We start from the raw sequence: 57337 nt of genomic DNA on the forward strand, positions 1-57337 counted from the left end.
CGCCGCGCTCGACCTCACGCTCACCGAGGACGAGATCGCCGCACTGGAAGCCCCCTACACCCCACGCCTGCCCACCTACTTCTGATCGGCCGACCGAGGCCGGGCCCGCAGCGCGGGGCCGACCACCGTCGAACGCCCAGAGTCGTCGCCAGCCCGCGGGCGGCCGCGCCGGTCGCCCCGGTAGCCCGTTGACCCGTCTCGGCCCGTCCGGCGCCATCCAGCCCGGCCACGTCTTCGACCGCAGCTTCATCCTCGGCCAGACCTCCGACGCCCACCAGGACATGAGCGACCGCCAGGTGCTCAAAGCTGGCGCTGGTCTCAGTTCTGGTCTCGTTCGCCCCCGTCCGGCGCCGTCCCATGGGCTTGATCCGCTTTGACGGACATCCGAGATCAGGGGTGCAGTCCCCGGGAGGATGTCCATCATGCAGAGCATGGGGAAGAAGAAGCCTCGGCCTCGCTGTTCGTTCACGCCGGAGTTCAAGGCCGAGATCGTCGAGCTGTGCCGACGTGGTGACCGCTCGGTCGGTCTGATCGCCAAGGACTTCGACCTGACCGAGACCGCGGTGCGGCTGTGGGGCAGCCAGGCCGAGGTCGAGGCGGGCGAGCGCGATGGTCTGACCAACAGTGAGGCGGAGAAGCGAGACGGTCACAACGTCAAGCGGACGTGTGAACTGCTTGCAGGTCGTGCGCATAGCGTGCCGCAAGAGCGGACAACTACGGTCAACAGCGGCGCCCGCGATCCCGGATCCGTGGCTGCTCAATTGGCGTTGGCGTACGGCCACGGAGAGTACGCATCGCAAGCACACCAGTGGGGCCGCCTCGGGGCTGACCGCTAGGGTCGCCACTCCTGACGGTAGCCAGGGTGCTCGGCGTACGACTGGGCGAGGACGCGAAGCGCGTACGCAAGACCAACAGTGCGCGGGTCCGTGGGAGCCATCCCCTTGAAGTCTCGCGCCAGCATGTCGATCAGGTCGAGCATGGGCAGATGGCTGCCGAGGAGGGCCTCGCCACCGAAGGTGTGCGCGATATGGGCATACGCGTGATTGTCTTCCTCGTTGCGCGCACGGAGGAACACCAGAAGGTCGTCCACAGGGTTCATCCTCGCGCGCCGTCCACTCGACCTGTTCGCTTGGAACCCGGTCCTGAGGGTGCCTCGTCCATCGCCTCCGGCATGGATCCGAGGCTTTACGGCGACCAAGCTGCCGGCCGGTCCACCGACGACCACAGGCCCCCTGTTCGCAGAACCCACCATCCGCGGCCTGTCGGGCGACAGAGGCACGTCAGGCAACGTCGTGGATGTCGTGCTCGGTGAGGTCAGATGCGTGCCGGGCGATGGTGCCGTAGTCCGCGTCGTCGTGGAGGACGGCCAGGCCATGGTGGGCAGCAGTGGCGGCGATGACGAGGTCCACCGCCGAGGCGCTGCGATGCTCCCCGGCCTGGGCCATGCGGTGTTGCACCGCGCTGATCCACCGTCCGGCGTTCTTCGGTACTGCCACGTCGTGACAGAGGTCGGAGAACATCTCCGCGATCTCGTCGTACTCGCGACGGTCTCGGGCGCTGTACAGAAATTCGGCGCGCTGCACATAGCAGGACGCGACGGCCCCGGCATCGATCGCGTCATACCAGGCCGACTGCAGTTTCGGCTCACGGAGCAGCCGGACCAGGCCGGATGTGTCGAGCAGGTAGATCACCGGCTGTGCTTCTCCGCCCGGTGCAAACGCTCGGCATCCTCGATGGCACCCCACTGGCGCGCCCGCTCGAAGTGACGGCCTATGCGCGCCGCACGCTCCTGCTGATCAGCGTAGAAGTTCAGAGCGAGATTGACCGCTTCCTTCTTGGTCCGGACGTGCGCCAGCGCCATGGCGCGTTCCAGGGCGTCGTCGTCGATGTCGATCTGAGTCACGGACATGCCATGCCTCCCACGAAATGTTGGTGATGTACATAGAAGAATACGTCACCAACATTTACGGGTCCACGATGCGGTCCGGTCGGTGCATGCCCTGCGTGCTGTACGGCCCGGCTGCCGGCCCCTCCCACTCCCGCGCCCACAGCGTGCCCGTAAGAGCGGACAAACACGGTCGACAGCGGTGTCACCAAGCACTCACGCCTGCAGCGGCAGAATGAATCCGCGCAGGTCAGAAGCCATGTACCAGCCCAAGCGCCGTCGCTTCCCAAGCTGAGGGTGCGAGTTCGATTCTCGTCACCCGCTCCAGAAATCGCCCCCAGGTAAGCGGCCTGGGGGTTGTTTGTTGTCTCGTCCGGTTCGGGGGTGGCGTGCCCTCTGTGTGGACGGCCCACCGCAGCTCTCCTGGACGGCGAGCCATGCGCTGCTGGACCTCGCGTCATCGCCGTACCGCGGTCGGGTCCTCCGCCACCGGAGCCGTCGCGCTGCCGAGGAGCCGCAGGGCCGCCTCCGACGGGGAGCCGGGCTCGGCCGTGTAAGCGATAAGGCGTTGGCCGGAAGCACCGGGGATGACGAGGTTCTCGAAGCTGAGGTCCATCGGGCCGACCATCGGATGACGCAGGTGCTTCACCCCGGACGTGCAGGTGCGTACCGGGTGCCGGGCCCAGCGGGATGCGAACTCGTCGCAGTTCATGGTGAGTTGGCCGATGAGTTCCGCGAGGGAACGGTCGTCGGGGTGGCGGCCCGCGACCAGGCGCAGGGAGGCCACGCCGAGTTGGGCCTCCTCGTTCCAGTTCGTGAACAACTCCCGGTACTGCTCGTCCAGAAAGAGCATCCGGGTCAGGTTGGGGCGGGTGGCCGGCGCGTCGGGGCTCTCGGGCGGCAGATGTCCGGCGAGCAGGGCGTGCCCCATCCGGTTCCAGGCCAGGACGTCGTTGCGCCGGTCCAGGACGAGGGCCGGTACGTCGCTCATGGCCGCCAGCAGTTGCCGGGCCGAGGCGCTGGCATGCGCCACCCGGGGCGGAGTCGGCCGGGGCGAGGCGACGGCTGGGCGGGCGAGGTCCTTCAGATGGGCCGTCTCGTCGTCGGACAGGCGCAGGGTGCGGGCGATCGACTCCAGCACACCGTCGGAGGCGTTGAGTGCACGGCCCTGTTCGAGGCGGGTGTAGTGGGTGATGCTGACGCCCGCGAGCATCGACAGCTCCTCACGGCGGAGACCGGTGACGCGGCGGCGGTTCGGGGGCGGGGTGATGCCGACGTCCTCGGGGCGGAGCGCGGCGCGGCGGGACTTGAGGAAGTCTCCCAACTCGGACCGGGCGTCCATCCATGCCTCCAGGTCGGCGGAGTGCGACAGGCCGTGGCCGCTGGGCCACTGACTTCCCATGATGCCCGTCTGTTCCGAAGGCGGGGGCCGTGAGGGTGGTCCTGTGATGACTACCCTCCCGCCGGCTGTGCGGGACAGGGTTCTGGCTGGCGGTCCGGGCAACGACGAGCCTCTTCTCCGTAGCCGTAGCAGGCGTAGCCGTAGCCGCGCGTGAGAAGAAAGGGACTCGACGTCATGTCTGTCACTGATGCGGAGGCGGCCGGTACCGCGTCCGGCACCGCCGTCGGCCCAGCACCAACCGTGCTCACACCCCGGCTCCGGCTCGTCCTGGTGCTGCTGCTCGCCTCCCAGTTCATGCTGGCCGTGGACTTCTCCATCCTGAATGTGGCGCTGCCGGTGATCGGTGAGGGCCTCGACTTCTCGCTCGGGCACCTGCAGTGGATCGCCACCTCCTTCGCGCTGTGCGCTGCCGGCTTCACCCTGCTCTTCGGCCGGGTCGCGGACCTGTTCGGCCGTCGCCGCCTGTTTCTCGGCGGCCTCGTCCTCCTTGGTGCGGCCTCGCTCGTGGGCGGCCTGGCTCAGAGCCCGGAGGTACTGATCGCGGCCCGCGTCTGTCAGGGTCTGGCCACCGCAGCCGTCACCCCGGCCGGGTTGTCGCTGCTGACGACGTCGTTCCCGGAGGGTCCGCTGCGCGAGAAGGCGCTCGGCCTCAACGGGGCGTTGATGTCCGCCGGGTTCACCACCGGAGCCGTCCTCGGCGGCCTGCTGACCGACCTGCTGTCGTGGCGCTGGGCGTTCTTCATCAACGTGCCCGTTGCCCTCGCCGTGCTGGTCATCGCCCCGACGGTCATCAAGGAGTCCCGGCCCGAGGAGCGCCCGAAGCTGGACCTGCCCGGTGCCGTCAGCGTCACGCTCGGCCTGCTGGCCATCGTCTTCGGCCTCACCCAGGCCGGTGAGAAGGGCTGGGGGTCGGTGGACGCGCTGCTGCCGCTGGCGGCGGGTGTGGCGCTGCTGTTCGTGTTCTACGTCGTCGAGCGCAGGGTGTCCGCGCCGCTGGTGCCGCTCAGTGTGCTCGGCAAACGCTCCGTGGCCTGGGGCAACGTCGCCGGTCTGATCGCGTTCCTCACCGAGACCTCGCTGGTCTTCCTGCTGACGCTCTACCTGCAGGAAGTGCTCGGCTTCTCCGCGCTCGCCGCTGGCCTGTCCTTCGGCGTACTGGGCATCGGAACGGTCGTGGGCGGATCCGCGGCACCGCGGGTCATCGGGAAGATCGGCACCAGGCAGACGCTGATCGTGAGCGGCATCCTGCAGACCGTATTCACCGTGTCCCTGCTGGGCCTCGGCGACGACCGCTCGTGGATGTGGCTGGTGCTGGTCGCCACCTTCGCCGGTGGGGTCGGAAACATGCTCGTGATCGTGGGCTTCATGGTCACCGCCACCTCGGGCCTCGCCGACCACGAACAGGGCCTGGCCACCGGCCTCGCCACCATGACCCAGCAGGTCGGCATCACCATGGGTACGCCGATCATGAGCGCCGTCACCACCGCCGCCATGACCGGCAGCGGAGCCTCGGCCATCCTCGGCGGTCTGAAGGTCGCGATCGCGGTGAACGCCGCCATCGTGCTCCTCGGCACCCTCACCAGCGCCTTGTTCCTGCGCGGCGCCCGATCCAGCGCGCACTGACGACGGGCGGTACGGGCAGGGGCGCCGGTCTGCGGCCGGGTCGTAGCGGGAGAACGCTCGGCCGCCCATTCGGAAGACTTCCCCGTCTACAACCTGTGGGGCGGCGCAGGCACCTCAGACGATGTCGTGGACCTTGTGCTCGCTCAGGTCTGATGCATGACGGGCGATAGCGCGATAGTCGGCATCGTCATGGAGGACAGTCAGACCGTGATGGGCCGCGGTGGCGGCGATGACGAGGTCCACCGCCGACGCACTGCGATGTTCCCCAGCCTGGGCCATGCGGTGTTGCACCGCGCCGATCCAGCGCCCCGCGTTCTTCGGCACCGGCACGTCCGGGTAGAGATCAGTGAACATCTCCGTGATCTCGTCGTACTCGCGTCCGTTCCGGGCGCTGTGGAGGAACTCGGCGCGTTGCAGGTAACAGGATGCGATGGCCCCGGCATCGATCGCGTCGTACCAGGCCGATTGCAGCTTTGGATCGCGGAGCAGCCGGACCAGGCCGGATGTGTCGAGCAGGTAGATCACCGGCTGTGCTTCTCCGCCCGGTGCAGGCGCTCGGCGTCCTCGACGGCACCCCACTCACGCGCACGTTCGAAGTGACGGCTGATGCGCGCCGCACGCTCCTGCTGCTCGGCGTAGAAGCGCAGGGCGAGATTGACCGCTTCCTTCTTGGTCCTGACCTTCGTGGGGCGGGGCGAGCGGCGTTGAGCCCCTCGCCCCGCCCCGGGGGCGGGTTCCGGGTCAGACCGCCGTCGGCTGAGGCTCGGGGACCTCGCGGGTCAGGTGGCCGGCCCTGTCCAGTCCGTAAAGGGACCCGGCGCAGGCCAGTCCCAGGACGAGCAGCGCCAGCCAGGGCAGTGCGGACATGCCGGCCGACCGCGCGGCGTCGAGGGCGGCCCCGGTGAGCAGGTTGCCCAAGGTGATGCCGACACCGCAGATGGTGTTGTAGAGGCCGTAGTGCGTGGCGACGAGACGGTCGCCGGAGAGCCGGACGATGGTGTCCATCTCGAAGGGGTACGCGATCATCGTGCCCAGCGCCAGCAGCAGCGCGGCCAGCGTCGGCGGGACGGCGGCGAGCAGCCGGCGCCCCAGCCCGTCGTCCGGTATGGGCAGGGCCGTCGCCGCGAGCAGCGGCACGAAGGCCACGCCCATGCTCAACAGCCCCCAGGCCAGGGCCTGTCCAGGCTCCAGCCGGGCCTTGCACCAGGCGGTCACCCGGGTTTGGCCGAAGATCGTGGCCAGACCCGAGGCCGCGAAGAGCACAGCGACAGCCGCGGTCCCGAACTCACCGTCGCCGCCCAGGCGTCGGACCTCCAGTGGCAACGCCAGGTAGACCTGGAAGGACAGGACGTACGAGCCGATCATGGCCGTCGAGAAGAGCAGGAACGCGCGGTTGCGCAGGATCCCGGCCCACTGGGCCAGTACGCGCTCGCGCCCGTCGGGTTTCGCGTTCGCCGCGTCGTCCGCCCGCCGGGTGGGCAGCGAGCGGATCTGCACGACACTCAGCAGCGCGAAGACCGCCGCCGAGACGAGGCAGGTGATCCGGAAGTCGAAGCCGGTCAACAGCATCCCCACCAGCGGGCCGAGCAGGATGCCGGCCTGGTAGAAGACGTTGAAGAGGGCGAACGCCTCGATCCTGCGCTCCCCCGCGTCGGCCGCCAGATAGGCGCGTACGGCCGGATTGAACAACGCCCCCGCGAAGCCGGTCGCCGCCGAGGCGGCGAGCAGCGCGGGAACCGAGTCGACCAGGCCGAGGGTGGCGAAGCCGACGGTGCGCAGGAGGCACCCCGCGACTATCAGCGGCTTGTAGCCGAGCCGGTCGGCCAGGGTGCCGCCGATGAGGAACATGCCCTGCTGGCTGAAGTTCCGTACGCCCAGGATGAGTCCGACGAGCCAGCCGGCCAGGCCGAGGGAGCCGGACAGGTGGGCGGCCAGGTACGGCATCAGCATGTAGAAGCCGAGGTTGATGGTGAACTGGTTCACCATGAGCAGTTGGACGCTGCGCTCGTAGGAGCGGACCTGCGTGAGCGTCGTCTTCACCGCGCCCCGCCTTCGGTTCCGGTTGCGTCCGCCATCAGGGAGACGGGGTCGCTGACCGTCGTGCAGCGGGTCCAGCGGATGACTTCCTTCTCGTCGGGCCTGCCCACCACCTCCGGTTCTGGTGCGGGCGTCACCCCCAACAGCCCTTGTTCGGCGCAGTATTCGTCGTCATAGACGGTCTCCAGGTATCGCTGGGGTCCGTCGGGGAAGACCGCCACGATGCGGTTGCTCGCAGGGGCCGTACGGGCGAGCCAGCCGGCCACCAGCGCGACCGCGCCGACACTCCACCCGCCCGTGGCGTAGTGCGAGGAGGCCAACTGCCTGCACGCCCAGACGGATTCGGCCGGAGCCACCCAGTGCACCTCGCTGAAGTTCTCGTAGGCGACGTTGCGCGGGTAGATGCTGGAGCCGAGGCCGCGCATCAGGCGGGGCCGGGCGGGCTGGCCGAAGATGGTCGAGCCGACGGTGTCCACGCCCACCAGCCGCATCTCGGGGTACAGCTGGCGCAGGACGCGCGAGATGCCCGCGGAGTGGCCTCCTGTCCCGACGCTGCAGACCAGCATGTCGATGTGGCCCACCTGCGAGGCGAGTTCGAGGGCGAGCGGGGTGTAGGCGGACACGTTGTCCGGGTTGCCGTACTGGTCGGGACACCAGGCTCCGGGGCTTCGTGCCAGCAGTTCGTCGACCCGGTCACGGCGGGCCTGTTGCCAGCCGCCGGTGGGGTGCGGCTCGGGGACCATGTCGACAGTGGCCCCGTAGGCCGTGAGCAGCCGGGTCATGGACGGTTCCAGGCCAGGGTCGGTGACCAGGGTGACGGGGTGTCCGTAGACCATTCCGGCCAGGGCCAGGCCGAGGCCGAGCGTGCCGCTGGTCGACTCGATGACCGGACTTCCCGGGCGCAGGTCGCCTCGGGCGCGGGCCCGTTCGACCATGTGCAGGGCGGGACGGTCCTTGATGCCGCCGGGGTTGAAGCCCTCCAGCTTGGCCCAGAAGCCGCGGTCGGGCGGGGAGAAGGGCTGGGATACGCGCAGAACAGGGGTGTTGCCGACCAGCCCGGGGAGGGTGGAGACGGCGGGGGAAAAGTCACTCGTGGTCAGAGAGTGCATCTCTTTCGCTCTCGTTCGATGCGGACGCGTGCGGATGCTCATCTCGCGCGCCGGCGAGTGCGCGGCGCGCGGCGGGTCCGGCCGGGGCCGACCTGCCAGGACGGGCCTATATGCGCCACTGGCAGAGAGAGATGAGAGCGGACCGGCCGCCACTCGGCGGGAGTCTTCGCGCGGCGCCATGGGGATCGTGCGAGAGGCGGCCTGCCGCGTCCGTCAGCGACGCGGCGGCGGTCGCAGGCGATGAGACACGAGCCGAGGACTTCGAGAACGCGGCTGCCTCGGAAGGGGCATCGTGGCAACGGTCGGGAGTGTCCGATGCGTCGAGGATCTCGTCCTCGGAGTCATCCGGGGGCGACGGGGCTTCACTCGACGCGGCGGCCAAGTGACCGTACGGCTGCTCCGACGTATGGAACTGATCGCTGAGACACGTCAGCATCGCGAACAGCAGGGCGTACAGCGCGGCCCAGACGAATCGGTTCTTCCGGAGCGAACACGCCGTGTGGGCATGGATGGGGACGGTGGCAGGCGTGGGGAGCACAAGTTCTCCGTGCGGCGCTGCCCTGGCCGGAAGGATCACGGCAGAGCAGGGTTCAGTGGGGGGTGGTGGAAACAGTCGTCGACCATCCCCGCACCGCACCGAAGAACGCCAGGCGGAGGAGGTCGGACGCCAGAAGGCGCCGACCTAGATACGGAGAACCGCGGATTCCGCCGCATGCGCTACCGGGGCTGCGAAGTCCCGGGCTGCGGCGTGATGGGCGTGCACCGGCCGTGACAGGCCGTCGTCATCGCTCGCCGGGCTCAGCCCGGACAAGCAGGGCACACCGGCACCGGGCCCCTGCGAAGGCTGCCCGAGCGCGCACTCCCCACCGGCGTGGTGCTGCCCGTGACCCTCGTGGTGGCCCCCCGAGGGATCGAGGGGAATCTCGCCCGGGGACAGTGCCGAAGTGGCACTCGCAACCGTTTCGTGGTCCACGGTGGGCGTGAAGTGAGCGTCGGACACCGCGACGCCTTCGCCGGACGAGATGTGACGTACCGTCGCATCGGGGCTGACGACATGCGTATACAGCAGACCGAAGAGGAACAGGCCCAGGCCCACCATGCGCCACAGAACCGCTGTCGAGCGGCTCCGCTGCACACCGGAAGGCGACCAGGCCGTAATCACGCCGTGATCCTAACCCTCTCCCGGAAGCACTCTCGCCTCGAACGACGAGAGCACCGCGCAATCAAGCCATCCCGCGGGTGCGGCTGCCCTCTGGAGGAACCAACCTCGTTCAGGCCCACGGCACTTCACCGACTGCAAACAACGGTTTCGGCATCTTGCGGGCCACCGTGCGCGACATCCGGCAGAGCCTGGTCCTGCGCCTGTGACCGCCTCCACGACCCAGAGGCCAGGCAAACCCCACGGGGGTATATTGAGGGGCGACGGGCTCCCGCCCACGGGGCTCGGAGAGCAGAGGTCCGGGTGGAGGCGATGGCGGCACAGGCAGCCCGCGCGGGCGTCGTGCGCTGGGCGCGCGGCGTCGTCATCGCCCTGTGTGCCGCCCTGGCCGTGCTGGTCCACCACGAGACCGTCGCGGTCGCCGTCACTTCGATGCCCTCGGCCCCGCATGCCGGGCACGTCATGCCCGGCATGGCCTTCTCTCCGTCCGCTGTCGCGATGCCGATGAGGTCCGCCGCCGCCCACACGCACGTGCTCGGCGCGAGTCCGTCCGCGCACAGCTCTCCCCACAGCGCCTGTGCCACCTCGGGCATGCAGCACTGCAGCACCGCGAGCATCGAGGTGGTCAAGCTCGCCGTGCCGTCGCCGGGGCATGCCGGGCAGTCGGCAAACCCGGACCAGGTCCACGCCGGCCCGGTGTCCGCCGGGACGATCGGCCGCGCGCCGCCTGACCTGTCGGTCCTCTCCCAGCTGCGCATCTAGGCCGCGTCCACGGCACCCGTGTGCCGTCTCGCGTCCGCGACCCGCATGCAGCTCGAACAAGAGGACACACATCGTGAACAGCATCAACCGCCGCTCCGTCCTGCTCGCCGGACTCGGCGCCGCCGGCGCGGGCGCGCTCGCCGCCTGCAGCGACTCCGGCGGCAGCACCCCCGGCCTGGTCAGCCCGTCCGGCTCCGCCGTCGCCCGCGTGGAGAAGAAGCGGGCCGGCACCGGCAGGGAGCACAAGATCACCCTGGCTGCGGCGCCCGCCCTGCTCGACCTGGGCGGCGGCGTCAGGGCCAGGACCTGGGCCTTCGACGGCCGGACGCCGGGAAAGGAAACCCGGCTGTCCGCCGGGGACACCCTGGTCGCCGAACTCGCGAACCAGCTGCCGGGCAGGACCGCCACCTCGATCCACTGGCACGGCATCACACTGCGCAACGACATGGACGGGGTGCCGCCCGCCACCCAGACCCCGGTGCGGGCCGGAAGTACCTTCACGTACCGGTTCATCGCCGACGCCCCCGGCACGTACTTCTTCCACCCGCACGTCGGCGTCCAGCTCGACCGCGGCCTGTACGCCCCGCTGATCGTCGAGGACCCGCGCGAGCCGCTGGCGTACGACGACGAATGGGTGGTCGTCCTCGACGACTGGGTCGACGGCGTCACCGGTACCCCCGACGAGGTCTTCGCCGAACTCAGGCAGGGCATGGGCGGCATGAACATGGGCGGCGCCTCCGGCTCGGGCATGGAGGGCAACGGCATGCATCACATGGGAGACATGGCGGACATGGGTGAGGACGCGGCGTCCCCGTCGCCGTCCTCGTCGGGCGGAATGTCGTCGAAGTTCATGCTCATGGGCGCCGAGAGCGACCTGCTCGGCGGCGACGCCGGCGACGTGAAGTACCCGCACCACCTGATCAACGGCCGGGTGGCGACCGACCCGCAGGTCTACTCCGGCAAGCCCGGCCGCAGGGTGCGGCTGCGGATCGTCAATGCCGGCTCCGACACCGCCTACCGGGTCGCGCTCGGCGGCCACCGGCTGACCATCACCCACACCGACGGCTGTCCCGTCGAACACCGGCAGGTGGACGCCCTGCTCATCGGTATGGGCGAACGCTACGACGTCCTGGTCACCCTCGGTGACGGCGTCTTCCCCCTGGTCGCCGCGGCCGAGGGCAAGGACACGGGCGGCCTGGCCCTGGTCCGTACGGGTTCCGGCCGCGCACCGTCGGCGGCCGTACGGCCGAAGGAACTCAGCGGCCTGATCATCACCACTTCCCAACTCCGCGCAGCCGACGACGTACGCCTGCAGTCCGCAAGAACCGACGTCACGCACCGGATCAGGCTCACCGGCGGCATGATGCACTACAACTGGGCCATCAACGGCAAGCCCTTCGACATGGCCGACCCGGACGCCAACCCGATCCTGATCGAGGAGGGCCAGCGGGTACGGCTGGACTTCGTCAACGACACCACCATGTGGCACCCGATGCACCTGCACGGCCACACCTACCAGCTCGGTGACTCCGGTCCCCGTAAGGACACCGCGATCGTCCTGCCCAAGAAGAAGCTGTCCGTCTTCTTCGACGCCGACAACCCCGGCCAATGGATGCTGCACTGCCACAACGCCTACCACGGCGAGGCCGGGATGATGACGAACGTCGCTTACCAGACGTGATCACCTGCCTCTCGCGGTTCCAGGGGGTGTGGCGCCGGCGGACGCCACTGCCGCCGGCCGGTGACCCCTTCGCGTTCCGGATGACAGGCGGTGCGCTGCAGTGCCCCTGCGAGTGCGTGCCCTTCGGCTGCCCCCGGAGCGCGAGCAGACCGCCGTCGACCGACTGCGGTGGACGCTCGACGAACTCGGGCTGCGCGGCAGGGCCAGCCGGCCGGATCCAGCGTGTACGCCGCCCCGCCGCGGGGACAGCCCCGACCGTGTCCGGGCACGGCAGTCCGTGCGGGCGCACGCGGCATTCGACCGACCGGCAGCCCATTGGCCGCAGCACACAGATGGGAGTCGCGGAGATCGCCCGGGAGTGAGGATGCCGTCACCCTTGGCGGCCCAGTGACGTTAAGGGCGCTCAATTCGATGGGTGACTCGTGGGGAGGGCGCAGGCAAGCGATGCACTGATGCAGGCGATGCGAATGAGGGCGACAGGCAATGTGATGACCTTCACCCGGATGTGGCAGAAAGTGATGAATTCCTTACGCAACAAGCGCGTAAGGGACTGTACGCAGGCAAGCGCGACTTTGGAGGTCTCAAGTGCGACCGTTCACCCTCAACTACACCTCCCCGAAGGTGCTTCGACCTGTGGTGACGCCGTACCGCTTCGATGCTTCGCGCCAGCTGAACGTGCTTCCCGACGGCCGCCCGGCCGTCAGCGACCGGGACCTGCTCCTGGCGACCGGCACGACGACCTCCACCGCCGGTTCCCAGACCCACTTCGACGACTGACGACCGGTAGCCGCATGACCGTGCTGATCCTCACGTCCGAGGAGGACGTGACCGCCGACATGGTGGTGGCCGAGCTGCACGAGACGGGGACGCCCGCGATACGGCTGGACCCCGCCGATCTGCCGGGCAAGGCCGTGTTGTCCGTCGGCTACGCCCACGGCGACTTCGACGGCCACCTGTCGGTGAACGGACGTGTGCTCAGCACGAGAGGTCTGCGCTCCGTATGGGTGCGCAGGCCCGGCGAACCGGCCGCGCACGCGGCACACCCCTCGCCGTGGCTGACCGCCGAGACCCGTCAGGCCCTGTTCGGAATGCTCCACTCCGCCTCCACGCGATGGATGAACCATCCGCGCAACGCCGACCAGGCCCGCCTGAAGCCATGGCAGTTGAGAGTCGCTCACCTCAGCGGCTTCGCCGTACCACCGACGGTCTTCACCACCTCGCCGCGCCTGGCACAGCAGTTCGCCGAGGACCACCGGGACGTGGTGGTGAAGTCCGCCTCCGGGCCGCCACCCGGCGATCCCGGACTGGCCCTGCCCACCACCCTGATCGGCCCCGACGCGGACTTCTCCGCCGTGGCGGCCGGTCCCGCCCTGCTGCAGCGGTATGTACCCAAGCGCGCCGACATTCGTCTGACCTGCGTCGGTACCCGGCTGTTCGCCGCGCGGAAGACGGCCGAGCCCGGCCAGGTCGACGGGCGCTACGGCGACACCGAGCACGCCTGGGAGGCGGTCCCGGTACCCGAACGCATCGGCAAACCGGTGCTCGACTACGTCGCCCTTGCCGGACTGGCGTACGCCGCCTTCGACTTCGCCGAGGACGAGGACGGCATCTGGTGGTTCCTGGAGTGCAACCAGGGCGGCCAGTTCGGCTTCGTCGAGCTGGCGACCGGCCAGCCGATCTCGGAGGCGGTCGCCCGGTGGCTGTCACAGCCCAAGGGGGAACACCACCGTCCCGAGAGGCACTGGTGAGGGAGCGCGGCCGGACGGCTCTGCCAGGTCGGATCAGAGGCCTGCCCGGTCGATGTCCGCGCTCCGCGCCGTCCCGTCGGGGAACCGGACGGCGGTCGCCCCGGTGATGCGGCTGCCGGCGAAGGTGAGCCGCACCTGGAACGGGCCGTACTTCGTCCGTTCCGTGGCCCCGGTCACGGAACGGGTGGTGGGCGCGGCCGAGGTCGTCCTCTGTCGTCCTCGGAGCAGCGGGGGTGCGAGTTCGGTTCCCGTCTCCCGATCCATGATGGAACCCCAGGTCAGCGGCCTGGATTTCGTTTGTTGTCGAGGATCTCCAGAGGCGTCGGGCCGTACCCGGAATGCCTTGCGGCGGCTCGGCCGGCGTACGGCGCGGAAGCCAGGGTCTCCTGATCGGGCTCGGCGGTGGCCGTGGAGGAGTCCGCGTGCCGCGTGCTCCAGGCCGGCAGCCACTTCACCACCGCGTCTCCGCACGCGGCCGTCTGCGCGTAGAACTCCGTCAGCTCCCGATGCGCCGCCGCGAAAACGCCCCGCGTGTCGGGCTCCGCGGTGACGCCGCCGTAGCGCGGCAGCAGTTCGTCGCGGGCGAAGGCCCACAGCGTGTCGAAGTCGGCCGTCGTCAGGAATCTGGCCACCCGGTGCGCCTGGCCCGCCGTCAGCACCAGGAACGGCGGCTTGTACCGATCGAGGTGGAACACCGGCCGGCCGCCGAGCACCACCTGGGCCTGGGGTCGGTCCTCCGCGTGGTGCGGGGGATCGCCGGCGTAGAGGAGTTCCTGGTCCAGACATCGGTTGTCCAGCACCTCCTCGTGGCGCCGGCCGACGAGGTGCCGGACGGTGTCCGAGTCGTCCACGAACAGCCGTTCCAGCCAGGTCGCGCTGTTGCGCAGTGCCGGAGGCCGCACCGCTCGCAAGTGGAAGTAGAGGCTCATCACAGAAGGAGCGCACGGGGACGCCGGAGCATCACTCCGCCCGGCGCACGCCGTGTTCCGGAAGCCCCCCGGCCGTCGTGCGGCAAGGTGGGAGGCGGCTCTGCGCCGGTTGTCGGAACCCCGGAGAACCGGGTGACAGATCACCTGCCGACCCTGCTGCGCGGCTTCGGGGCGTACGCGGGTGAGGTGATCGTCCGCCGTCGGTCCGAACGGCGTGCGGGGCGGCCGGACCCCATGCAGTGGTCCGGGTCCGGCCGCCCCTGTCCCTCTCCATGTCGCTCCCGGGGGGACCAGAGCGGCGCGGAGAGAGTTCCGGGAGTGGTCGTGGCACCGACGTCCGGCCTGGCGATCACCGATCACCGTCGGGTGGTCCGGTGCGGACTCGGTACTCACACAGCGCACGGCCGGCGCGATACGTCACCCGTCCGGGACGGCACGGGTTGCGAACGGGTGTCCGAGCACCGGATTCGCCGGACTTCGCTGAGCCGTGACGCCGTCCGGTCCGGCGTACGGATCGGCTCAACGTCCTTACGTCGCCGTTTCCTTGGAGCTGCCGACGGCCCTCACGGCCTCGCCGCCCACATGGCAGGAGCTCCGACGACCACGTGAGGGACGCCTGCTGCGTGGTGACACTTCCGTGAGAACGCGCGCTGGTCTCAATGGGGCCGTCGATGCCAACGGGGCTCGCCGGACAGAACGGACTCGCTTTGAACCAGGTGCGAACGAGGACAGTCTTGGGCCAGGCACGGCAATCCCGCCGCGTGCAGACGTACGACGGGGAATTGGGCGCGGCAGTCGCGCGGGCCCAGGACGGGGACGAGACCGCCTTCGCGGTCGCCTACCGGATCGTGCAGCCGGGCCTGCTCGGCTATCTGCGCGGATTCGTCGGCGAGGACGCGGAGGACGTGGCGTCCGACGCCTGGCTGGAGATCGCCCGTGACCTGGGACGGTTCAAGGGGGACGGGGCCGGTTTCCGCGGCTGGACAGCGACCATCGCCCGGCACCGGGCACTGGACCATCTGCGCCGCCAGCGTGTGCGGCCCCGGTCGGGAGGGACCGAACAGGACGTCCTGAACCTGCCCGGCCGGCACAGCACCCATGACGAGGCGCTGGAGACCCTCTCCACCGAGCGGGCCCTGGAACTGGTCCGCGGGCTGCCGAAGGACCAGGCCGAAGCCGTGCTCCTGCGAGTCGTTGTCGGCCTTGACGGTCCCGCCGCCGCGCGCGTCCTCGGCAAGCGCCCGGGAGCGGTGCGCACCGCCGCCCACCGAGGTCTGAAACGCCTCGCCCACCAGTTGGGCGTCGGGGGCCAGGTGGCAGAGGGTGTGACGGATGAGGCGTCCCGGACGCTGGGGGAGTCGAAGTGAACGACGCCCGCGGCAGTGGGCCGGCGGACGGGCAGCAGGGCCCGGAACGCCAGGTGAATCGAACATGTCGGACAGGAACGGAAGCGGACATGGGTGAACGGCTGAGCGGCGACGGAGTGCCGGGCCGTCGATGTGTGCACCCTGACGACCCCGTGTCCGCCCCGTGGGACGTGTGCGACGTGCGTGACGACACCGCGCTGGAGACGGCGCTGGCCACCGTCCTGCGCGGAGCCGATCTCGCCCCCGAGGCCGAGCAGCGGGCCGTGGCCGCCTTCCGGGCCACCCGTGGCACGGACGCGCATCGGGCACGTACCCGGCGCCGGGACGACTGGCGACTGCCCGCGGAGCGGCGAACCGCGCGCCGTGTGAAGACGACGTTCGCCGCCGTGTTCGCCAGCCTCGCCCTGGGCGGTGTCGCCGTCGCGGCCATCGGTTCGGCCGGCTCGTCCACGGACGGCGCCGGTGCCGGCCGGAAGACCGCTCACCCCTCGATGTCCGCCCCGGCACGGCCGAGCGGTGAGACCTCGTCGGCTTCCTCCGGCGGCGTCGGACCGACGGACGGATCGGCCGCCGCCCAGGACACCGAGGCCCACTGCCGCGCCTACCAGCAGGTCAAGGACCGTGGCAAGGCGCTCGACGCCACGGCCTGGCAGCGACTCGTCGCGGCGGCGGGCGGCGGGGGCAAGGTCGACGCGTACTGCGCCGAGCAACTGGCGCAGGCGACAGCCGCACCGGGCAGGTCCGGCGACGGGGGCAAATCCGGCAAGGGCGCCGCGGACGCCGGCACGGGCACGGCGGGCAACTCCGGCACCTCGGGCAACGGGAATTCCGGCAACGACTCCGACGGCGCGGAAAACGGGACCGGCAACGGCAAGACCGGCGGCGGGAAGGCCGAGTAGGGACGGTGGCCATGTGGCAGCGACCCGGACGTACGTGCGGTCGCCCGGACCAGGGACCGCGCCGGCCCGGTTGCCCGCGTCCGATGAGCGCCGTCGCAGTGGGCAGCGTGGCAGTGTCGTCGGCCCTCCCACCAGGAGCGGGAGGGCCGACGGCACCTCATGGAGCCTCGGACGGTACGGGGGCTCCGCTAAGCGGCGTCACGTACCGTGCCGGTGAACTCCGGGCCCTCGATCGCCTCCCCGTTCGTGTCGTAGGTCCACAGGCGCAGTCGTAGCGACTCCGTGTCCTCGTTCAGGTGGTCGGTGATGGTGGGCACCGACATGTCGATGCTCAGGCTGCCCGCGGGTACTTCGGACATGAGCAGCGTGCCGTCCGGGAGGGCTGCGGACAGGGGGCGTTCGGGGTCCGGTGAGGCACCGAAGTACTCGTCCAGCCAGGTCGCGGGGACGTCCGTTGTGGACAGTTCGGTGCCGTCGGATACGGGGAGCAGCTGCAGGTCCGTCCATGTGGCCACGTCGGCGGGGGCGGAGAGGGTGATCCGCCAGACCAGCGGTTGGCCCTCGGTGACCTGGTCCGCGACCGGTGCCATGGTCACCGTGGGCTGGGGGTCGTCGTTCTGCGCGGTGACGCCGCCCAGGTAGGAGCCGACCACCGCGCCGCGTACCGTCTTGACGGCCACCCGGTGGAGGTCGTCGGAGCTGTAGCGGGTGTTGCCCTCGACCGTCACCGGCACGTCGACTCGGGTGCCCGCCCTGACCTTCACCGTACGTGCGACCAGGTGGTCGCTGCCCGGCTCGGCCACGAACAGCCGGACCTCGCCGACGCCCGACCCGGAGACCTGTACCGGCACCTGGTAGGTGCGCGTGCCGGAGTCGCCTTCCATGACGGTCAGGTGGCCTACGTCCACGCGCGCGAGCTGCGCGGGCTCGACGACGGGGGTGCCGGGGCGCCAGCCGTAGGCGTCCACCAGCCATGCCGTACCGGACTCGGTGCGCGGGGTCAGGTGGAGGGTTTTGACGTGACCCAGGTCGATGCGCTCCCGGGTGGCGGCGGACAGGGGTACGCGGACCTCACGTGCCCAGTAGGAGGAGGTGCGGGAGGTGCCCGGCACGCCGTCGACGCGGACCCGGCCGAGGTCCGCCCGCTTGCCGGAGGTGTCGGTGAGGGCGACGTCCAGTTCGGTGCCGGTGGTGTTCGGGGGGACGATCACGCGCAGGCTCAGCGAGGCCGCGCCGGGCAGGGAGACCGGGTGGGCGGGGCTCAGATCGGTGGCGGTGCCGGGGCGGCTCCAGGTCATGGCCAGCGCGTACCGGTCCGGCTCCTTGCCGGGGACCGCCCTCCGCCACTGGGCGAAGTGCGGGGAAGCGGTGATGAGGGCGGGGTTCAGGCAGGAGACGTTCGGGTCCGGGTCCACCTGGGCGCACAGCCGGCCGCCGCCGTCGACCGTGGCGGAGGAGTCGGGGAGGAAGGCTCCCGCGCGGGCGGCGCCGACTGCGTGGGTGAGGACGCGGGCGGGGCCTGCGGAGGCGGCACGTGCCGGGGAGCCGTCGAGCAGCGGGCGGGTCCGGTCGTCACCGGCGACGAACAGCCGGGCCGCGGCGGCTATGTACGTCGAGCCCGCCTTCTGCTGCTGCTCGGCGGTGAGCCGGGTGGCGGTGTCCGGCGAGCACAGCGGGTCGTGCTCGTCGCCGCCGTAGGAGAAGTCGTCGTCGGCCGGTGCCGTGGCCTGGCCGGGGGTCCACTCGCTGTTGAAGTAGTTGTGGTTCGCACCCGTCATGTAGACCGCGCTGTGCAGGGCCTTGCCGCGGCTGACCCCACGGGTGCCGTCGACGTAGTACTCGCCCTGGAGGTCGATGACGTCTCCGTCGCAGCCCGGCAGGATCGTCACCGACGGCACGTCGGGGGCGGGGTTCTGGCCGAAGATCGTGGGGCCTATGAGGACGGTTCCGCGTATCGTCCAGCGGGTTTCGCCGTGGTAGCCGTCCTGGCCGGCGGGCGGCGGGGTGAGGCTGTCCAGCGCGGCCCTGTCGGCGCCCTCACCGCCACGGGAGTGGCCCACCAGGAGCACACGGCCGAGGTCGGCGCGGGGCGCCCGTCGTACGACCTCGGGGGCCGTGGACGGGTCGGCGGCCCAGTCCGCCCAGTGGGCCAGGTGCAGCCGTATCAGCGAGGAGCGGGCCTGGGCGCCGGCGTCGTCGGCCTGCCAGTCCTGGGCGTTGACGGAGTTGGCCGAGATCGAGACCGTCACATAGCCCTGGGAGGCCAGGAGTTGCTGGTCGTGGAGGTAACCGCGGTAGCTCGGCACCGACTCGTAGTCGGCCGGGCACGGCCACTCCAGGGTTGCGTCGTCGCCGCTGAAGCAGGTCACGTGGCGCCCGTGGAGGAACAGTGCCAGCGGGCGGCTGCCGGTGGCGTCCTCCGGCGCGACCACCACGGCCTTCATCTCCACCTCGGTGTCGTAGCCGGGCAGGTGGACCGATGGCAGGGAGTACTCACCGCTGGTCGTACGGAACGAGCCGGGCACGCCGGGGTCGACCTTGTTCACGGTCGCCGTCCGGGGCAGGCGCGACGGATCTGACGAGCTGTCAGATCTGCGGCGCTCACTGGCCGCGTCGTTCGCTCCGGCCGCGTCCAGACGGCGGCCCGCGGCCTCGACCCGCAGGTCGTCCGACCTTCCGAGGCGCACCCCGTCGAGCGGCAGCCGGAAGGTGCGCCCGTCCGCGGCGGGTCTGGGGATGCCCAACAGGCGTTCCCCGCTGCGGAACTCGACCTGGGCATCGCCCACCGGCACCTTCTCGGGCGAGCGCCACACCAGCTCTGCGGACTTTCCGGAGCCGGTGGTCAGCCAGCCCTCGGGAAGTCCCGGAGACGCGGGAGCGGACGGCCCCCCGGGCTCCGGTTCCGGCGCCGCCAGCGCCGTACCCGGCACCGCCAACGCCAGCGCGAGGGCCGCTGCCACAGCGGCCGTCACGCGCGAGACACGGATCACTTCTGTTCCTCCTCATGGTCAGTGCCCCGAGAGCCCCACGGGCCCCGGGCTCCCCCGACGCACCAAATGCAACACATCCGATCACCCTGTGACCTCCTCGCACAGCATTCGCACAACCTCTGTCCCTTTCGGGCAACAGAACACGTGTAATCAGGGGCAGTTGGGCTGTCGGCGCGCCAACATCCGTGCACGTGAAGGGTGTTCGGTGATCCCCGGTCGCGGGTACGGCGGCGCGCCCGCGCGCCAGGTGGCAAAGGGGCATGGCGTGCTGATGGTGGGCTCGCCACGGCGGAGGGCTGTACGCCGGCGGAGCACCGAGACCGCAGGTACACGTGCCGCGCGAGAAGCTCTGGGGCTTGTGCGCCGCCTGCGCGATCTGCACGACGACCGCGGAGAGTTCACCCCAGCTCTCGAACCGGCCACCACGCCACGGACTTCTCCGCCGCGGAATTCAGCCCGGACAGCCCGGAAGCCGTGGACGACTCCTGCGTGGCTTTATCAGTGGGTTCTGCTGCCGCTTGTCGTTGAGGGCGGGAGCCACTGGTGGTTCGGGACAGCGAAGCCGGCGCGGCGGATGCCGGTGTCGACGACGAAGAGCGGGGCCACGCGTTCCGCGTCCCTCAGAGCGGCCTGTAGGACCGGGTTGTCGTGCACCCGCAGGTCCGCGGTGAACAGGGCAACAGAGACGTGCACGGTTCCTCGATACCCCTCAGTGGGTGCGGGCCGGTTCGGGAGCGGCCGATTCGGCCGCAGCCGCGATGTTGCGGGCCATGCCGCCGAAGACCGCGGCGTGGAAGGGTGCCACGCCCCACCAGTAGGCGTGCCCGGCCAGGCCGTGCGGATGGAACAGGGCCCGCTGCCGGTACACCGTGCGGCCCTGGGGGTCCCGGTCGACGGTCATCTCCAGCCAGGCCAGGCCCGGCAGTCGCATCTCCGCGCGCAGCCGGAGCAGCTGGCCCGGCTCGATCTCCTCCACTCGCCAGAAGTCCAGGCTGTCGCCGACCCGCAGCCGGGTCGCGTCGCGGCGGCCCCGACGCAGGCCGACACCGCCCACCAGGCTGTCCAGCCAGCCCCGCAGGGCCCAGGCCGGCGGCGAGGAGTACCAGCCGTTCTCGCCGCCGATCGCCTCCACCACCCGCCACACCGCCTGCGGCGACGCCGCGACCGTACGTTCGCGGTGATCCGTGTAGAGGCTGCCGCCCGCCCAGTCGGGGTCGGTCGGCAGCGGGTCGCTGGGGGCGCGGGGAGTCGAGGCCGAGGACCACCTGGTGGCCACGTCCGCGTCCTGCACCCGCCGCAGAGCCAGCCGGATCGCCCGGTCGAGGGTGACCGGTCCCTCCGGCGGGTCCGGCACGTAACGGACGATGTCCCGCTCGGCGCAGACCACCTCGTGCTTCAGCGACTCGACCAGCGGGCGCGCGAGAGCGCCCGGCACCGGGGTGACCAGACCGACCCAGAGACTGGACAACCGGGGAGTGAGCAGCGGAACGGGGACGATGACGCGTCGCGGCAGTCCGGCGACGGCGGCGTACCGCCGCATCATCTCCTGGTACGTGAGGACATCCGGCCCGCCGATGTCGAAGGTTCGGTTCACGTCGTACGGCAGCCGCGCGCACCCCACGAGGAGGCGGAGCACGTCGCGGACGGCGATCGGCTGGATGCGGGTGCGCACCCAGCTCGGGGTCACCATCGCGGGGAGCCGCTCGGTCAGATGGCGCAGCATCTCGAACGAGGCAGAACCCGACCCGATGATCACGGCTGCCCGCAGTACGGCGGTCGGTACGCCCGAGGCCAGGAGGATGCGGCCCACTTCGGCACGGGACCGCAGATGGGGTGAGAGCGCGTGCTCGGGTACGCCGGCAGGGGTCAGCCCGCCGAGGTAGACGATCCGCCGGATCCCGGCAGCACGCGCCTGCTCCCCGAAGATCCTGGCCGCGCGCCGGTCGGTCTCCTCGAAACCCCGCCCGGTGCCGAGCGCGTGCACCAGGTAGTACGCGACGTCCATTCCCTCCATGGCCGCGCGCACGGACGCCTCGTCCGTCACGTCCCCGCGCACGGCCTCCGCCTGCCCTGCCCACGGATGGTCCCGCAGCTTGCCGGGCGAGCGGGCCAGGCAGCGTACCGAGTACCCGGCCGCCAGCAACTCCGGCACCAGCCTGCCGCCCAGGTAACCGGTGGCGCCGGTGACCAGACAGCGCGGCGGCCGCTCGTCGTCGGTCATGCCGATCGCACGCACGCCGGTCGAGTGCGCCCTGTCCGGCGACGGCCGGCGGACCCCGCAAGAAACGTCATGGCTCTCATGTCTTCCCGGGAGGTGCTCCACCGACGGGTTCTGTCGCTGTTCCCCTGAGGCCATGCTTGGGGCCGAGGGCGAGCACCGCAACCGCGTGGTCGCGACGAACACTCCGCCCGGCCAGGGGACCCGGGCGGTGTGCGGGTCCGGCCTGCCGTCACTGCAGTGCGTGGACCGCGGCTGAGAACACCGGGGGCATCCGGGACGCCGCGGGGACGATGAGGCGGGCGGTGCCGGGACGGCGGCCGGCGGTCAGCAGGGCTCCGGTCAGCAGTCGATGGCGCCGGGTCAGCCGGGCCCAGGCGCGCTCGTACGCGTCCGGTCGCCCGGCGGCCAGGCAGCGGACGGCGGCCCCGGCCGTCGCCAGCGCGAGAGCGATGCCCTCGCCGGTGAGGGCGTCCAGGTAGCCGGCGGCGTCGCCGACGAGCAGGACACGGCCGGCGGTTCTGCGCCGCACCCGCTGGCGCAGCGGTCCGGCGCCGCGTACCTCCGTCGCGGCCGAGCCGCGCAGCGAGGCGGTGAGAGCCGGGAAGGCGGCCAGGTGATCGTCGTACCGACGACGGCTGCGGCTGAGGACCGCGACGCCCACCAGGTCGTCGCCGACCGGTGTCACATAGGCCTCGCCGTGCCGGGACCAGTGGACCTCCACGAAGTCCGTCCACGGTTCGACGCGGTAGTGCCGCCGCAGTCCGTAGCGGCCGTGAGGGCGGTTCGGCAGTTCCAGTCCCAGGCTGCGGCGCACCGGGGAGTGCAGACCGTCGGCGGCGATCAGCCAACGGGCCGTGGTGTTGGCGGCGGTGACCGTGTCCGCGCTCTGGCGCACCTCGCCGACCTTGCCCGGCAGCATGCGCACGCCGAGGTCGAGAGCGCGCCGGTGCAGTGCGGAGTGCAGCGTCGTACGGCGGATTCCCAGCCCGTTGCCGCCACGGAAGGACGCTTCGGCGTGGGTGGTGCCGTCCAGGTAGCGGATGCCGCGCAGTTCGCGGCCGGTGACCTCGACGCCCAGTGCTCTCAGCGCGGCGACACCGCCGGGCATGACTCCTTCTCCGCAGGCCTTGTCCACGGGCGTGGTCCGGGGTTCGACGACGACGGCTTCCAGGCCGGCGAGCGCGGCGTGGATGGCGGCGGCCAGACCGGCCGGTCCGCCGCCGGCCACCAGTACGTCGATCACGCCGGAGCGGGTGCGGTCGGCGTGGTCGCGGCGGCCAGCGCCCGGTTCTCGCAGCGGACGCGGACGGTGAGCAGGGCGGCGTTGAGTACCGTGAACACGGCCGCGGTGACCCAGGCGGTGTGGACGAGCGGCAGGGCCACGCCCTCGGCGACGACGGCCACGTAGTTCGGATGCCGCAGCCACCGCCTGCGGTAGGGGCCGCCGGTCACCAGCGGCAGGCCGGGTACGACGATCACCCGGGTGTTCCAACGGGGTCCCAGGGTGTGGATGCACCACCACCGCAGCGCCTGTGCGCCCGCGAGCACGGCCAGCATGGGCCAGGCCAGGGCGGGTACGAAGGGGCTGTCGGCCAGCCACACCTCGGCCGGGCAGGCGATCAGCAGGCCGGTGTGGAGGGCGACCATCGCCGGGTAGTGACCCTGCCCGGTCTCGGTCGCGCCGCGGGCGGAGCTCCACCGTTCGTTGCGGCGGGCGACGACGAGTTCGGCGACGCGCTCGGCGGCGACGGCGGCCACCAGCAGTCCGTACCAGATCATGTGTCCCTATGTCCTTCGTGTCCCTATGTCCTTCGTGTCCTTCGTGTCCTTCGACGTCCGAACTACCAGCGCAGCAGCACGAGTTCGCAGGCGAAGCCGGGCCCCATCGCCAGCAGCACGCCCGGGGTGCCCGGCGGTGGGCGGCGTTGGGCCAGGGTGTCGCGCAGTACGTGGAGTACCGATGACGAGGACAGGTTGCCGACGTCGGCCAGATGACTCCAGGTCACATCGAGTGCGTCGGCGGGCAGGTCGAGGGCCTCGGTGACGGCTTCCAGGACCTTGGGGCCGCCGGGGTGGCACACCCAGGCGGTCACGTCCTTCGGCTTGATCCCGTGGTCGCCGAGGAAGCCCTCGACGTCATCGGCGAGGTAACGGCGCACCACATCGGGGACCCGCGGGTCGAGGACGACCTGGAAGCCGGAGTCCTTGATGTCCCAGCCCATGACACGTCCGGTGTCCGGGTACAGGTGGCTGCGGGTGTCCACGATCGTCGGGCAGGCGGTCTCGTCCGGGCGGACCTGGTGGTTCGCGCCGCGGGCGACGACCGCGGCGGCGCCGTCGCCGAACAGTCCGGTGGCGACCAGGTTGGCCATGGAGGAGTCGTCGCGCTGGAAGGTGAGCGAGCACAGTTCGACCGACAGCAGCACCGCCACCTGGTCGGGCCGGCCCAGCAGGTAGTCGTGCATACGGGCCAGCCCGGCCGCGCCGCCGGCACAGCCCAGGCCGAACAGGGGCAGCCGTTTGACGTCCGGCCGCAGTCCGAGGCGGCCGACCAGCCGTGCGTCGATCGAGGGGGTGGCGATGCCGGTGACGGAGGTGAAGATCAGCAGGTCCACGTCGGCGGCGGTCAGGCCGGCCGTGTGCAGCGCGCCCCGGACGGCCTGGGCGCCCAGGTCGGTGGCGGCGGCGATGAAGACGTCGTTGGCGGCACCGAATCCGTCCAGTTCCGCGTACCGTTCGAGCGGCAGCGTCATGTGGCGCGAGCGGACCTTCGCGCTGTGGTGCAGCCGGTCCAGGACCCGGCGGTCGGTGCCCTTGGGCAGGCAGGTGCGGGCCACCATGTCGGTGATCTCGGACTGGGTGCGACGGTGCGGTGCGAGTACACCGTGAACGGCGGCGATCCGCGTCATAGGGTTCCCGTCCGGTTACCGACTGGGATGAGTTGCTCCCACGTGTTCCCCGGTCCGGGGCTTCGACACCAGGGATCGCCCGTCCGGCCGTTCCTCCCGAGGGGCGTGTGCACCGGCTGGGTGGGGCCGGGGCGCCTACGATCGGCCGGGTGGGCATTCCCGAGCAGTCGACGGCCGACCGCCCGGCCGCGAGTTGGGCCGTCCGGGTGGGCGGCCTGGCCGGATCGTGCCACCCCGGGCCCGTCGTAGCGGTCACCGCCCTGATGGCCGCTCTCGCCGTCACCGCCGGCCAGAGCGCCGCGCGTTGTGTCCTGACCGCCGCCGCCGTGCTGACCGGGCAGTTGTCCGTCGGCTGGTGCAACGACGCGTTCGACGCGCGCCGGGACATCGCCACCGGCCGCCGCGGCAAACCCGTCGTCGACGGCACGGTCGGCGTGACGGAGGTGTGGGTGGCCGCCTGTGCCGCGCTGGCGCTGTGCGTGCCGTTGTCGTTCGCCTGTGGCCTGTGGGCGGGCGCCGTTCACCTGGCCGGGGTGGCGGCAGCATGGGCGTACGACCTGCGGCTCAAGGCGACAGCGTGGTCCTGGGCGCCGTACGCGGTGGGCTTCGCCGCGCTCCCGGCGTTCGTGGCGCTGGGGCTGCCGGGGCAGCCGTGGCCGGCCTGGTGGGTCGTCACCGCCGGGGCGCTGTTGGGGGTCGGGGCCCATCTGGGTGACGTACTGCCGGACATCCGTGGGGATCTGGCGACGGGCGTACGGGGCTGGCCGCACCGGCTGGGCCCGGACGGCGCACGACTGCTGCTGCCGGTGCCGCTGGTGGCCGCGTCCGCGGTTCTGGTGCTGGGGCCCGCCGGGCCACCCGGCAGGTGGGGACTGGCGGTGCTCGTGGTGACCGCTCTGATCGCGACGGCGGGGACGGTGCTGGGACGCCGATGGGAGCGGTTGGCGTTCGCGGCAGCGGTCGCCGTGGCGGTGGTGGACGTGACGTTGCTGCTGCTGCGCGGGACCGGAATCGCCTGACCCTGCCTCCTCGCCGGCCGGCTCACCGCGCTGTCGAATTCGTCACCGGGCCGGGGAGTGCTTGCTGCGGCTGGGGTCCAGCCGGAAGTCGGGACAGTCGCGGTTTTGACATGCACCCGGGCCCCATACGGGAACGAATATGCCGAGGGTCTTGTGGCGGTGGACTGCGACCGGCACGGATTTCCTGCAGGCCGGACACACGTACGCTTCGGGCTTACGCTTCCTTTTGACCATATTTTTACGATATGCCGGTAGTGGCGCGCAGGGAAGTGCACGGCCTCCTCACCGTTCGTCGGTCTGTTCCTGGGCGTCTGTCGGGGCGGGCCTTCTGAGGCTGAGCACCACGGACCCCGCCAGGACGACGACGATGACCGCGAGACTGACCGGTGAGGGGATTTCCGGGATGCTCGGGCTGATCATCTTGTGGGACGCCTGAAGGATGAGCTTGACGCCGATGAAGGCGAGGATGATCGCCAGCCCCTTGTTCAGGTAGTGGAAGCGGTCCAGGAGGCCGGCGAGCATGAAGTAGAGGGCTCTCAGGCCGAGGATGGCGAACGCGTTGCTGGTGTAGACGATGAAGGCGTCGTCGCTGACCGCGAGGACGGCCGGGACACTGTCGACGGCGAAGATCAGGTCGGCGGCCTCGATGGCCGCGACCACCGCGAGCAGCGGGGTCGCCATCCTCTTGCCGGCTTCTTTGACGAAGAACTTCGCCCCGGCGTACTCGTCCCGGACCGGGATGATCTTGCGGAGCATCCGTACGGCGAAGCTCTTGCCCGGGTCGAAGCTCTCCTGCTCGTCCTTGAGGAGTTTGTAGGTGCTGTAGAAGAGGACCGCCGCGAAGGCGAACAGCACCGCGGTGAAGCGGCTGACCACGGCCACGCCGAGGGAGAGGAAGATCCCGCGGAAGACGAGGGCGCCGATGACGCCGAAGAAGAGCACGCGGTGCTGGTAGGCGCGGGGCACCTTGAAGTACGCGAAGATCACGGCGAAGACGAAGAGGTTGTCGACCGACAGGCTCTTCTCCAGCAGCCAGGCTGTCGTGTACTCGGTGCCGGCGGTGGAGCCGAGGACGAGGAAGACGACCGCGCCGAAGATCAGGGCGAGGCTCACCCACAGGCCGCTCCAGGCGGCTGCCTCCTTGAAGCGGATGACGTGCGCGGTGCGGTGGGACAGCAGGTCCACCGCCAGCGACACGACCACCGTCGCGGCGAACGCCCCCCACAGCCAGAGCGGGACCTCAAGCACGCCGAACACCTTCACCATGGCCCGCGCGAAATACGCCGGCCCCTACACAGGAGTGTCCGGCATCGCACCCCAGGGAGCATGCGGAGCGGGCGAGGCCGGCCGGAGGTTCTCCTCGCCGGCCGGCCATTCGCCGTGCTCGTACGTCTCGCCGTCCGAGAGGGCGATGTCTGCGGCTCGGCGGTTTCCAGGCGTCGAGGTCCGCCGGGCAACGACTCCTGGCTTTTCGACTCCAGCCTCGTTCTCGTCAACAACTTCGATGGCGACGGCGAGAACATGGAGGTGGAACTCGCGGAACCCTGCGAACTGAGCGGCGCCCCTTCCCGGGCAAGCGTCGGTCAGGAATCGTCTCCGGTCGGGAGATCGGGCTCGTCGTCGTCCTCGGCCTTGTCCCGGACATCTCGCGGTGTGGGTGTGATGACGTTCCGCTCCTCTGCGGACCGTTCACGCGTCTCCTCGTCGACCGGAGGTGTGTCGTCGTCACCGGGGGTTTTCATGGGGTTCCCCTCGCTCGGGTTTCGGGTCGTGGGCCGTGTCGCTCGACGCGGACGCAGCTGACGGGTTCTATGCCTTGTGCTGCATGGCGCGGCGCGCGGGGTTGCCCTGTTCCGCCGCCTTCGGGTCCTTTTCGTGGGACTTCGCTCGCACGCCGTCGGCGATGCGCTTGCCGGTCGTTTCGTCGATGTTCGACCAGTACGCGAACGCGCGTTCGAGGACGGGCTCGCTCACCCCGTTGAGGAGATGGCCGACGACGTTGTCGACCAGGCGGTCACGGGCCTCGTCGTCCAAGACCTCGCGTATCAGGGTTCCCGGCTGCCCCCAGTCGTCGTCCTCCGGATGGGACACGTACGCGGAACGGGTGATCTCGCCGTCCGCCGCCCAGCTGGGCGGGGTTCCGTAGCGAGCCGTGTCGGCGGCCGGACCGCCCTTGGAGTTCGGGGCGTAGACCGGGTCCGTCGTCTTGCGGTAGGCCATCGCGCCGTCCTTGGAGTACGTGTGGACGTCGACGACGGGCGCGTTGACCGGAAGCTGCTGGTAGTTGGCGCCGATCCGATGGCGATGCGCGTCCCCGTACGAGAACAGGCGGGCCAGCAGCATCCGGTCCGGACTCGGCCCGATGCCGGGGACCAGGTTGTTCGGCTGGAAGGCCGCCTGCTCGATCTCGGCGTGGTTGTCCGTCGGGTTGCGGTCGAGCGTCATACGGCCGACCGGGATGAGCGGGTAGTCACCGTGCGGCCACACCTTGGTGAGGTCGAACGGGTTGAAGCGGTAGTCCGCGGCGTCCTCGTACGGCATGACCTGCACCTGGAGGGTCCAGCTGGGGTATTCCCCGTCACGGATGTGCTCGAAGAGGTCACGCGTGTGGTAGTCCGTGTCGACGGCGGCCATCTGGTCGGCCTCGTGCTGGGTGAAGAACTCGATGCCCTGGTCGGTCTTGAAGTGGTACTTCACCCAGAACCGCTCGCCGTCGGCGTTGATCCACATGTACGTGTGCGACGAGTACCCGTTCATGTGACGCCACGTCCGCGGAATTCCGCGGTCTCCCATCAGCCAGGTGACCTGGTGGGCGGATTCCGGGGAGAGCGTCCAGAAGTCCCATTGCATGTCGTGGTCGCGCAGGTTGTTGTCCGCGCGGCGTTTCTGGGACCGGATGAAATGCTGGAATTTCATCGGATCCTTGATGAAGAAGACCGGCGTATTGTTGCCGACCATGTCGTAATTGCCTTCGCTGGTGTAGAGCTTCACCGCGAAACCACGCGGGTCGCGCCAGGTGTCCGGGCTGCCACGCTCCCCCGCCACGGTCGAGAACCGGATGACCAGGTCGGTGCGCGTGCCCGGCTGGAACACGGCCGCCTTGGTGTAGGCGCTCACGTCGTGGCTCACTTCGAAATGACCGAAAGCGCCGCTCCCTTTCGCATGCGGCTGGCGCTCGGGAATTCGCTCCCGGTTGAACTGCGCCATCTGCTCGATCAGGTAGGCGTCCTGCAGAAGGACCGGTCCCCCGGGTCCGACGGTCAGTGAGTGTTCGTCGCTCTCCACCGGAGCGCCCGAGTCGGTTGTGGTGGCGGGGCGGATCTCTGTCATGACACTCCTTCTGCCGGCTGTCACCTTCGGTGTCGCCGGGCCTCCCGAGGCCCACAAGCCGCGTGACCCCGAGCGGCCGCGTCAAACATCGTCCGGGCGTCCCATCCCTGACAGGCATCCCAGGCTCCCTTGTTTCTGCAGGTCATCGGGGTGGGATCGTTCCGCCGTTGCGGGTTGGGGGCGGCTGTTGTCCCAGGTCCATGGGACATCCGATGCTCTGGGCGTCGCACCGGCTGAAGAAAGGAACACGCATATGAACGTGAAGTCTCTTGTGGGTCGTCGTGTGGTCGTGGCCGCGGGGCTCGTTCTGGCTCTTGGGGGTGGTGTGGCGGCGCAGGCTTCCGGCATCGGGCCGCAGACCGTCAGGGGGGAGGGCGCGGATGCCGTGGCGCACCGCACTGTTGCCGCCTGCTCTCAGGAGGTCCTCGGGGTGTCCGCCGTGAAGGAGCCCGCGGACAGCGAGGACGCCAGGCATCTCCTCCTCACCGTCCAGAACACCGGCGGCAAGAAGTGCGACCTCTACCGCTACCCCCTCGTGCGGCTCGGCGCCGGCCGGAACACGGCCCGTGTGATCGAGGAGAGCGACCCGAACCCGGGGGTGCCCGTCACCCTCGCTCCGGGTGAGGAGGCGTATGCCGGTCTGCTCGTCAACGGCCCCATGGACGAGTACGAGGCGAAGAGCATCACCCTCGGCCTCCAGGGCCGTAAGGCCGGCAGCAGCGTGGGCAAGCCGATCGATGTGCCCATGCCCGTCGAGACGTTGTACGCCAATGACTTCCAGCGGGTCACCTACTGGACGACCGCTCCCGGTTTCGCCCTGGATTTCATCATGTCGAAGTGACGGGCTCAGGAGCCGGTCAGGTCATGGGGACCCAGCCGCCGGGGTCTCGGTACCAGTAGAGCGGTAGCCCCTTGATGCTGGTGGTGCGGAACGCGCGGCCGTGGTCGTCGATGCGCGTCGTGCCGGTCCGGCCCTGTGAGGACCAGTCGAGTTCGAGGTACCAGTCGCAGGTGCAGGACTCGGTGTGCGCGGAGAGCAGCAGGACCTCCGGCTCCCGCAGGGACACCTGGTACGGGAAGTCGATCGCGGGGGTCGGTCTGTCCGGCTCGTTGCCGGGCATCGAACGGGCCAGGGGTCGGCGCGCGTCGAGGTCCAGGGAGAAGTGGCGGGGGACGAGGACGGCACCGCAGCCTTCGTACATGGAGTAGGCGGTGCCCAGGTCAGCGGCGGGGACGGTGCGGTCGACCACGCGCACATGCAGTGCCTCCAGGACTACGGCGGCAGCGCCGCGTCCCTGCACCGAGATCCGCAGATCGGTGGTGCGCCCGTGCACCGCCCCTTGGGACGCGGCCCACGCCGCGGCGTCCTGCGGGGTCGGCGGTGGCGGGACCTGCCGCGGCGGCTTGGCGATGACGTAGTCGTGGGCGCATTCGCTTTGCCAGAGATGGGAGTTGGCCGTCCAGGTGAGCGGGGCCGGCGGTGCGACCGTGACCGTGCCGGCGCTCGCCCGGTTCCCCTGCGGGCCGCCATCGGAGGGGGGTCCAGCGGCGGATGCGGTCAGGCCGACGAGCGCGACGGCGCACGAGGCCGCCAGTGCGATCGCTCGCGCGGGCCGTCGTAGTCGTAGGGGGCGCCCGGCGTGGGGCCGCGGGGCGGCACGCACGGTGGGCTCGGGTGTCTCGTCCGGCGGGGTGGTGTGGCTCGTGGATTCGGCCGGTGCCGCGGTGCTCGTGGGGTCGTGCGGGGCGTCGGACAGGCGTGGTCGTTGCCGCGCCGCGACCGCCAGGATCCACCGGCGGTGCAGCTCCACGCGTTCCTCGGGAGAGGCTCCGCAGAGTCCGGCGAACCGCTCGATCCCCGCGAAGTCCAGGGGGACCGCCCCTCCGGCGCAGTAGCGGTGCAGCGTGGAGGCATTCATGTCCAGACGCCGTGCCAGCGCCGCGTAGCTGCGGTCCGTACGCTCCTTCAGGCGCGTCAGCAGCAACGCGAACTCCGCTGCGTCGTCGTGGATTTCGTCCATGTGGTCCGTACTCGCATCCGTCCGTCGGCCTGTTTCCAGGGTTGTGCGTCGGCCTCCGGAGCCGTCGTACGCCGGCTCAGAGTGGAGCGGCGTTGCGGCTGCGGGAGCGCATCCTGTCGGGGCGTGCCGTCACGAGGATCAGGGCGAGCGTGACGACCGGGTCGAGTCCGGCGGCGCTGTACGTGTCGAAGGTACGGTCGTACTCGACGGGTCTGAACCGCTCGTGGACCCGCAGGACGGTGCTCTCACCGGCCGTCACCGTGAAGCACAGCTTCGGCCGGAGCCATTGCCGGTGGATGCGGTACTCCCGCGACCACAGCCACACGGCGCTCCCCCGGCGCTCGCCCACCCGTTGCGTACCGTCGTCCAGCATCGGCCACCCGCTGCCGAAGTCGACCAGCAGGCGGGGCTTGTCGATCCCCATCCGGTCCGTGCCGCGCAATATCCTCTGGCGCCGGTAGCCGGCCTGCATCGAGACCACCGACGCCGGTTCACCCGCTATGTGGAGTGTGGTGACCATCCTGCACATCTCGGCCCGGCCCGGCCGCAGTTCATCCGTCATGCCATCCGTCATGTCATCCGTCATGAGTACCTCCCGGGCGGCCCGGCCGGCAGGATGCGGTCGGGGGCGTCGGCGTCCCTGGCCTCGCGCGTCGCGTACACCCGCAGGGACTCACCGGCCAGGACGACCTGGGGTGCGGACCACATCTCGTGGTCCTTCGGGACCAGTGTCCGGGTGGAGCCGTGGGCCGTGTCGTGGATCAGCACGGAAACGATCCCGCTGCCCAGTCGGCCCGGCCCGTACGACTGCCGGGGATGGTCGTCGGGACCCGCGGCCTCCACCACCAGGAACCGGCCGCCGACCCAGTGCGCGTGCGAGTCAAGGAACACCTCGGCGCCGACCACGGCACCGTCCACCCACAGCCGTACGACCGACGCCGCCATGTCGTGCCAGAGCACCGCCCGATGCCGGTCGCCGGGGCCGCCGAACCACACATGGAACTCGAAGTCGGTCCAGAAGCCGTGGAATCCGCCGCAGGCTCCCGGGACCGGCCCCTCACGCGCGGGACCCGCGGCCTCCTCGGCGCCCGACGGCCCGACAGGGTCCTGACGGCAGACCGACGGCCCGTAACAGGCGCGGTCGAGGCGGCGCGTGCACCCCATCCCCGCCGCCGCGCAGTCCCGCGGAGACGCGGCGGACAGCAGAGCGGCCAGGCGTTCCCCGTAGGCGTCCCGTCCGACCTGGCGGATCCGTTCCGACGCCTGCTGCCACCACAGGCTCAACTCGCTTCCCGACGGCGAGTTCCGCAGCCACTCGCCCCACGCCTCGTCCCCCACCGTCACCGCCTCCGCCTCCGCCCTTCGTGTCCTCCAGCAGGACGCCGTCCGTACGAGCGCGGTTGCCGAACCTGGTGAAGCCCGGGCGCAGGGTGCCCTGCGCGAACCTCATCCCAGTGCGGACTTCACCAACGACGCCGCGGCCTTCATGCCCGCCTCGTTCGGGTGGTACGTGGTGCGGCCCGAGGCCGGCTTGTACTTCTCGACCCACGGGGTGGCCGCACACGCGTCGTGGCCGTGGCTGGCGGTGGCGAAGCGGACCAGGGTCGCGCCTGTGCGATTCGCCGTGTCGATATAGGCCTGCGCGAGGCGGGAGGCGACGGTGCGCTCGAATATCCGCTGGTCGGCGGTGAGCGGTACGCCGGTGCAGCCGCCGGTGTCGGGCAGGAGGGTGGAGTAGCTCACCAGGAGGATGCGCGCCTGCGGGGCCCTGGCTTTGACAGCGTTCACGACGTTCTCGATCTTCTGGCCCACCGAGCCGAGGGCGGTGTTGATCGCGCCCTGGTTCACGGTGCCGCAGTTCGTGCCGCCGCTGTTCTGGCAGGAGTAAGTGACCATGCTGCCCAGGTAGTTGACGTCGTTGCCGCCGATGGTGATCGTGACCAGGTCGGTCCCGCTGTTCACGGCGTTGATCTGCGGCGGCTGCGAACCCTGGTTGGTGGTAAGGATGTTCGCGGTCGTGGCGCCGCTGCAGGTGACGTCCGTGAGGTTCGCCCCGGTGTCGCGGGCCACGATGCTCGCGTAGTTGTCGGCCGACCGGCTGCACGCCGCCGCCCCGCTGCTCGACTGCAGCGGCGGGATGCTCGGGCCCGCGGCGAACGAACTGCCCAGCGCGACGTAGTCGAGACCGGCCGCCTTGGCCGAGGCGGTTCCCCCCTGAGCGGTCTTCGTGGTCACCGAGTCGGCGGCCAGGGACAGTTGGGTCTTCGACCGCGAACTGGAGCCGTCCGCCGTCGAGTTGCCTCCGCAGGCCGTGAGGGTGAGGGCACCCACCGCCAGGGCCGCACAGGCCAACAGGGCGTTTCGTCGGGGGGAGTTCGTTGCCATGAGGTGCTCCTGTCTTCATGGTTCAGGGGGTGTGGGGTGTGGTGCGCTCCGGTTCTGTCAGAGGAGAGCACGCTGTGCCGCGTGGGGTTTCTGGTGAGACCGCTTGATCGCTGTCGCGTGACAGAACCAGGACATCCGGAGGGCCGGCGGTCGCGGAACGGCCGCCTCCGGGCACTGCGAACGCAGTAGTCCGCGGCCTGCGTCCGTATGAGGCCGTCGGTGCGGGGCGGCTGGCAGGGTCAGGGGGTCGAAGGCGCCTCGCGTCTTGCGGAGCGCCGACCTCCAAGTCCCGTACTCGCACGGAGATCAGAGAGGCTCGCCACGTGAGAATCCCCGTATCGCCCCGGCCGAAGTGGGCCGCGTTACTGTCCGCACTGTCCGCGCTGGTTCTGCTGGCCGGTGCTCCCGCCGCCCTCGCCGATACGCGCACGGCCTCGCAACCCGCTCCCGGGGGCGAAGAGATCCGTCAACCGGAATCGATCCTCGAACTGGATGTCACCGATCTGCCCGGGACCCGGGAGGGACAGCCGGTCGTGGCCGTCAATCCACGTAATCCCCGGAACCTGGTCTATGTGGCGACGGTCTTCCCCAACCGTCCGGAGCTGGAACCCGTCGGGGAGTGCTTCGTCGCCTTCTCCCAGGACCGGGGGAAGACCTGGCAGAGGTCGACCTGGCCGCTCGGTGACCGTCCCCAGTGCGGCGAGCCGATCGTGACCACGGACGCCAAGGGTGTCTTCTACGTCTCCAACAACCAGATCGGTCCCGATCCCGCGACCACGTACACCAATCACAACGTCGTCTCCCGGTCGGTCGACGGCGGTCGTACGTGGATCGGTCCCGTCGAGACGCCGCTGTTGCTCGGTGGTGCGCCCAAGCTCAGGGTGGATTCCGCCACCGGCAAGGTCTACGCGGTCGCGGGCGCCGTGTGGGAGTACCCCAGTGCGGTCTCCGTCAGCGCGGACAGCGGCGCGACCTGGTCGGATCCCTCGGTGATCCCCGGTCCCATGCCGTGCATCGTGGTCTCCCCCGCCATGCCTCCGGCCTGCGGATACCCGGGCCGTGAATTCGCCGTGCACGACGGGATCCTGGCGTCTCCCACCCAGGAGGACACGGTGACGCTGCATGTCACTCGTGACGACGGAAAGACCTGGGTGGACCGTCCGGTCACCGACAGCGCCGGTACGCCGGTCGCGGCCGGCACCGGTGCGCTCGTACCCGTTCCCGCCCTGGGCGCGGCCGCGGACCCGGTGCCCTGGGTGTCGGCCGACCCGACGCACAAGGGGCGCTTCGCCGTCATGGTGCCCCGGGAGTCCAACCTCGAGGTGTACGTCACCGGTGACGCCGGCCGGTCCTGGACCGGGCCGGCGGTGATCGCCGCCTCCGCCGCGCAGCGGCCCTGGATGGACTTCGGGCCGGGCGGGCAGCTGGGCGTCATGTGGCGCACGACCACACTCGACGCCTTCTCCGTCGTCTCCTTCGACCACGGCCGTACGTTCAGCCGCGCCCTGCGGGTCAACGGGACCACTCAGCCCGCCGGTGTCAACGGGCCTCCCGGGGACCGCTGGTCGACCATCACCCTCGACAGGCGTTACGCGTACGTCGCCTGGGCCGACGGCCGGAGCGGGGAGTTGGACGGCATCCTCGCCAGGGTTCCGCTTAGTGCCTACCGTGGCAGGGGCGGCCAGTAGAAGGCCGATGAAGCTGTTGTCGTCGGGGGCTGTCCGGCCATGGGCCGGGCAGCCCCCGTGGCCATACCGACGAGATCCTGACCGGCCCCGGGCTCATGGAGACGGAGGTCGCCAGGCTCCGTGCCGGGCAGGTGATCGCCTGGACATGTGTGCGGCGAGTCGAGTCACCGCCTCTTGATCGAAGGTCAGGAGAAGAGGGTGATTTCCGTGGAGGACTGGGCTGAGATCCGCAGGCTGCACCGGGCCGAGCAGATGCCGATCCGGGCGATCGCCAGGCAACTGGGCATTTCGAAGAACACCGTGAAGCGGGTGCTGGCCACGGGCCGGCCGCCGGTCTACTCCCGGCCGCCGATGGGGTCGGCGGTCGACGTGGTCGAGCCGCAGATCCGGGAGCTGTTGAAGCAGACCCCGACGATGCCGGCGACTGTGATCGCCGAGCGGATCGGTTGGGACCGTGACATGACCGTCCAAACGGCCGCACCGAGCTGGGAGAACGCGAAGCCGACTCGCGTGCGGGACTCCTCGGCGGACGCGGAGACGAGCCCCTGGAGCAGACCGTCGAACCCCGCATCCCCGATCCGCCCGAGTACGGCGGTGATCGGCCGCCAGTCCACCGGGGACTCCGCGTCCATCACCTCCCGCACCAACTGCTCCACCCCGCCGGCGCCGAGCGTGACCAACGCATCCGCTGCTGCCTCGTACCGTTCTGGCCTGCCGAGGTCCCGTATCAGGTCGGCATTCACCACGTACCCCTCTGGCAAGGTCGACCAGGCTGCCGAGCGTCATGATTCCGCAAGGATCCGACATCGCCCGAGCGGGTCCCGCTACTCGCAACGCTCCTCGGGCGGGCCGTCTGTCGAAGAAAACCGTCCCATGATGCGGTCGTGGTGTGCCACCCATGGACTGGACAACAAACAAGGCCCAGGTCTCGGACCTGGGCCTTCTCCATGGAGCGGGTGACGAGAGTCGAACTCGCACTCTCAGCTTGGGAAGCTGCGACGTTTGGGTGGCTGCAAGGCTGTTGACCTGCGTGGATTCATTGTGCCGATGCCGTTGCACCGGTTTGGTCGCACCGTTGCAGACCGGTGGTTGTCCGCTCCTCCGGGCACGGATCGGGCACGGTCTTCACTCGGTCCTCCGGCAGTACGTGATTTCCTGGGTGACGCCGTGCTGGGTGCAGATCAGCGGGCAAGAGCGAAGGCACCCGCGACTCCGAGGAGCGCCGCCGGCATCCCCAGCCAGGCGGTGAGAGGGATGCAGAGGCGGGTGGGTGGCGCGGGTGTGGTGGAAGCAGCCGGAGGCGGGGCGGTGAAGGCGGTCAGATGCTCACGCGGAATACCACGGTGCCAGAACTGGCTGAGCCGGTACCAGTAGTCCCGCTCCTCCGCGATCGAAGAGGGAAGCTCGTCGCCCAACTGCCTGATCAGGTCGCCTCGATGGAGATCGAAGGCGACGCGCACGTGCTGTGCGTACACCTGCGCGGCCGTCAAAGCGGAACGGTAGGAGACGTACGCAGCGAAGGCGCCGCCCCACCAGAAGGCCAGAAACCAGGTCCACGGGCCTTGTTCCCACAGCATCTCGGCAGCCCCGACACCGCCGAACAGTATGCACAGCACGGACAACCCGAGCGCCGCGTCGAGGTCTGCCCGGGCTGCCGCGAGGTTGAGGGTCAGGCGGTCGGGGAGGACCTGGTACAGACGGGGCCATGCCAGCACGGCGTCCATGGAGTAGCGGAGTTGTGGGTACTGTTCGGCGGATCTGAGTATGTTGCCCAGGCGAGTGGGCTGGATCTCTTCGGGCCTGGTCGGTGGTGGGTAGCTGATCAGGGCGGCGTCGCGGAAGGCGGGGGCCTGATGGAGCAGGCGGGAGCGCCGCTGGTGCCAGGCCACACCGTGCCGTGCCGCGTAGGCTGCGGCCGGGCCCGTCCAGTGCCCCCCGAAGAAGCGGCAGGTCGCGCGCCGGAAGCCGGACAGGATGCCCGCCAGCACACCGGCCAGGGCCAGCAGGGTGAGTACGGCGCCCGCTCGGGCCGTCGGGGACAAGGCCTGCCAGGTGCGGATCGTCTGCGTCACGCCCGGTGGGGAGCCGGCCAGCAAGGCGATGGTCGCCGTGCAGAAGGCGAGGCTGGGGAGAAAGGAGTGCAGGAGAAAGCGCCGGTCGAGGAGCCCGGGGGTCTGGCCGAGAAAGGCGCTGAGCATGTTGTCATTCCCCGGTGAGTACGAGAGTGTGAGGCGGCACCCCGGGACGCGCGCAGACGGGCGGCCGCTGAGGATCGTAGAAGTCGAGCCGGTTGGTGTGGCCGCATCCGGGTGACGCGCAGGTCACGAACGCGGCGGGCAGCCGGATGTCTCCGCCGAGCAGTCCGTCCGACGCGCTCTCGTCGAACGCCCCGCGCGCGTCGACGGGCAGAAACGGTGTGCGGGCCAGCCAGTCGTCCACGACCTTGCCCGGAAGCACGGACGTGCTGCCGGACGGATCCCACAGCACCGCTCCGTGCGGACTGAGGTCGAGCAGGGTGAGGGCCATTCCGGCGGTCAGCTCTCCCAGGGTCATGTCCGCGCGCAGGAGCACGCACGGGCAGACCGCCGCCCCGGGCGCGCACAGTGAGGGCGCGCCACGATCCCGCAGTGCGGTGAGGTCGGCCAGGTCCAGCAAGGAGACGGGCGACGGCTCACGCTCACGCGCGGCGGTCGTCACGAGGGCGAAGGAATCGGCGCCCAGCCTCGCCAGTGCCTCTTCGGGACGGAGAGACGCATCCACACGTGTGACCGCCATGGTGGGCAGGGAACCGAGAGGCGTACGGCCGTCCACGATCAACGCCAGTCTCCTATCAGCTGGAACGGCGCCCAGTAGTAAGGGTGGTCGAATATCTTGCGTCCGTGGTCCGCCGCGGACGCGCGGGTGGCCCGACGCCGGCACTGTGCCGAGTCGACCAGGAGCCTGGGGTACTCCGGGTCCGCCTCGTCCGTGCGGTCCCGCAGCTCGTCCAGCACGCCCAGTGCCTCGCCGAACTCCCCGGCCTGCATGTGCAGTTCCGCGATGCGGCGCAGAGTCGTACGCCGACCGCGCTCATCGGACTCGGGAACGCGCCGCAACGCCGTCTCGCAGAGGCGCAGCGCGTCGGCCACCGTGGTACGGCGCAGGCGGTCGCGTGCGTGCTGCAGGGCCTGTCCGGGGCCGTCCCCGCGGCTGAGGGCCTGGTAGAAGTGGCTCATCAGGATGGCGGTGGAGATGTCGTCGACACGCCAGAGACTGACGAGCGCGGAGCGGACGCCGCTCTGCAACAGGCCCCAGACGAACCCCATCCGCTCGTTCTCCAGTGAGGGGTCCCCGAGCCCGCTCTCGCACGCGCTGAGCGTCACCAGCCGTACGTCGAGCCTCAGGCCGCACAGCTCTCTGGCGGTCAGCCGGTCCGAGGGCCCCGGGGCCAGCGGATCGGGGGCCAGCTGGATCCATGAGTCGAGAGGGGCCGCGGCGTCGAAGCGGCCGTGGCAGGCGAGGTGGACGATGTCCATGCCGCCCAGAGCGATCCTGGCGAGCACCGCGGTCTTCGTGGCCCGTTCGCCCACGAGCCGCTCACCGTCTGCCCCCAGTGCGGTCGCTGCCGTCTCGACCTCGGTACGGGCATGAGCCAGGGGCCGTTCGGCATCGCTGTCGGCCACCAGCAGTACGGAGCCCCCGCCGGTCCCGCGCCGGGGAGCGAGCAGCCGGGTCATCACAGTGGCGCTCGGCGTGACCGTCACGGGGTTGCGCTCGCACAGGGTGACGGAGTCCCGCCACCCGACGGCGTGCAGTGGAACGTGGTGCAGAATGCCCGAAGGCACCAGCCAGATGGGGTCGCCCTCGGCGCTGTGCTCGACCAACGGGGCGACCAGCGGCCGGAACACGCGCTCCCAGGAGGTGCCGCCCGGGGCCGCCCCGAACGGGTGGCCGACGCCCGGGGCCTCGCTCAACCCCCGCAGCGTTTCCCGCAGTTCGTCGTCCGGCGGCAGGTCCACGGTCACGGCGACAGGCCGGTCGTAGTCGTGCCGGGCGATCAGGACGGTGACCTGCGTACCGACCTGCCAGTACAGGGCGAGCAGGACGCGCCGGCCGGCTCGGTGCAGGTCCTGCAGCAGGGCTCGCGCCTGTGGGTAGTCCAGCCACGGGGTGTTTCCCCGGCCGGCCGACGCGAGGGACGAGGAGCCGAGGGACTCCAGCGCCTGGTAGGCGTCGGTGACGCGACGCCAGGCCTCGGCACGATCCTCGGGTGCGCCGGCCACGCCCTTCCACGCCAGCTCGTAGGCGGCTTCGGCCTGCTCGGTGGAGGCCAGCAGGTCGGCCGGCATGGCGACATCCGTGCGCACGCGGGTCCATGCCAGGTCAGCCGGCTTTCCCAGGAGGTACGACAGTTCCTGGCTGCGGAAGCGCTCGACGAAGCCGAACGCACGGTGAGCGCCGTCCCGTTCCGTCGCCCACCGCTGGACGGGATCCCCGCCGGACGTGCCGGGGCCTTTCCGGCGCCGCGCGCGTTCCCGCTCGATGTCGTCCGCGGCGCTCCGGCCACCGAAGGCCGGAAGATCAGGGCCGAAGGCGGCGACCAGCCGGTCGAGGCAGCCCTGGGCCTCGGCGAGCGCGGCCGTCCGGTCGAACGGCTCCAGTACGGCGTGTTCGGGGGACCGGAACCGGTCACCCGCCAGTCCCAGCCAGTGCATTCCCAGGTCCGGCAGGGCGGACGGCGTGTTCCCCCATCGGGAGCCGAGCAGGGTGGTCAGCGCCTTGTCGAGTCGTTCGTTGTCGCTCTCCAGGTCTTCCTTGACACCGCGGTTGCTCAGATAGTCGAAAATCTCGAAGGAGGCCACGTCCCACAGCGCGTGCCGGGCCCACAGAGGGTAGAGCTGCCAGTGCTCGGCGGTCATGCGCCGGACCTCGGCCGGGTACGGCGGGGTGTGGTTGATCCGTTCCAGGAGCCGGATCGTCTCGGCCTGCCTCCCGAACTCGTGCGTGAGGCCCGCGGTGACGGCGACCGCGGTTCGCACGGCGGCGTGCGGCAAGTTCTCTCCCCCCTCGGTCGTGGCCGTCAGCACATCGCGCAGGAGGGCGGCCGCGCGGTTGGGGTTGCGACGACTCAGGTTGGTCAACCGGGCGGCGGCCACTGCCCCGTACAGCAACGCCCAACTGTCGGCGCCCGCCTCCCGGAAGCTGATGACCGTCGCCAGCGACGCCTCCGGGTCGGGCCCGCCGGGCATGCGGCGGGCGTAGCAGTCGAACGCCGCCGTCAGTGCGTAGGCGGCGGCGTTGCGGCGGCCGCCGTCGCCCGACCGGCCCGCATGGACACGCGCCTCCTCGACGCGGTCGGCCTCGGCAAGCAGTACGTGGGCCGTCGCGAGGTAGGCGACGGCGGACTCCTTGGGCGGGTCGCCGAGCTTGCGCTTCACCACGGTGAGGAAGTCGTTGCGGTGGGCCAGGAGCCACAGCCGCATCAGGTTGATGACGAGGGTGTAGTCGGCGGACCCCCTCCGGGTCCAGATCGCGTCGTACAGCCAACTGCCGATCGCCCATTGCCTCCACCATGTGTCCCTGGGAATACAGGCCATGACCCGCCGGGGAATGAAGAAGAGCCAGGCGGTCCACAACCCGTCCGGTGAACGCAGGGCACTGCGGTCGACGACGGCGAGGACCAGTTCCGAGACCAACAGGGGAACGAGCGCCGCGAGGAGATCCCGTTCCGGATACAGCACCCCGGCGAGCAGGAACAGCGGGACGGACCGGACCAGGATTCCGTACGGCAGATTGATGACGTTGGCGAGGGACACCGCCAGCTTGCGGCGGCCCGCCAGGATCCAACGGCTTCCTCCGCCCTTGACGTGCGCTGCGCCCCACCGCCCGCTGATGCCGAGGGTGGCCAGGAGCAGACCGCTCGGCAGCCCGGCGCCGAACCACGAGTCGCGCCAGATTCCGACGAGCCAGCTGCCGATCGCACCGTCCGCGAGGTCCAGGAAGAGGAACTGGACCAGCAACTCGGCGAACAGCAGGATGCGCCCCAGCCGCACTGAAGCGAGCCGATTGCGGGTGAGCAGCCACCGGGCGTAGACCAGGCCGCCCGCGGCGAAGATCCACGGGGACAGTGCGGGAGCGTGCCGCTGACCGATGTGCAGGGCCCAGGCCAGGCCCCCTGTGACCGCGCCTCGGTAAACCCACGCGACCAGCGCAATCCGAGCCGTCGGAGGCAACGGTGAGATCAATAAGGCCATGGTGCCCGTGCTTTCGTCTCCGCGGCTGCTCGGCCCACGCGGTAGTCCTTCGTTCCCCACAGCCCTCTCCGGCATGTTGCCGACCGAGTCGGCGGCTCATCGTAGCGATATCGAACAAGGTGCGGCGCACCAACAACCGATGTCTGACACCACAGTCCGCGTATGCCACCAGAGGGCTGCTGCCTCTGTGGAGACCTTCCCGTGGCTGTCTTTCTTGATCGGCTGGGCCGACCGGCCTGGGCCGAGACGAGTTCCACGTGGACCGTGTGGTCGTCGTACAGGAAGAAGCCCTCGACGGGCCAGAGGCTTGAACGGGCGGCGTCTTCAGGGATGATGCCGATGCTCACCGAGGGAAGCGCCGACCATCCACGTACCGGCGGTGAAGTGCCAGCGAGCCCCAGATGTAGACCAGCCGCCACGACCAGTCGCTGAGCGGGACGACCGTGACCTCGACGCCAGTCCCAGCCTGCGGTCCTGCCGCTGGAGCCGGCCTGCTGCCCCGGCTGGGCGGCCCTGACGGCCTGGCCGGCTCCGGTCTGGAGGAGGTGTCCCTGCCGCGGAGCGCGTACCGGACAGCGGGCGGAGCCGCCACCACAGGCGTCTCCGGCCTGCCGGTGTACCGCGGGGCATTGTGACCTCCGGGTCCACAGATCGCGCCGTGGCCGCTCCTAGCCTCGAAAGCAGTGACCCGGCCGGATGCCGGGCGGGACAGAAGCGGGGAGTGGCACCGTGATCGAAGTTCGTGAACTGACCAAGCGCTACGGGGACAAGACGGCGGTGGACAGCCTGAGTTTCACCGCCCCGCCCGGACAGGTCACAACCGAGAACGCGTCGCCCGTGGTGGTCCGCCACATGACACCCAGGTCGCCGTTGGCGCCGAAGTCGATCGCCGGACGCTGGGCGTTCGGGGTGGCGATCGTCGCCGGGCCGTTCCAGGTCCGGCCGGCGTCCGGGGTGACGTAGACGTCCAGGGTGTTGGAGTCCCGGGGCACCATGACGGCGAACCGGCCGCGGTGGGAGGGGTCGGCGGCGACCCACGGGACGGGGTCGGCCGCCGCGCCCCGGGCCGGAATCGGCACCAGGGCCCCGGTGCCCGCCGCGACAGGGGTTCCCTGGCCGTCCTTGAGGGTGGTGTTCGTCCACGTCCTCCCGTCGTCACGGCTGACGTGGAAGTTCACCGGCTGGCCCGCCTCCTGGGAGGCGGACACGAGGATCCCGCCGTACACAGCGATCTCACGCCCCGGATAGCCGCAGACCAGCGGGATACCCGGCGCCACCTGGATACAGGGCATCGGGCCGGGGATCACCCGCGAGTCGCTGCTGAACGTCTTTCCGCCGTCGGCGCTGACGGAGACTGCGCTCGGGTACTCCCACACCGCCCCGGCGACCGCGTAGACCTTGCCGGTCGCGACGTCCACCCGCATCTTCGGGGCGCCGCCGAGGAGCAGCGGTGTGGACACCGGGTCGGTCCAGGTCCGGCCGCCGTCCGTCGACTTCGCGACCTGGTTGTGGTTCCGCAGGTTCGCCTCCAGACCGGAGCTGACCTGGTTGTTGTCCACGTACACGGTGCCCTTCGCGTCGAACTGCACGCTCGGCTCACCGCACTTGGGCGCCGCGGTACCGAGCGGCCAGGCAACCTGGGTCCAGGTGTCGCCCCTGTCGTTCGAGTAGGCGAGGAAACACCCGCCGTCGACCGGTTCCAGGCCCGGCGCCGGAGGGAAGATCGTCGAGACGAAGACCAGGTTCTTCGGATTTCTCGGGTTGACGGCGACCGTCGGCTGGCCCTCTTTGGTGGCCGGCATGTTGGTGCCCGGACCCGCTGCGGCCCGGACAGCGGGCTGATCCGACGGCACCGGGCCGTGCGCGGACGGAGTGAGGAGTGCCTGCGCCTCCGCCGCGGCTTCGAGCCGGCCCCAGGAGACGCTGCTAGACGGAGAGCCCGAAGCCGCCCGTCACTCGCAGCGTCTCCCCGGTGAGGAAGGACGCCTTCGTCGAGGCGAGATAGAGCAGGGCCTCGACGATGTCCTTCTCCGTACCCTCGCGCCGGACGATCTGCTGACCCAGCGAGCGCTCCACCTCGGTGCGCGGCACCTCGGCCCGGATCGTGTCGGTGAAGACGAGTCCGGGCGCGATCGCGTTCACGCGGATGCCGTCCTCCGCGAACTCGCGTGCGAACGACATGGTCAGGCCACGCACGGCGAGTTTGGACACGGCGTAGGCATTCCGGTTGGCGTAGGCAGCGGACGACGAGATGTTGACGATGGTGGCGCCGGCCCGTCGGCTCATCGCCTCCCTCGCCGCGAGCGAACAGATGACCACGCCCATGATGTTGACGTCGAACAACCTCCGGATCTTCGTGAGTCCGAGCTGGGTGAACGGCAGGTAGTAGTCGGCCGCGTGCAGTCCGGCGTTGTTGACCAGGATGTCGATACCGCCGTGCCGTTCGGCGATCTCGGTCATCATCTCCGCGACGCCGTCCTCGTCCGACACGTCGCAGGCCGTCCCGGTCGCGCTGCCGCCCCGTACCGGGAGCCCGGCGGCGGCGGACGCCGCAGCGGCGCCGTCGACATCGGCGAGAACCACGTGCGCGCCCCACGCCGCCAACGCGGCGCCGAAAGCGCGCCCCAGCCCACGGCCACCCCCTGTGACTACCGCTACCTTGCCCCGATATTCGTCGTCGGACATCCATCGCTCCTGTCTTGGCGGTTCCTGGGATGCGTCGCGTGCCGTGACTCGACCTGCGCCCACGTCTTAGGACGATCGCCCGCGCGGCGCGGAGTACGGCGTCGGAATCCGGCAGCCGGACGGCCGGTGCCGGCTGGAGTCGATGAACGGGCGCCCGTGCCCCGGGTCGGCCGGGCGTCACGCCGACGAGCGGCCACCGCGGACGACCTTCTTCACGCATCGGGCGCCGTGGGCCGATCACCGTCGTTGACGCGGCGGTAGGCGACGGCTCGCTCTTCGGCGCCGGTGAACCGCGTCAGCTCGGCGCGTACGCGTTGGCCGATGGCCACGCCCGGTCCCTGCTCGTCGAGCAGGATCCCCGGCAGTCGCGGACCCTCGTCGAACTCCACGAGGGCGAGGACGTAGGGAACTAGAGCCGCGAACGCCGGCACACTGCGGTGACGCACCACGATGAAGCTGTAGATGGTGCCGGTACCGGTGACATCGGTGAACGACGTCGGTCCACCGCAGCGGTTGCAGCGTTCGAGCGGTCTGGCCAGCCAGGCACCGCAGTCGGAGCAGCGACACAGCGCGATGCGCCCCTCACGCGTCGCCTCCCAGAACCCGGCGCTGTCCACGTCGATCAGCGGCGCCGGCGGCGCCGGGACCGGTCCCGGCCGGCTCATCGCGATGCCTCGTAGATCAGGGCGCCGCCCGCCGGGCCGGCCCCGGCGGTGACGAGAGCGTGGCGGGCATCGGGCACCTGTCGGTCACCGGCGTCGCCGCGCAACTGGTGGACCGCCTCGTAGTGATGGTTGAGACCTTGCAGATATCCCTCCGACAGCAGCCCACCGTGCGGGTTGACGACGACGTCGCCACCGTATGTGGCCCGGCCCTCGCCGAAGAACGCACCGACCTCGCCCTTCGGGCACAGTCCGAAGTCCTCGACCGTCGCCATCACCGTGCCGGTGAAGCAGTCGTACATGCAGGCGATGTCCAGGTCCGCGGGACGCAGGTCGGTGCTCGCCCAGAGGCGCTTCGCAGCGTAGGCGGAGTACATCTCGGACAGATCGGGGAAGTTCGTCCAGGAACCGCCGTGAGTATGGGCTTCGCCGAAGCCCGCGATGCGGACAGGGACATGCCGCAGAGACCTGGCCCGCTCCAGCGTCGTGACCACGAGGGCCACCGCACCGTCGGTCTCCAGACAGCAGTCGTACAGGCGGAACGGCTCACATATCCAGCGGGCGGACAGGTAGTCGTCCATGTCGATCACCTGTCGCTGCATGGCGTGGGGATTGGCCGAGGCGTGCTTGCGGGTGGTGATGGCGATGTGCCCGAAGTCCTCGTCGCGGGTGCCGTACACGTGCTTGTGGCGCTGGGCGAACATGGCGATCCACATCGGTGGGACGACGAACCCGTTCAGCGCGGCGAACTGCATCTCGCCCTTCATCGGCAACACGGGCCTCTCCCCCCGCCCGTAGCGGTTGCCGGACCGGCCCTGGAGCGAACGGAAGACGACCGCCACCTCACAGGCACCGGCTTGAACCGCGGCGAACGCCTGGCCGACGACGGTGACCGCGACGTTGCCCCCACCGTGCACGTCCAGCGCCAGCCCAAGATCGAAGACGCCGATGGCCCGCGCGACCTCCGCCGCCGATGCCGAGTCGTTGGTGTGGAAGTCGACGACACCGTCCACCTCACCGGGTCGCAGCCCGGCGTCGTCAAGTGCCGCGCGCGCGGCCTCGGCGGCCATCGCCAACGGGGTCCGGCCCGAGGACTTGCTGAACGCCGTCCGACCGATTCCCACGACCGCCGCCTCACGCGTGTCCATCCGACCTCCATGCCCTTACCGCAGGCTCATCGTCGAATACAAATAGATGATACTTTTCTATCCTTGCTCGACCCCGTTGACCAGCCCTCGACAGTGGCGATCCCGGCGCCGTGCGCGTAGGGCGACCGCCTCTCGACGGGGCCGGTCCGTCACGACGACAGCCGTCGGTCCGTCCGGGAAGGCAACCCTGTGAGCAGCATCTACCGCAGCGCGGAGCTCGACGTGCCGGCCGATACGGCTTGGGACTTCATCGAGCGTTACACGAGGTCAGAAGTGCATGTCTTCTCCTTGTGCGTGGCCGAGCGGCAAGAAGGGGAGTATCGCGTCGTCACCTTGGCCGACGGCCAGGAGATCTGGGAACGGAACATATCGGTCGACCCGGTGCACCGTCGGGCGACGTACACGGTGCCGGGACTCAACGGGGCGGAACATCACCACGCCGAGATGCGCGTCGAGGTGGATCGTCACGCCAGTGCACATCTGATTTGGGTCACTGATTACCTCCCGCACAAGATCGCCGAACAGCGGGCCGCAAGCTACGACGCCCTGTTCGCCGAGCTTGTGGCCGCCGTCAATGCCCACGGCGGGGTCGCGGTCGCGCCGTCCTGTTGACCGATCAGGGGGGTGGACGTACCGATCGCCGTCTCGGGGCGTGATCAAACTGGAGTGACGCGCAGGTTCGCGGGTGATCGCCGACCTCAGCCTTCTTCCATCACGCGGGTTGCGCGGACCGAGGCGGGCAAGTCGTCGGCTCTCGCTCAGCCCTTGACGACGGCCCCTGGAGAGCTGGAAGGGGTACTGCCAGGGTCCCTTTCGCCGGGTGCGGGCCGGGTCGGCGCCCGTAGCGTGGAGGGCATGGAGCCGAGCACCGGGATCCGCGAGTTCCTGACCACCCGCAGGGCCCGGATCACCCCCCAGCAGGCCGGAGTTGTCCCCGACGGCGGCGCACGCCGGGTGCCGGGACTGCGCCGCGAGGAGGTCGCCCGGCTCGCCGGTGTCAGCGTCGAGTACTACACGCGCCTGGAGCGCGGCCGGGCCGGGCAGGTCTCCGAGACCGTCCTGGACGCGGTCTCCCGCGCCCTGCAGCTTGACGACACCGAGCGGGCCCACCTCTTCGCGCTGGCGAAACCGGCGTCCCCCGCGCAGCGGCGCCGTCCCCTGGGTCCCCAGCGTGTGCGCCCGGGCCTCCACCGGCTCCTGGACACGCTCGGCCATGTGCCCGCGATGATCCAGGGCCGCCGCATGGACATCCTGGCCGCCAACAGGATGGCCCGCGCCCTTTTCACCGACTTCGAAGCACTCCCGCACCGCGACCGCAATCTGGCCCGTTACGTCTTCCTCGACGCGCACGCCCCGGAGCTGTTCGTCGACTGGGAGAGGTCCGCCGGCAGCTGCGTCGCCCATCTGCACTTCTACGCCGGACGCAACCCCGACGATCCGCGGCTGACGGACCTGACAGGCGAACTGTCGCTGCGCAGCCCCCGGTTCCGTCACATGTGGGGCAACCCTGATGTCGTCTGCCACAGCACGGGCACCGAGCGTTTTCACCACCCGCTGGTCGGCGACCTCACGCTCGACTACGAGGTCCTCGACGTGTCCGGCGACACCGACCAGACACTCGTCGTCTACACCCCCGAACCCGCGTCGCCGTCCGCCGAAGCCCTCGATCTGCTGGGCAGTTGGACCGGCGACACCGCGACCCACGCACGTGGCCACGCGAGTTCCTCGCCGAGGCCGACCTCGTCGTAAGGCGCGGCCACTTCCTGAAACCCCCCCACCACTGGAGGATCAGTGTCAGTCGTGATTGTCACCGGAAGCTCGCGCGGGATCGGGCGTGCCATCGCCGAACGGCTGGGCGCGGACGGCGACAGCGTGATCGTCAACTACCGATCCGACCGTGAAGCGGCCGCCAAGGTCGTCTCCACGATCGAGGCGAGCGGCGGTCGGGCCGTGGCGGTGCGGGCGGACGTGAGCGATCCGGCCCAGATGCGCGCGCTGTTCGACGCCGCTGAGGAAACCTACGGCGGGCTGGACATCCTGGTGGGCAACGTCGGCACCGTCCATTTCTCCCCGCTCGCGGAGGCGACCGACGAGGACTTCGACCGGGTCTTCGCGACCAACACGCGGGCCACCTTCACAGCGCTTCGCGAGGCCGCCGGGCGACTGCGCGACAACGGCCGGATCGTCGTCATCTCCAGCCAGGCGGCCGTGACCCCCAGCGCCGACAGCGGTGTCTACTCGGCCAGCAAGGCGGCCGGGGACCAACTGGTCCGTGCCGCCGCGCAGGAACTCGGCTCGCGGGGCATCACCGTGAACAGTGTGCTCCCCGGCGCCACCCGCACCGAGTCCTTCGACAGCGCCGGGGTCCCCGCCGACGTGATCGCCGGGATGGTCGCGCTGACCCCGCTCGGCCGCCTCGGCGAACCCGGGGACATCGCCGACGTCGTCGCCTTCCTCGTCTCGGACAGCGGTCGCTGGATCACCGGCCAGACGCTCCACGCCGGCGGCGGCCGGTTCTGACCCTCGCGTGGCCGTGCCGGACTGTGCGGCCGCACCGCTGTCCGGTTACGGCCGTCGGTGAAGACGAACAGGCGCAGCACCAGAAAGCGCCCGATTCCGGCGAGCCCGGAAGCGCCGAGGTAGACGGCCTGCTCGCTCCATGTCCCGGCCGACGGCCGCACCGCGTGGAGTACGAGCATCGCGGTGCAGGTCACGCCGTAGGCGACCGACGCCGATCCTGCGGACTGCCAGTGCCGACGCCATCCGGCGCGCCGGCCGGTCCCGAAGGTGAAACGTGCGTGGACCTCTGTGCACAGGAGCGTGGCGGCGATGGTGACCAGTGCGTTGGCCACCGCCCAGGGCATCAGCCCTGCGAGCAGTGCCACGGCCGGTCCTGCGGCGACTCCGACACCGCCGCCGCACAGGACGAACCGGGCGAAGGAAGCCGGCGGACCCAGCCGGTCGAGAGAGGCAGCCACAGAAGGATCTCCACATCCGTGCTCGGGGACCCTTTCAGCCTGTCCGCACAGCCCCTCCGCCGTCTTCGTGCGGCAGCCGATACACGCCTGCTGCATACGCAGTAGTGAGTGGCCTGTCGGGACCTACCACCAAGGTCAGGGTCTCGGTGGGTTCGGGTGGACGAGGCCCGTCTGGTAGGCGATGACGACGAGTTGGGCGCGGTCGCGGGCGTGGAGTTTGGCCATGGCGTGGTGGATGTGGGTGCGTACGGTCAGGGGGCTGAGGTAGAGCCGCGCGGCGATGTCCGCGTTGGTGAGTCCGTCGGCGGCCAGGGCCATGACCTCGCGTTCGCGGTCGGTGAGGTCGGCGAGGCTTTTCTGGGCCGCGGGGTGGGTGCCTGGCTGGGGGGCGGTGAGGAAGCGGGTGATGAGGTTGCGGGTGGCCTGGGGCGAGAGGAGGGCGTCGCCTGCGGCGATGGTGCGGATGCCGGCGACGAGGCCCTCGGCGCCGACGTCCTTGCCCAGGAAGCCGCTGGCTCCGGCGTGCAGGGCCCTGGCGACGTGTTCCTCGGTCTCGAAGGTGGTCAAGATGAGGACGCGGGTGCCCGACAGGGCGGGGTCGGCGCAGATCGTGGAGGTGGCGGCGAGGCCGTCCGTGCCGGGCATACGGATGTCCATGACGACGATGTCGGGGTGGTGGGTACGGGTGAGGGCGATCGCCTCGTCGCCGTCCGCTGCCTCGCCGACCACCTCCATGTCGGGGCGGGAGTCGACGAGGATGCGGAAGGTCTCGCGCAGCAGGGCCTGGTCGTCGGCGAGCAGGACACGGATGGTCATGGGGTGCTGTCCTCGGCGGGCGCGTAGGGGTGGAGGGGGAGTTCGGTGCTGACCTCGAAGCCGCCGGTGGGGCGGTGTCCGGCGTGGAGTCGCCCGCCGATGGAGAGGGCTCGTTCGCGCATGCCGATGAGGCCGTAGCCGCTGGCGCTGCTGTCGGGGGTGAAGGCCGTGGTCTCGGGGGTGGGGCCGGGCCCCTGGTCCGTGATCGTGATGGACAGGCGGTCGTGGTGGTACGTGAGGTCCACCTCCGCCGTGCTGGTGTGTGCGTGCTTGGCCACGTTGGACAGTGCCTCCTGCACGATGCGGTACGCGGTGAGGTCCGCTCCCGGGGAGAGCGGCTGCGGCTGTCCGTGGGTGGTGAGGGTGACGGTGAGTCCGGCGGCCGTGTGCGCGGCGACCAGGCCGGGGAGCATGGCGAGGCTCGGCGCGGGCTGCAGGGAGTCCTCGTCGGCGCCGCTCTGGCGCAGGAGTCCGACGGTTGCCTTCATCTCGCGCAGGGCCGCGGAGGTGGTGTCGCCGAGGGCGTTGACCATCTGCTCGGCCTGGGCGGGGTGGCTGCGGATGAGGAGGGCGGCGGTGGTGGCCTGGGCGTTGGCCAGGGCGAGGTGGTGTGCGGAGACGTCGTGGAGTTCGCGGGCGATGCGCATGCGTTCCTCGGCGACGCGGTGCCGGGCCTCCTCCTCGCGGGTCCGTTCGGCGTACTCGGCGCGGGCGTGCACCGACTCCAGGTAGGCCCTGCGGAAGCGGGCGGTGGTGCCCAGGGCGGCGGGCAGGAGGAGCCAGGCGACGGGGCCGATCACATTGAGGGCCAGGGAGTCCGTGGCGGGCTCGGCGACCAGGGCGGATCCGGCCACGAGGATCACCGCGGCGAGGGTGACGTTGCGGGTGGTGGTGCGTTCGGTGTGCCCGGCCAGGGAGTACAGCGCGACCATGAGGGGGGCGAGGAGCAGGGCGGTCATCACGTAGCCGGCCAGGGCCATGCCTGCGGCGCACGCGAGCGCGACGGCGGTGACGGGGAGGGGGTGGGTTCGGCGCCACAGGAGCGCGGCGCAGGAGGGGGCGGCCAGGAGGACGCACGGCCACCACTGGGCGGGGGTGGTCATGTCGGAGACGCCGTACATGCTGCCGGGGAAGGCGGCGGCGAAGAGGAGCAGGGCGATCGTTGCGTCGACCGTACGGGGGTCGCGCTGCCGGGGGGTGGTCATCGTGCGGCCTGGTGCTTCCTGTCGGGTGTGGTGACCATGGTGCCCGAGCGGCGAGTGCCCGGCGGAGCGGTGAGCGCTCCGCCGGGTGTGTGGTTTCTCGGGTGTGTGGTTCGTCGGCTGCGGGCCGGTGGGGGCTTGTCGCGCCCCGCGGCGGAGCCGCAGATCGATACAGCCCCGCGCCCCTACGGGGCGCGCCGCTCAGTGGGCGGGGAGATCCACTCGCTCCCCCTCCTCGATCGATTCAGCCTTGCTGACCGCATCGTGGGTCAGGGCGTGGCCCTCCACATCCACCTGGGGTACGAGTCGTTCCAGCCAGTGGGGCATCGTCCAGGCGCGTTCTCCCAGCAGGGCCAGGACCGCCGGGACGATGGTCATTCGTACGACGAACGCGTCGAACAGTACGGCGATGGCCATGCCGAAGCCGATCATCTTGATGAGGGTCTCGCTGACGCCGATGAAGCCGGAGAACACCGAGATCATGATCACCGCGGCGGCGACGACCACGCGGGCGCTGTGGCGGAAGCCGGAGACGATGGCCTGGCCGGGGTGTTCGCCCTGGAGGTGGGCTTCCCGGATGCGGGTGACGAGGAAGACCTCGTAGTCCATGGCCAGGCCGAAGACGATGCCGACCATGACGATCGGCATGGTGTTCATGATCGGGCCGGTCTGGTCGACGCCCAGCAGTCCGGCGAGCCAGCCCCACTGGAAGACGGCGACGACGGCGCCCAGGGCCGCGAGCACCGACAGCAGGAATCCCAGGGCAGCCTTGAGCGGAACCAGTACCGAGCGGAACACGATCAGGAGCAGCAGGAACGCCAGGCCGACCACGAGGCCGAGGTACGGCACCAGGGCGCCCTGGACCTTCTGGTCGCTGTCGATGTTGCCCGCCGTACTGCCGCTGACCATGAACGTCGCGTCGGTGGCCTTCTCGATGGCCGGGCGGTCGTCGCGCAGGGTGTGGATCAGGTCGACGGTCCGCTCGTCGGTGGGTGCGGTGGCCGGGGTGGCGGAGAAGATCGCGGTGTCTCCCGCCTCGTTGAAGCTCGGCGTCGAGACGGACACGACACCGTCGACGGCACCGATCTCCCGGGCGGTCGCGGCCACGGCGGCCTTGGGGTCGTCGGCCGTACTGGCGTCCACGACGATGGTCAGCGGACCGTTGAAGCCGGGGCCGAAGCCCTTGGCCAGGTCGTCGTACGCGCGGCGTTCGGTCGTCGAGGTCGGCTTGGACTCGTCGCCCGCCGTGCCCAGGTGGAGCTGCGCCGCGGGGAGGGCGATCACGCCCAGGGCCGCGACCGCCACCAGGAGTACGGGCAGGGGACGGTGGACGATCAGGCGGGCCCACCGGGTGCCCATGTTCGGCTTGTCCTCGTCGGCGTCCGGGCGTGCACCGGACCGGCGTACCGAGCGTGCCAGGACCGCCCGGGGAAAGATCCCGAGCATGGCCGGGATCAGGGTCACCGCGACCAGTACCGACAGGGCCACCGTGCCGGCCGCCGCCAGTCCCATCTGGGTCAGGGTCGGGATGCCCACGACGGACAGCCCGGCCAGACCGATGACGACGGTCAGGCCCGCGAACACCACCGACGATCCGGCCGTGCCCACGGCCACGCCCGCCGCGTCCTCGGGGGCGAGGCCCCGGGCGCGTTCCTCGCGGTAGCGGGAGACGATGAACATCGCGTAGTCGATCCCGACCGCCAGGCCGAGCATCAGCGCGAGTGTGCTGGTGGCGCTGGACAGGCCCAGCGCGCTGCTCAGGGCGAGGATGGTCGCGGTGCCGATCCCGACGCCGATCAGCGCGGTCAGCAGCGGCAGCCCGGCCGCCGCCAGCGATCCGAACGTGAGCAGCAGGACGACGGCCGCCACCACGACGCCGACCAGCTCGGTCGCACCGCCCGAGGGCTGGGTCGCCAGTACCGAACCGCTGACCTCGACCGTCAGGCCCGTGTCCCGGCCCGCCTCGACGGCCTGCTCCAGGTCCTGCTTCGCGGCGTCGCTGACGTCCTTGGCCTTCACCTCGAACGTGACCGACGCGTACGCCGTCGATCCGTCCTCGCTGACCGTGTCCGCCTCGAACGGGTCGGCGGCGCGGACGACCTGGTCGACCTTGGCGACCCGGCCCACGACCTCGTCGACGACCGTACGGTTTCCCTGGTCGGTGAGCTTCTGGCCGTCCGGCGCCACGAACACGATCTTCGCGCTCGCGCCCTCGGCGCTGCTGCCGACGCTCACGCCCGGGAAGCGCTGCTCGATGAGGTCGAACGCCCGCTGCGACTCCGTACCCGGCATCGAGTAGGAGCCGTCCGGTGCGGCGGGTGCCAGCGCCGACGCCGTTCCGGCGGCGACGAGCGCCACCACCCACATCAACAGGACGCGCCAGCGGCGCCGGAAGGCCAGTCGGCCCAGTCGATCGAGAAAGACAGCCACAGGAGGGTCTCCACATCCGAACTCGGGGAACCCTTCCAGGCTGTCCGCGCGGCCCCCGCCCGTCTTCGTTCGGCCGCCGGTACGCCCCTACTGCATGCGCAGTAGCCGTAGCCGTAGCGGTAGCCGCGCTCAGAGGTGGAGTCGGCCGGTGAGCATCGCCATGGCCAGTTCGACCCGTGAGCCGTGGCCCGTGTGGGAGAACAGTCTCGACAGCCGTCCCTCGACGCTCTTCTCGCTGGTGCGGAGGATCTTGGCCATCTCCTTGTTGGTCAGGCCCTCGGAGACGAGTACGGCGAGCAGCCGCTCGTTCTCCTCCGCGGTGGCCTGCCGCCCCGGCACGGTCACTCCGTACGTGCGCATGAGGGGGCGCAGCCAGAAGCGGGGCATCAGCGCGTCCAGTTCGCCGAGCATGGCGTACGTGTCCCGCACCATCGCCGGATCGCCCATGCCGTAGCGGATCAGGTGAGCCAGTACGGCGCACTCCTCCTGGAGCTGCTGCCGCTGCTGGGCCAGGTGTCTCGCGGCCCGTGCGGCGCCATGGTCCCTGTGCACGGCCGCGTGCAGGACGAGGCGGGTCATCTCGGCCCGGTCGGTGCCCAGCCTGCGGGCGACCACCTCGGCCTTCGCCAGGCACTCCGTCAGGACCTCGGGCCTGCCGACGTGCGTCGCGACGTCGGCCACCCGCAGCCACAGCAGGTCGGTGCCCGCCAGCACGCCGTCCGCCTCGGCGCGGGACACGGCCGCCCGCAGCAGCGACCGGGCCTGTCCGGCCTCTCCCCTGACCAGGTCGCACAACGCCTGTGCGGAATCGAGCAGATGGGGCAGCATCGGCTGTCTGGCACGGGCCAGCGCGAGGAGTTCGCGGGCCCGGGTGAGCCTGCCGCCGCACACCAGCTGGACCGCCGCGTGGTGGTACATCGCGCTCTGGACGGCGTCGCAGGTGTGCACGCCGGTGACCGCGCTCCGGCGGGCCAGGTCCATCGCCTCCCGGGGACGCCCCCGGTGGAGGGCGATGAGCATCCGGCTGGGCAGGCCCAGCTGTCCCGGGGTACGTCCCGTGTCGGCGAGGAGTTGTTCGGCCCGGCGGATCTCGCCGAGCGTCAGCAGCTCGCCGACCCGGGAGTGCACCTCGGCGGCCGTGACCCCTCCTGCGCGGTGGCGGGCGGGCAGGGTGGCCGTGCTGCGGTCCGTGCCGTCCCTGTCGCCCAGCCACAACTCCGCCGTCGCGACGAGGAATTCGGCCCTCCATTCGGCCAGACCGCGCTCGTCGTGGCGCCGGACCGCCCCCAGCAGGTCGCGGACCTCACGCCAGCGGCCGAGCAGCAACAGGGCGCATCCGCGGGTGAGGGCACGCTCCAGCGGTCCGGCCGGGCCGTGGCCCTGGAGGGTGCCGTCGGCCGCGATCTTCTCCAGGGTGGCGAGTTCGCCGGCCCGGTACAGGGCGGCCAGGTGCGCGAAGCAGACGTCGAGGAGCTGGTCCGGGCGCAGGGTGGCGCGATGGGCCCGCAGGACGAGCCGCAAGGAGTTCAGCCCCTCCTCGGGTCTGCCCTGCGCCAGACAGATCTTGGCGTGCTCCAGCAGCAGGCGGGGCCGCTCCACCGGGTCCGCGGTCAGTTCGGCGGCCGCGCGCAGCCACCGTACGGCGCGGTGGTCGTCGTACGCGTCGCCGTTGTGGCGTGCCAACCGCTCGGCGGCGGCGAGCAGTTCGGCTCTGGCCCGCTCGGGGTCCACCAGCCGTCCGGCGGCGGCGAGCTGCTCGGGGAGGTAGCCGGGGTCGGCGCAGCGCGCGGTGCCCTGCCACAGCGCGGAGACGGCGATCCGGGCCAGGCTCCGGCGCTCGTAGGGGCCGAGCGACGCCCCGGCGGCGGCCCCGGCCAGTGGCAGCCGGTACTCCCAGGCGGAGTCCGACCGGCGGTAGCGCAGTACGCCGGCGTCGGCCAGCCGCGCGAGCAGGTCGCGGGCTTCCCGCTCGGTGACCGAGGTGACCGAGGTGACCGACAGTGCCTCGGCCACCAGGCGTGGCACGGCCTCACCCAGCGGGCCCAGTACGGCCACGGCTTTGGCGGCCTCCCAGGAGCGGCCGTTCGTCTCGCGGACGGGCAGCACCAGTTCGCCGATGGTGGACGGGCACGCGCAGGGGCCGCCGCTGACGAGATGGGCGTGCCGGTCGACCACCCGGACATGGCCCTGGTCCCGGGCGGTCCTCAGCACCGCGCGAGCCGCTGCGGGCCAGCCCCGGGTGAGGGCCCACAGCCAGGCGACCAGCGCCGGCTCGGCCCTGGCCTCCAGTTCGGCGGTGATCATGGCGCCGAGCCGGCGGGGTGACAGCGGGCGCAGGTTCACGTGGTGGACCAGACCGTCCTTCCGCAGCCGGCCGGTCACGGCGGCGAACGCGGCGCGGGAGGCGCGGGGCACGGGCAGCGTGACGGTGCACACGCAGCGTGTGTTCGTTCCGTCCAGCTGCCGGATGACGTGTTCCAGCGAGAACAGTTCGTCCGGGGACAGGTACTGGAGATGTCTGAGCACCAGGATCATCGGGCGTTTCTCGCCTGCGGCGACACGCCGGAGCAACCTGTCGACCATGGGAATTTTCGGTGAAGAATCGTCGAAGGAAATGCGCACCATTTCCGGGGGCGGGCCGGCGGCCTTCTCCCGGAAATTCCTGTCGCGTGCCGACAACTCATCGAGAACGGAACCGAGTTCGAGCGCGGAGGGCCCGCTCACCACGACGACATTCGGAGTTCCGGGCGTGTGGACCGCCGCGACCGTTTCGACGGCTACGCGTTCGTAGGGCGGGACGCTATGCGCTGTGTGCATGAATCCTCGCTGAGCAACGGGGGTCAACCAGATGCTAACCGGCCGCGTCCTACCGGTGGTGACGACAGGGAGTGGGGCCGTGTCCGGCAGAGACGCCGAACTGTCGGCGGTCGACGAGGTGTCCGGACGCGCTCTGTTGCTGGTCGTGCGCGGACAGTCCGGCATGGGGAAAACGACCCTGCTGAAGGAAATCCACCGCACGTGGCGTTCCCGTGGCCCAGGCATCGTACGGATTCACTGCTCCGCCGCAATTCCGCGGTGGGATCTGTTCGGCGCGCGTGCGGTACTGAAAGGGTTCCGGAACGCCTTTCCCGACCTCGGGGATTCGCCGCCGGCCGATGCGATGGCGGCGGTGAACCGGCTGTGCCGGCCGGAGAGTTACGGCTCCGCCCGTGCGCGGTCCACCCTCTTCGCCGAACTGGTACGGCTTTTCGGACACCTCAGCGGGAGCGCTCCCGGCGCGGTACTGATCGACGACGTGCACGCGGCTCCCGACCCGGCGCTCATCGTGGCGGCGGCCCATCGTGTCGGCTGCACGGTGGTGGCGACGTATCGGGAGGACGGGTGGGGTGCGTGGCCGACTGGGGTGGGGGCGGGGGTGGCCTCGTTGAGCGGCTTCGCGGATCGGGTCGTCGACCTCGGTCCGCTGCCGGAGCACCGGATCGACGCCCTGCTGGCCGACGCCGCCCGCGAGCCGCTGGACGCGGCCCTGGTACTCGCGCTGCGCGCCGCGCTGGGCCCGCTCGCCGGAAACCCGGGCACCGTCCTGGACACGTTCGAGGCGCTCCGCCTCGACGGGCGCCTCGTCCGGTTCCAGGGGCACCTGTGTCTGCGCGGCCCCGCGACCGGATTGGCGCTGCCCGTCGACCACCCTCTGGTGCGGCGGGTCGCGGAGTGCGGTGACACGGGCAGGCAGCTGCTCGCGCTGACCGCCTCGGCCGGCCGCTTCGCCATGGACGACCTGCCGGACTTCGCGGCGGCCACCGGCCACGAGCTCGGCGCCTGCGGCCACACCGTGGACCGTCTCGTGACCGTCGGAGCACTGGTCTGCGACGAGTACGGGGTCCTGCGCGTCCCCTGCCCGGCGCTGGTGCCCGCCGTACTGCCCGGCACGGCCCGGGGCGAGGCGGCCGAGGTGCACCGCGTGCTCGCCGAGCACCTGCTGCGCGGCGGGCGCGTGCCGTCGCCGGACCCGATGGTCA

At 70.6% G+C, this 57337-nt stretch carries 48 protein-coding genes and 2 pseudogenes (1 of these 50 cut by a window edge); 16 read left to right on the forward strand and 34 right to left on the reverse strand.

Going from position 1 to position 57337, the window contains the following annotated elements:
• Positions 1–422 precede the first annotated feature (422 nt).
• Positions 423–836 (forward strand): transposase, encoded by a 414-nt coding sequence (locus ACWCRB_RS10775; protein WP_450995720.1) that lies wholly within the window; start codon positions 423–425, stop codon positions 834–836.
• Here the strand turns inward: ACWCRB_RS10775 and ACWCRB_RS10780 are convergent.
• The 4 genes from ACWCRB_RS10780 to ACWCRB_RS10795 form a co-directional block, all read right to left on the reverse strand.
• Positions 833–1090 carry a DUF6221 family protein gene (locus ACWCRB_RS10780; RefSeq protein ID WP_450995721.1) on the reverse strand — a complete coding sequence of 86 codons (258 nt, stop codon included), beginning with the start codon at positions 1088–1090 and terminating at the stop codon, positions 833–835. The genes ACWCRB_RS10775 and ACWCRB_RS10780 overlap by 4 nt on opposite strands.
• Before the next feature lie 190 nt (positions 1091–1280).
• Positions 1281–1691 carry a PIN domain-containing protein gene (locus ACWCRB_RS10785; protein WP_450995722.1) on the reverse strand — a complete coding sequence of 137 codons (411 nt, stop codon included), beginning with the start codon at positions 1689–1691 and terminating at the stop codon, positions 1281–1283.
• Positions 1688–1909, reverse strand: a complete 222-nt coding sequence (locus tag ACWCRB_RS10790; RefSeq protein WP_450995723.1) for a type II toxin-antitoxin system VapB family antitoxin — start codon at positions 1907–1909, stop codon at positions 1688–1690. Before ACWCRB_RS10790 ends, ACWCRB_RS10785 begins: the two co-directional genes overlap by 4 nt.
• Positions 1910–2342: 433 nt before the next feature.
• Positions 2343–3227 (reverse strand): helix-turn-helix transcriptional regulator, encoded by an 885-nt coding sequence (locus tag ACWCRB_RS10795; RefSeq protein ID WP_450995788.1) that lies wholly within the window; start codon positions 3225–3227, stop codon positions 2343–2345.
• A 234-nt stretch (positions 3228–3461) separates the two neighbouring features.
• Between ACWCRB_RS10795 and ACWCRB_RS10800 the strand changes: the two genes are divergently transcribed.
• Positions 3462–4910: an MFS transporter gene (locus ACWCRB_RS10800; protein WP_450995724.1), complete on the forward strand. Its 1449-nt coding sequence runs from the start codon at positions 3462–3464 to the stop codon at positions 4908–4910.
• A 114-nt stretch (positions 4911–5024) separates the two neighbouring features.
• Here the strand turns inward: ACWCRB_RS10800 and ACWCRB_RS10805 are convergent, their stop codons facing one another.
• The 3 genes from ACWCRB_RS10805 to ACWCRB_RS10815 form a co-directional block, all read right to left on the reverse strand.
• Positions 5025–5435 carry a PIN domain-containing protein gene (locus tag ACWCRB_RS10805; protein ID WP_450995725.1) on the reverse strand — a complete coding sequence of 137 codons (411 nt, stop codon included), beginning with the start codon at positions 5433–5435 and terminating at the stop codon, positions 5025–5027.
• A gap of 216 nt (positions 5436–5651) precedes the next feature.
• Positions 5652–6950: an MDR family MFS transporter gene (locus tag ACWCRB_RS10810; RefSeq protein ID WP_450995726.1), complete on the reverse strand. Its 1299-nt coding sequence runs from the start codon at positions 6948–6950 to the stop codon at positions 5652–5654.
• Positions 6947–8056 (reverse strand): PLP-dependent cysteine synthase family protein, encoded by a 1110-nt coding sequence (locus ACWCRB_RS10815; RefSeq protein ID WP_450995727.1) that lies wholly within the window; start codon positions 8054–8056, stop codon positions 6947–6949. Before ACWCRB_RS10815 ends, ACWCRB_RS10810 begins: the two co-directional genes overlap by 4 nt.
• A 1471-nt stretch (positions 8057–9527) precedes the next feature.
• On the opposite strand from ACWCRB_RS10815, the gene ACWCRB_RS10820 reads away from it, so the two are divergent.
• The 4 genes from ACWCRB_RS10820 to ACWCRB_RS10835 all read left to right on the forward strand — a co-directional run bounded on the left by ACWCRB_RS10820 (position 9528) and on the right by ACWCRB_RS10835 (position 13406).
• Entirely contained in the window at positions 9528–9977 is a 450-nt protein-coding gene (locus ACWCRB_RS10820) for a hypothetical protein (RefSeq protein ID WP_450995728.1), read from the forward strand.
• Positions 9978–10050: 73 nt separating this feature from the next.
• Positions 10051–11658 carry a multicopper oxidase family protein gene (locus ACWCRB_RS10825; protein ID WP_450995729.1) on the forward strand — a complete coding sequence of 536 codons (1608 nt, stop codon included), beginning with the start codon at positions 10051–10053 and terminating at the stop codon, positions 11656–11658.
• 585 nt (positions 11659–12243) lie between these two features.
• Positions 12244–12435, forward strand: a complete 192-nt coding sequence (gene tgmA, locus ACWCRB_RS10830) for a putative ATP-grasp-modified RiPP (RefSeq protein ID WP_369036844.1) — start codon at positions 12244–12246, stop codon at positions 12433–12435.
• A gap of 14 nt (positions 12436–12449) precedes the next feature.
• Positions 12450–13406 carry an MvdC/MvdD family ATP grasp protein gene (locus tag ACWCRB_RS10835; protein ID WP_450995730.1) on the forward strand — a complete coding sequence of 319 codons (957 nt, stop codon included), beginning with the start codon at positions 12450–12452 and terminating at the stop codon, positions 13404–13406.
• Between the two features lie 33 nt (positions 13407–13439).
• Here ACWCRB_RS10835 and ACWCRB_RS10840 read toward each other — a convergent pair whose 3' ends face one another.
• Together ACWCRB_RS10840 and ACWCRB_RS10845 are read right to left on the reverse strand one after the other, a co-directional pair.
• On the reverse strand, positions 13440–13583 hold the full coding sequence (locus ACWCRB_RS10840) for a hypothetical protein (RefSeq protein WP_450995731.1): 144 nt from the start codon (positions 13581–13583) through the stop codon (positions 13440–13442).
• Positions 13584–13684: 101 nt separating this feature from the next.
• Positions 13685–14335, reverse strand: a complete 651-nt coding sequence (locus ACWCRB_RS10845; RefSeq protein WP_450995732.1) for a DUF1877 family protein — start codon at positions 14333–14335, stop codon at positions 13685–13687.
• Positions 14336–15096: 761 nt separating this feature from the next.
• Between ACWCRB_RS10845 and ACWCRB_RS10850 the strand changes: the two genes are divergently transcribed.
• Both ACWCRB_RS10850 and ACWCRB_RS10855 read left to right on the forward strand, forming a co-directional pair.
• Positions 15097–15702: an RNA polymerase sigma factor gene (locus ACWCRB_RS10850; RefSeq protein WP_405536140.1), complete on the forward strand. Its 606-nt coding sequence runs from the start codon at positions 15097–15099 to the stop codon at positions 15700–15702.
• An 89-nt stretch (positions 15703–15791) separates the two neighbouring features.
• Positions 15792–16601, forward strand: a complete 810-nt coding sequence (locus ACWCRB_RS10855; protein WP_450995733.1) for a hypothetical protein — start codon at positions 15792–15794, stop codon at positions 16599–16601.
• Between the two features lie 188 nt (positions 16602–16789).
• Here ACWCRB_RS10855 and ACWCRB_RS10860 read toward each other — a convergent pair whose 3' ends face one another.
• The 6 genes from ACWCRB_RS10860 to ACWCRB_RS10885 form a co-directional block, all read right to left on the reverse strand.
• Positions 16790–19591, reverse strand: coding sequence for an alpha/beta hydrolase family protein (locus ACWCRB_RS10860; RefSeq protein WP_450995734.1), 2802 nt, complete (start codon positions 19589–19591; stop codon positions 16790–16792).
• Positions 19592–20089: 498 nt separating this feature from the next.
• Positions 20090–20284, reverse strand: a complete 195-nt coding sequence (locus ACWCRB_RS10865) for a deoxyribodipyrimidine photo-lyase (RefSeq protein WP_450995735.1) — start codon at positions 20282–20284, stop codon at positions 20090–20092.
• 16 nt (positions 20285–20300) lie between these two features.
• Positions 20301–21812 (reverse strand): SDR family oxidoreductase, encoded by a 1512-nt coding sequence (locus ACWCRB_RS10870; RefSeq protein ID WP_450995789.1) that lies wholly within the window; start codon positions 21810–21812, stop codon positions 20301–20303.
• A gap of 229 nt (positions 21813–22041) precedes the next feature.
• Entirely contained in the window at positions 22042–23055 is a 1014-nt protein-coding gene (locus ACWCRB_RS10875; RefSeq protein ID WP_450995736.1) for an NAD(P)/FAD-dependent oxidoreductase, read from the reverse strand.
• Positions 23052–23591: an isoprenylcysteine carboxyl methyltransferase family protein gene (locus tag ACWCRB_RS10880; RefSeq protein ID WP_450995737.1), complete on the reverse strand. Its 540-nt coding sequence runs from the start codon at positions 23589–23591 to the stop codon at positions 23052–23054. The genes ACWCRB_RS10875 and ACWCRB_RS10880 overlap by 4 nt, the downstream gene beginning before the upstream one ends.
• Positions 23592–23653: 62 nt before the next feature.
• Positions 23654–24721, reverse strand: a complete 1068-nt coding sequence (locus tag ACWCRB_RS10885; RefSeq protein ID WP_450995738.1) for a type III polyketide synthase — start codon at positions 24719–24721, stop codon at positions 23654–23656.
• A gap of 149 nt (positions 24722–24870) precedes the next feature.
• Here ACWCRB_RS10885 and ACWCRB_RS10890 point away from each other — a divergent pair, with 149 nt between their 5' ends.
• Positions 24871–25740, forward strand: coding sequence for a UbiA family prenyltransferase (locus ACWCRB_RS10890; protein WP_450995739.1), 870 nt, complete (start codon positions 24871–24873; stop codon positions 25738–25740).
• Between the two features lie 282 nt (positions 25741–26022).
• On the opposite strand, the gene ACWCRB_RS10895 is transcribed toward ACWCRB_RS10890, so the two are convergent.
• The 3 genes from ACWCRB_RS10895 to ACWCRB_RS10905 all read right to left on the reverse strand — a co-directional run bounded on the left by ACWCRB_RS10895 (position 26023) and on the right by ACWCRB_RS10905 (position 29070).
• The gene (locus ACWCRB_RS10895; RefSeq protein ID WP_450995740.1) at positions 26023–26988 is read right to left on the reverse strand and encodes a TerC family protein; all 966 of its coding nucleotides are present in this window, start codon (positions 26986–26988) and stop codon (positions 26023–26025) included.
• A gap of 335 nt (positions 26989–27323) precedes the next feature.
• Positions 27324–27482, reverse strand: coding sequence for a hypothetical protein (locus ACWCRB_RS10900; protein WP_389356444.1), 159 nt, complete (start codon positions 27480–27482; stop codon positions 27324–27326).
• 67 nt (positions 27483–27549) lie between these two features.
• A complete protein-coding gene (locus ACWCRB_RS10905; RefSeq protein WP_450995741.1) occupies positions 27550–29070 on the reverse strand; it encodes a catalase in 1521 nt (506 codons plus the stop codon).
• A 253-nt stretch (positions 29071–29323) separates the two neighbouring features.
• Here ACWCRB_RS10905 and ACWCRB_RS10910 point away from each other — a divergent pair, with 253 nt between their 5' ends.
• A complete protein-coding gene (locus ACWCRB_RS10910) occupies positions 29324–29911 on the forward strand; it encodes a DUF4232 domain-containing protein (protein ID WP_450995742.1) in 588 nt (195 codons plus the stop codon).
• 16 nt (positions 29912–29927) lie between these two features.
• Here ACWCRB_RS10910 and ACWCRB_RS10915 read toward each other — a convergent pair whose 3' ends face one another.
• The 4 genes from ACWCRB_RS10915 to ACWCRB_RS10930 form a co-directional block, all read right to left on the reverse strand.
• Positions 29928–31091 carry a helix-turn-helix domain-containing protein gene (locus tag ACWCRB_RS10915; RefSeq protein WP_450995743.1) on the reverse strand — a complete coding sequence of 388 codons (1164 nt, stop codon included), beginning with the start codon at positions 31089–31091 and terminating at the stop codon, positions 29928–29930.
• 76 nt (positions 31092–31167) lie between these two features.
• Entirely contained in the window at positions 31168–31677 is a 510-nt protein-coding gene (locus ACWCRB_RS10920; RefSeq protein WP_450995744.1) for a hypothetical protein, read from the reverse strand.
• Complete coding sequence (locus tag ACWCRB_RS10925) at positions 31674–32435, reverse strand: hypothetical protein (RefSeq protein ID WP_450995745.1); 762 nt, start codon at positions 32433–32435, stop codon at positions 31674–31676. The genes ACWCRB_RS10920 and ACWCRB_RS10925 overlap by 4 nt, the downstream gene beginning before the upstream one ends.
• A gap of 102 nt (positions 32436–32537) precedes the next feature.
• The gene (locus ACWCRB_RS10930) at positions 32538–33476 is read right to left on the reverse strand and encodes an SGNH/GDSL hydrolase family protein (RefSeq protein ID WP_450995746.1); all 939 of its coding nucleotides are present in this window, start codon (positions 33474–33476) and stop codon (positions 32538–32540) included.
• A gap of 323 nt (positions 33477–33799) precedes the next feature.
• Here ACWCRB_RS10930 and ACWCRB_RS10935 point away from each other — a divergent pair, with 323 nt between their 5' ends.
• Both ACWCRB_RS10935 and ACWCRB_RS10940 read left to right on the forward strand, forming a co-directional pair.
• Positions 33800–35164, forward strand: coding sequence for a sialidase family protein (locus tag ACWCRB_RS10935; RefSeq protein WP_450995747.1), 1365 nt, complete (start codon positions 33800–33802; stop codon positions 35162–35164).
• Between the two features lie 198 nt (positions 35165–35362).
• Positions 35363–35641: pseudogene (locus ACWCRB_RS10940) on the forward strand (helix-turn-helix domain-containing protein); the annotation flags it as partial.
• Positions 35642–36345: 704 nt separating this feature from the next.
• On the opposite strand, the gene ACWCRB_RS10945 reads toward ACWCRB_RS10940, so the two are convergent.
• From ACWCRB_RS10945 to ACWCRB_RS10975, 7 genes are all read right to left on the reverse strand, one after another.
• Positions 36346–37362 carry a hypothetical protein gene (locus tag ACWCRB_RS10945; protein WP_450995748.1) on the reverse strand — a complete coding sequence of 339 codons (1017 nt, stop codon included), beginning with the start codon at positions 37360–37362 and terminating at the stop codon, positions 36346–36348.
• 4 nt (positions 37363–37366) lie between these two features.
• Complete coding sequence (locus ACWCRB_RS10950) at positions 37367–37939, reverse strand: hypothetical protein (protein WP_450995749.1); 573 nt, start codon at positions 37937–37939, stop codon at positions 37367–37369.
• Between the two features lie 38 nt (positions 37940–37977).
• On the reverse strand, positions 37978–41397 hold the full coding sequence (locus ACWCRB_RS10955) for a CHAT domain-containing protein (protein ID WP_450995750.1): 3420 nt from the start codon (positions 41395–41397) through the stop codon (positions 37978–37980).
• Positions 41398–42155: 758 nt separating this feature from the next.
• Positions 42156–43199 (reverse strand): sialidase family protein, encoded by a 1044-nt coding sequence (locus tag ACWCRB_RS10960; protein ID WP_450995751.1) that lies wholly within the window; start codon positions 43197–43199, stop codon positions 42156–42158.
• A 124-nt stretch (positions 43200–43323) separates the two neighbouring features.
• Complete coding sequence (locus ACWCRB_RS10965) at positions 43324–44082, reverse strand: SDR family NAD(P)-dependent oxidoreductase (RefSeq protein ID WP_450995752.1); 759 nt, start codon at positions 44080–44082, stop codon at positions 43324–43326.
• A gap of 212 nt (positions 44083–44294) precedes the next feature.
• Positions 44295–44747: a Zn-ribbon domain-containing OB-fold protein gene (locus tag ACWCRB_RS10970; RefSeq protein WP_450995753.1), complete on the reverse strand. Its 453-nt coding sequence runs from the start codon at positions 44745–44747 to the stop codon at positions 44295–44297.
• A complete protein-coding gene (locus ACWCRB_RS10975; RefSeq protein ID WP_450995754.1) occupies positions 44744–45892 on the reverse strand; it encodes a thiolase C-terminal domain-containing protein in 1149 nt (382 codons plus the stop codon). Before ACWCRB_RS10975 ends, ACWCRB_RS10970 begins: the two co-directional genes overlap by 4 nt.
• A gap of 189 nt (positions 45893–46081) precedes the next feature.
• Here ACWCRB_RS10975 and ACWCRB_RS10980 point away from each other — a divergent pair, with 189 nt between their 5' ends.
• The 3 genes from ACWCRB_RS10980 to ACWCRB_RS10990 all read left to right on the forward strand — a co-directional run bounded on the left by ACWCRB_RS10980 (position 46082) and on the right by ACWCRB_RS10990 (position 48412).
• Entirely contained in the window at positions 46082–46504 is a 423-nt protein-coding gene (locus tag ACWCRB_RS10980) for a hypothetical protein (protein WP_450995755.1), read from the forward strand.
• Positions 46505–46747: 243 nt separating this feature from the next.
• Complete coding sequence (locus ACWCRB_RS10985) at positions 46748–47641, forward strand: helix-turn-helix transcriptional regulator (protein ID WP_450995756.1); 894 nt, start codon at positions 46748–46750, stop codon at positions 47639–47641.
• 42 nt (positions 47642–47683) lie between these two features.
• Positions 47684–48412 carry an SDR family oxidoreductase gene (locus ACWCRB_RS10990; protein WP_450995757.1) on the forward strand — a complete coding sequence of 243 codons (729 nt, stop codon included), beginning with the start codon at positions 47684–47686 and terminating at the stop codon, positions 48410–48412.
• A 53-nt stretch (positions 48413–48465) separates the two neighbouring features.
• Here the strand turns inward: ACWCRB_RS10990 and ACWCRB_RS10995 are convergent.
• The 5 genes and pseudogenes from ACWCRB_RS10995 to ACWCRB_RS11015 all read right to left on the reverse strand — a co-directional run.
• Positions 48466–48870 (reverse strand): annotated as a pseudogene (locus ACWCRB_RS10995) (GtrA family protein); the annotation flags it as partial.
• A 135-nt stretch (positions 48871–49005) separates the two neighbouring features.
• A complete protein-coding gene (locus ACWCRB_RS11000; protein WP_450995758.1) occupies positions 49006–49686 on the reverse strand; it encodes a response regulator transcription factor in 681 nt (226 codons plus the stop codon).
• Positions 49683–50891 carry a sensor histidine kinase gene (locus ACWCRB_RS11005; protein ID WP_450995759.1) on the reverse strand — a complete coding sequence of 403 codons (1209 nt, stop codon included), beginning with the start codon at positions 50889–50891 and terminating at the stop codon, positions 49683–49685. Before ACWCRB_RS11005 ends, ACWCRB_RS11000 begins: the two co-directional genes overlap by 4 nt.
• 198 nt (positions 50892–51089) lie before the next feature.
• Positions 51090–53318 carry an MMPL family transporter gene (locus tag ACWCRB_RS11010; RefSeq protein ID WP_450995760.1) on the reverse strand — a complete coding sequence of 743 codons (2229 nt, stop codon included), beginning with the start codon at positions 53316–53318 and terminating at the stop codon, positions 51090–51092.
• Positions 53319–53447: 129 nt separating this feature from the next.
• Positions 53448–56135, reverse strand: coding sequence for a hypothetical protein (locus ACWCRB_RS11015; RefSeq protein ID WP_450995761.1), 2688 nt, complete (start codon positions 56133–56135; stop codon positions 53448–53450).
• Between the two features lie 79 nt (positions 56136–56214).
• Here ACWCRB_RS11015 and ACWCRB_RS11020 point away from each other — a divergent pair, with 79 nt between their 5' ends.
• On the forward strand, positions 56215–57337 hold the 5' portion of the coding sequence (locus ACWCRB_RS11020) for an AAA family ATPase (protein ID WP_450995762.1). It continues 2033 nt past the right edge of the window; the window shows 1123 of its 3156 coding nt (coding positions 1–1123); it begins with the start codon at positions 56215–56217; its stop codon lies beyond the right edge, outside the window.

It is taken from the genome of Streptomyces sp. NPDC002156 (assembly GCF_053593675.1).

What these genes read in the sequence shown, in the direction of transcription:
- ACWCRB_RS10775 (WP_450995720.1), top strand. Translation starts at nt 423, where the DNA reads ATGCAGAGCATGGGGAAGAAGAAGCCTCGGCCTCGCTGTTCGTTCACG.
- ACWCRB_RS10790 (WP_450995723.1), bottom strand. Translation starts at nt 1,909, where the DNA reads ATGTCCGTGACTCAGATCGACATCGACGACGACGCCCTGGAACGCGCC.
- ACWCRB_RS10795 (WP_450995788.1), bottom strand. Translation starts at nt 3,227, where the DNA reads ATGGACGCCCGGTCCGAGTTGGGAGACTTCCTCAAGTCCCGCCGCGCC.
- ACWCRB_RS10800 (WP_450995724.1), top strand. Translation starts at nt 3,462, where the DNA reads ATGTCTGTCACTGATGCGGAGGCGGCCGGTACCGCGTCCGGCACCGCC.
- ACWCRB_RS10815 (WP_450995727.1), bottom strand. Translation starts at nt 8,056, where the DNA reads ATGCACTCTCTGACCACGAGTGACTTTTCCCCCGCCGTCTCCACCCTC.
- ACWCRB_RS10820 (WP_450995728.1), top strand. Translation starts at nt 9,528, where the DNA reads ATGGCGGCACAGGCAGCCCGCGCGGGCGTCGTGCGCTGGGCGCGCGGC.
- ACWCRB_RS10835 (WP_450995730.1), top strand. Translation starts at nt 12,450, where the DNA reads ATGACCGTGCTGATCCTCACGTCCGAGGAGGACGTGACCGCCGACATG.
- ACWCRB_RS10845 (WP_450995732.1), bottom strand. Translation starts at nt 14,335, where the DNA reads ATGAGCCTCTACTTCCACTTGCGAGCGGTGCGGCCTCCGGCACTGCGC.
- ACWCRB_RS10855 (WP_450995733.1), top strand. Translation starts at nt 15,792, where the DNA reads ATGGGTGAACGGCTGAGCGGCGACGGAGTGCCGGGCCGTCGATGTGTG.
- ACWCRB_RS10870 (WP_450995789.1), bottom strand. Translation starts at nt 21,812, where the DNA reads ATGACCGACGACGAGCGGCCGCCGCGCTGTCTGGTCACCGGCGCCACC.
- ACWCRB_RS10880 (WP_450995737.1), bottom strand. Translation starts at nt 23,591, where the DNA reads ATGATCTGGTACGGACTGCTGGTGGCCGCCGTCGCCGCCGAGCGCGTC.
- ACWCRB_RS10885 (WP_450995738.1), bottom strand. Translation starts at nt 24,721, where the DNA reads ATGACGCGGATCGCCGCCGTTCACGGTGTACTCGCACCGCACCGTCGC.
- ACWCRB_RS10900 (WP_389356444.1), bottom strand. Translation starts at nt 27,482, where the DNA reads ATGAAAACCCCCGGTGACGACGACACACCTCCGGTCGACGAGGAGACG.
- ACWCRB_RS10905 (WP_450995741.1), bottom strand. Translation starts at nt 29,070, where the DNA reads ATGACAGAGATCCGCCCCGCCACCACAACCGACTCGGGCGCTCCGGTG.
- ACWCRB_RS10910 (WP_450995742.1), top strand. Translation starts at nt 29,324, where the DNA reads ATGAACGTGAAGTCTCTTGTGGGTCGTCGTGTGGTCGTGGCCGCGGGG.
- ACWCRB_RS10915 (WP_450995743.1), bottom strand. Translation starts at nt 31,091, where the DNA reads ATGGACGAAATCCACGACGACGCAGCGGAGTTCGCGTTGCTGCTGACG.
- ACWCRB_RS10920 (WP_450995744.1), bottom strand. Translation starts at nt 31,677, where the DNA reads ATGACGGATGACATGACGGATGGCATGACGGATGAACTGCGGCCGGGC.
- ACWCRB_RS10930 (WP_450995746.1), bottom strand. Translation starts at nt 33,476, where the DNA reads ATGGCAACGAACTCCCCCCGACGAAACGCCCTGTTGGCCTGTGCGGCC.
- ACWCRB_RS10945 (WP_450995748.1), bottom strand. Translation starts at nt 37,362, where the DNA reads ATGCTCAGCGCCTTTCTCGGCCAGACCCCCGGGCTCCTCGACCGGCGC.
- ACWCRB_RS10950 (WP_450995749.1), bottom strand. Translation starts at nt 37,939, where the DNA reads ATGGCGGTCACACGTGTGGATGCGTCTCTCCGTCCCGAAGAGGCACTG.
- ACWCRB_RS10955 (WP_450995750.1), bottom strand. Translation starts at nt 41,397, where the DNA reads ATGGCCTTATTGATCTCACCGTTGCCTCCGACGGCTCGGATTGCGCTG.
- ACWCRB_RS10960 (WP_450995751.1), bottom strand. Translation starts at nt 43,199, where the DNA reads ATGCCGGCCACCAAAGAGGGCCAGCCGACGGTCGCCGTCAACCCGAGA.
- ACWCRB_RS10965 (WP_450995752.1), bottom strand. Translation starts at nt 44,082, where the DNA reads ATGTCCGACGACGAATATCGGGGCAAGGTAGCGGTAGTCACAGGGGGT.
- ACWCRB_RS10970 (WP_450995753.1), bottom strand. Translation starts at nt 44,747, where the DNA reads ATGAGCCGGCCGGGACCGGTCCCGGCGCCGCCGGCGCCGCTGATCGAC.
- ACWCRB_RS10975 (WP_450995754.1), bottom strand. Translation starts at nt 45,892, where the DNA reads ATGGACACGCGTGAGGCGGCGGTCGTGGGAATCGGTCGGACGGCGTTC.
- ACWCRB_RS10985 (WP_450995756.1), top strand. Translation starts at nt 46,748, where the DNA reads ATGGAGCCGAGCACCGGGATCCGCGAGTTCCTGACCACCCGCAGGGCC.
- ACWCRB_RS11000 (WP_450995758.1), bottom strand. Translation starts at nt 49,686, where the DNA reads ATGACCATCCGTGTCCTGCTCGCCGACGACCAGGCCCTGCTGCGCGAG.
- ACWCRB_RS11005 (WP_450995759.1), bottom strand. Translation starts at nt 50,891, where the DNA reads ATGACCACCCCCCGGCAGCGCGACCCCCGTACGGTCGACGCAACGATC.
- ACWCRB_RS11015 (WP_450995761.1), bottom strand. Translation starts at nt 56,135, where the DNA reads ATGCACACAGCGCATAGCGTCCCGCCCTACGAACGCGTAGCCGTCGAA.